Source organism: Bradyrhizobium sp. LeoA1Lang (genome assembly GCF_055413685.1).
The window spans coordinates 1-56,231 of record NZ_JBVAPG010000024.1; the positions used below are offsets into that span (position 1 = coordinate 1).

At 62.2% G+C, this 56,231-nt stretch carries 56 protein-coding genes and 1 tRNA gene; 42 read left to right on the forward strand and 15 right to left on the reverse strand.

All coding sequences use genetic code 11. From position 1 onward, the window contains the following. Positions 1-154: 154 nt before the first annotated feature. The 4 genes from ACZYOF_RS11150 to ACZYOF_RS11165 form a co-directional block, all read right to left on the reverse strand. A complete protein-coding gene (locus ACZYOF_RS11150; RefSeq protein ID WP_463715785.1) occupies positions 155-997 on the reverse strand; it encodes a fumarylacetoacetate hydrolase family protein in 843 nt (280 codons plus the stop codon). A gap of 179 nt (positions 998-1,176) precedes the next feature. Further along, positions 1,177-2,031, reverse strand: coding sequence for an MBL fold metallo-hydrolase (locus ACZYOF_RS11155; RefSeq protein WP_463715786.1), 855 nt, complete (start codon positions 2,029-2,031; stop codon positions 1,177-1,179). Positions 2,032-2,112: 81 nt separating this feature from the next. Then, positions 2,113-3,102, reverse strand: a complete 990-nt coding sequence (locus ACZYOF_RS11160) for an NADPH:quinone reductase (protein ID WP_463715787.1) — start codon at positions 3,100-3,102, stop codon at positions 2,113-2,115. 13 nt (positions 3,103-3,115) lie between these two features. After that, positions 3,116-3,898 carry an SDR family oxidoreductase gene (locus tag ACZYOF_RS11165; protein WP_463715788.1) on the reverse strand — a complete coding sequence of 261 codons (783 nt, stop codon included), beginning with the start codon at positions 3,896-3,898 and terminating at the stop codon, positions 3,116-3,118. 149 nt (positions 3,899-4,047) lie between these two features. Between ACZYOF_RS11165 and ACZYOF_RS11170 the strand changes: the two genes are divergently transcribed. Together ACZYOF_RS11170 and ACZYOF_RS11175 are read left to right on the forward strand one after the other, a co-directional pair. Further along, positions 4,048-4,809 carry an SDR family oxidoreductase gene (locus tag ACZYOF_RS11170; RefSeq protein WP_463715789.1) on the forward strand — a complete coding sequence of 254 codons (762 nt, stop codon included), beginning with the start codon at positions 4,048-4,050 and terminating at the stop codon, positions 4,807-4,809. A gap of 394 nt (positions 4,810-5,203) precedes the next feature. Beyond that, positions 5,204-5,280 (forward strand) — tRNA-Met (locus tag ACZYOF_RS11175). Between the two features lie 149 nt (positions 5,281-5,429). Here the strand turns inward: ACZYOF_RS11175 and ACZYOF_RS11180 are convergent. Then, the gene (locus ACZYOF_RS11180; RefSeq protein WP_463715790.1) at positions 5,430-6,323 is read right to left on the reverse strand and encodes a complex I NDUFA9 subunit family protein; all 894 of its coding nucleotides are present in this window, start codon (positions 6,321-6,323) and stop codon (positions 5,430-5,432) included. Between the two features lie 32 nt (positions 6,324-6,355). Further along, positions 6,356-7,255: a DUF2189 domain-containing protein gene (locus ACZYOF_RS11185; RefSeq protein WP_130577933.1), complete on the reverse strand. Its 900-nt coding sequence runs from the start codon at positions 7,253-7,255 to the stop codon at positions 6,356-6,358. Between the two features lie 534 nt (positions 7,256-7,789). Here ACZYOF_RS11185 and ACZYOF_RS11190 point away from each other — a divergent pair. The 6 genes from ACZYOF_RS11190 (at position 7,790) to ACZYOF_RS11215 (ending at position 12,591) form a co-directional block, all read left to right on the forward strand. Next, entirely contained in the window at positions 7,790-8,623 is an 834-nt protein-coding gene (locus ACZYOF_RS11190; RefSeq protein WP_130577904.1) for a cytochrome c oxidase subunit II, read from the forward strand. Positions 8,624-8,696: 73 nt separating this feature from the next. Beyond that, a complete protein-coding gene (ctaD, locus tag ACZYOF_RS11195) occupies positions 8,697-10,472 on the forward strand; it encodes a cytochrome c oxidase subunit I (RefSeq protein ID WP_282529404.1) in 1,776 nt (591 codons plus the stop codon). Then, positions 10,469-11,173: a cytochrome c oxidase subunit 3 gene (locus ACZYOF_RS11200; protein WP_282529405.1), complete on the forward strand. Its 705-nt coding sequence runs from the start codon at positions 10,469-10,471 to the stop codon at positions 11,171-11,173. The genes ctaD and ACZYOF_RS11200 overlap by 4 nt, the downstream gene beginning before the upstream one ends. 14 nt (positions 11,174-11,187) lie before the next feature. Continuing rightward, positions 11,188-11,910 (forward strand): heme-copper oxidase subunit III family protein, encoded by a 723-nt coding sequence (locus tag ACZYOF_RS11205; protein WP_130577934.1) that lies wholly within the window; start codon positions 11,188-11,190, stop codon positions 11,908-11,910. Between the two features lie 9 nt (positions 11,911-11,919). Beyond that, entirely contained in the window at positions 11,920-12,321 is a 402-nt protein-coding gene (locus ACZYOF_RS11210; protein ID WP_165421035.1) for a cytochrome C oxidase subunit IV family protein, read from the forward strand. A 75-nt stretch (positions 12,322-12,396) separates the two neighbouring features. Next, positions 12,397-12,591: a hypothetical protein gene (locus tag ACZYOF_RS11215; RefSeq protein WP_130577907.1), complete on the forward strand. Its 195-nt coding sequence runs from the start codon at positions 12,397-12,399 to the stop codon at positions 12,589-12,591. 134 nt (positions 12,592-12,725) lie between these two features. On the opposite strand, the gene ACZYOF_RS11220 is transcribed toward ACZYOF_RS11215, so the two are convergent. After that, entirely contained in the window at positions 12,726-13,835 is a 1,110-nt protein-coding gene (locus ACZYOF_RS11220; RefSeq protein ID WP_130577908.1) for an HD-GYP domain-containing protein, read from the reverse strand. Between the two features lie 477 nt (positions 13,836-14,312). Between ACZYOF_RS11220 and ACZYOF_RS11225 the strand changes: the two genes are divergently transcribed. The 8 genes from ACZYOF_RS11225 (at position 14,313) to ACZYOF_RS11260 (ending at position 20,490) form a co-directional block, all read left to right on the forward strand. Then, positions 14,313-15,287, forward strand: a complete 975-nt coding sequence (locus ACZYOF_RS11225; protein WP_130577909.1) for a helix-turn-helix transcriptional regulator — start codon at positions 14,313-14,315, stop codon at positions 15,285-15,287. A 166-nt stretch (positions 15,288-15,453) separates the two neighbouring features. After that, entirely contained in the window at positions 15,454-15,903 is a 450-nt protein-coding gene (locus ACZYOF_RS11230; RefSeq protein WP_028163034.1) for an ester cyclase, read from the forward strand. Positions 15,904-16,130: 227 nt separating this feature from the next. Then, complete coding sequence (gene ada, locus ACZYOF_RS11235) at positions 16,131-17,222, forward strand: bifunctional DNA-binding transcriptional regulator/O6-methylguanine-DNA methyltransferase Ada (protein WP_463715791.1); 1,092 nt, start codon at positions 16,131-16,133, stop codon at positions 17,220-17,222. A 112-nt stretch (positions 17,223-17,334) separates the two neighbouring features. Then, complete coding sequence (locus ACZYOF_RS11240) at positions 17,335-17,658, forward strand: hypothetical protein (RefSeq protein WP_463715792.1); 324 nt, start codon at positions 17,335-17,337, stop codon at positions 17,656-17,658. A 163-nt stretch (positions 17,659-17,821) separates the two neighbouring features. Then, positions 17,822-18,388, forward strand: coding sequence for a methylated-DNA--[protein]-cysteine S-methyltransferase (locus ACZYOF_RS11245; RefSeq protein ID WP_463715793.1), 567 nt, complete (start codon positions 17,822-17,824; stop codon positions 18,386-18,388). Then, the gene (locus ACZYOF_RS11250) at positions 18,385-19,134 is read left to right on the forward strand and encodes a 2OG-Fe(II) oxygenase (RefSeq protein ID WP_463715794.1); all 750 of its coding nucleotides are present in this window, start codon (positions 18,385-18,387) and stop codon (positions 19,132-19,134) included. Before ACZYOF_RS11245 ends, ACZYOF_RS11250 begins: the two co-directional genes overlap by 4 nt. Before the next feature lie 164 nt (positions 19,135-19,298). Then, positions 19,299-19,784 carry a hypothetical protein gene (locus ACZYOF_RS11255; protein ID WP_130577914.1) on the forward strand — a complete coding sequence of 162 codons (486 nt, stop codon included), beginning with the start codon at positions 19,299-19,301 and terminating at the stop codon, positions 19,782-19,784. Between the two features lie 187 nt (positions 19,785-19,971). Further along, the gene (locus ACZYOF_RS11260) at positions 19,972-20,490 is read left to right on the forward strand and encodes a methylated-DNA--[protein]-cysteine S-methyltransferase (RefSeq protein WP_394567223.1); all 519 of its coding nucleotides are present in this window, start codon (positions 19,972-19,974) and stop codon (positions 20,488-20,490) included. Between the two features lie 14 nt (positions 20,491-20,504). Here ACZYOF_RS11260 and zigA read toward each other — a convergent pair whose 3' ends face one another. Beyond that, positions 20,505-21,710 (reverse strand): zinc metallochaperone GTPase ZigA, encoded by a 1,206-nt coding sequence (zigA, locus tag ACZYOF_RS11265; protein ID WP_130577916.1) that lies wholly within the window; start codon positions 21,708-21,710, stop codon positions 20,505-20,507. Between the two features lie 344 nt (positions 21,711-22,054). Between zigA and ACZYOF_RS11270 the strand changes: the two genes are divergently transcribed. From ACZYOF_RS11270 to ACZYOF_RS11310, 9 genes are all read left to right on the forward strand, one after another. Next, positions 22,055-23,449 carry a cytochrome B6 gene (locus tag ACZYOF_RS11270; protein ID WP_463715795.1) on the forward strand — a complete coding sequence of 465 codons (1,395 nt, stop codon included), beginning with the start codon at positions 22,055-22,057 and terminating at the stop codon, positions 23,447-23,449. 56 nt (positions 23,450-23,505) lie between these two features. Continuing rightward, the gene (locus ACZYOF_RS11275) at positions 23,506-24,147 is read left to right on the forward strand and encodes a DUF4142 domain-containing protein (RefSeq protein WP_463715796.1); all 642 of its coding nucleotides are present in this window, start codon (positions 23,506-23,508) and stop codon (positions 24,145-24,147) included. Positions 24,148-24,643: 496 nt separating this feature from the next. After that, positions 24,644-25,042, forward strand: coding sequence for a nucleoside diphosphate kinase regulator (gene rnk / locus ACZYOF_RS11280; protein ID WP_394567224.1), 399 nt, complete (start codon positions 24,644-24,646; stop codon positions 25,040-25,042). 215 nt (positions 25,043-25,257) lie between these two features. After that, positions 25,258-25,443, forward strand: a complete 186-nt coding sequence (locus ACZYOF_RS11285) for a hypothetical protein (RefSeq protein ID WP_130225404.1) — start codon at positions 25,258-25,260, stop codon at positions 25,441-25,443. 281 nt (positions 25,444-25,724) lie between these two features. Next, positions 25,725-26,015, forward strand: a complete 291-nt coding sequence (locus tag ACZYOF_RS11290; protein ID WP_130577919.1) for a hypothetical protein — start codon at positions 25,725-25,727, stop codon at positions 26,013-26,015. A 167-nt stretch (positions 26,016-26,182) separates the two neighbouring features. Next, positions 26,183-26,986 (forward strand): MBL fold metallo-hydrolase, encoded by an 804-nt coding sequence (locus tag ACZYOF_RS11295; RefSeq protein WP_463715797.1) that lies wholly within the window; start codon positions 26,183-26,185, stop codon positions 26,984-26,986. A 218-nt stretch (positions 26,987-27,204) separates the two neighbouring features. Continuing rightward, the gene (locus ACZYOF_RS11300; protein ID WP_463715798.1) at positions 27,205-29,475 is read left to right on the forward strand and encodes a spermidine synthase; all 2,271 of its coding nucleotides are present in this window, start codon (positions 27,205-27,207) and stop codon (positions 29,473-29,475) included. 93 nt (positions 29,476-29,568) lie between these two features. Beyond that, positions 29,569-31,434, forward strand: coding sequence for a molecular chaperone HtpG (gene htpG, locus ACZYOF_RS11305; RefSeq protein ID WP_463715799.1), 1,866 nt, complete (start codon positions 29,569-29,571; stop codon positions 31,432-31,434). Positions 31,435-31,605: 171 nt separating this feature from the next. Continuing rightward, positions 31,606-32,760 carry a DUF3095 domain-containing protein gene (locus ACZYOF_RS11310; protein ID WP_463715800.1) on the forward strand — a complete coding sequence of 385 codons (1,155 nt, stop codon included), beginning with the start codon at positions 31,606-31,608 and terminating at the stop codon, positions 32,758-32,760. 4 nt (positions 32,761-32,764) lie between these two features. Here the strand turns inward: ACZYOF_RS11310 and ACZYOF_RS11315 are convergent, their stop codons facing one another. Both ACZYOF_RS11315 and ACZYOF_RS11320 read right to left on the reverse strand, forming a co-directional pair. After that, positions 32,765-33,205 (reverse strand): DUF2147 domain-containing protein, encoded by a 441-nt coding sequence (locus tag ACZYOF_RS11315; protein ID WP_463715801.1) that lies wholly within the window; start codon positions 33,203-33,205, stop codon positions 32,765-32,767. 190 nt (positions 33,206-33,395) lie between these two features. Beyond that, positions 33,396-33,923 (reverse strand): GNAT family N-acetyltransferase, encoded by a 528-nt coding sequence (locus tag ACZYOF_RS11320; RefSeq protein WP_130577925.1) that lies wholly within the window; start codon positions 33,921-33,923, stop codon positions 33,396-33,398. A 275-nt stretch (positions 33,924-34,198) separates the two neighbouring features. On the opposite strand from ACZYOF_RS11320, the gene ACZYOF_RS11325 reads away from it, so the two are divergent. The 11 genes from ACZYOF_RS11325 (at position 34,199) to ACZYOF_RS11375 (ending at position 42,443) form a co-directional block, all read left to right on the forward strand. After that, positions 34,199-34,795, forward strand: coding sequence for a superoxide dismutase (locus ACZYOF_RS11325; protein WP_130225396.1), 597 nt, complete (start codon positions 34,199-34,201; stop codon positions 34,793-34,795). Between the two features lie 251 nt (positions 34,796-35,046). After that, positions 35,047-35,433 (forward strand): fluoride efflux transporter CrcB, encoded by a 387-nt coding sequence (crcB, locus tag ACZYOF_RS11330; RefSeq protein WP_130577927.1) that lies wholly within the window; start codon positions 35,047-35,049, stop codon positions 35,431-35,433. Between the two features lie 258 nt (positions 35,434-35,691). After that, positions 35,692-36,306: a permease gene (locus tag ACZYOF_RS11335; RefSeq protein WP_463715802.1), complete on the forward strand. Its 615-nt coding sequence runs from the start codon at positions 35,692-35,694 to the stop codon at positions 36,304-36,306. Continuing rightward, positions 36,303-36,803, forward strand: a complete 501-nt coding sequence (locus ACZYOF_RS11340) for a hypothetical protein (protein WP_130577929.1) — start codon at positions 36,303-36,305, stop codon at positions 36,801-36,803. The genes ACZYOF_RS11335 and ACZYOF_RS11340 overlap by 4 nt, the downstream gene beginning before the upstream one ends. A 49-nt stretch (positions 36,804-36,852) precedes the next feature. Next, entirely contained in the window at positions 36,853-37,056 is a 204-nt protein-coding gene (locus tag ACZYOF_RS11345) for a hypothetical protein (RefSeq protein WP_130577930.1), read from the forward strand. Positions 37,057-37,059: 3 nt separating this feature from the next. Continuing rightward, positions 37,060-37,812: a metal ABC transporter ATP-binding protein gene (locus tag ACZYOF_RS11350; protein ID WP_463715803.1), complete on the forward strand. Its 753-nt coding sequence runs from the start codon at positions 37,060-37,062 to the stop codon at positions 37,810-37,812. Between the two features lie 4 nt (positions 37,813-37,816). Further along, entirely contained in the window at positions 37,817-38,686 is an 870-nt protein-coding gene (locus ACZYOF_RS11355) for a metal ABC transporter permease (RefSeq protein WP_463715804.1), read from the forward strand. 5 nt (positions 38,687-38,691) lie between these two features. Then, complete coding sequence (locus ACZYOF_RS11360) at positions 38,692-39,564, forward strand: metal ABC transporter solute-binding protein, Zn/Mn family (protein ID WP_463715805.1); 873 nt, start codon at positions 38,692-38,694, stop codon at positions 39,562-39,564. Between the two features lie 60 nt (positions 39,565-39,624). Next, positions 39,625-40,677, forward strand: a complete 1,053-nt coding sequence (locus ACZYOF_RS11365) for a CobW family GTP-binding protein (RefSeq protein WP_130578735.1) — start codon at positions 39,625-39,627, stop codon at positions 40,675-40,677. Further along, positions 40,677-41,693 (forward strand): WD40 repeat domain-containing protein, encoded by a 1,017-nt coding sequence (locus tag ACZYOF_RS11370; RefSeq protein WP_463715806.1) that lies wholly within the window; start codon positions 40,677-40,679, stop codon positions 41,691-41,693. The genes ACZYOF_RS11365 and ACZYOF_RS11370 overlap by 1 nt, the downstream gene beginning before the upstream one ends. A gap of 33 nt (positions 41,694-41,726) precedes the next feature. Continuing rightward, positions 41,727-42,443 carry an MgtC/SapB family protein gene (locus ACZYOF_RS11375; protein ID WP_463715807.1) on the forward strand — a complete coding sequence of 239 codons (717 nt, stop codon included), beginning with the start codon at positions 41,727-41,729 and terminating at the stop codon, positions 42,441-42,443. A 36-nt stretch (positions 42,444-42,479) separates the two neighbouring features. Here the strand turns inward: ACZYOF_RS11375 and ACZYOF_RS11380 are convergent, their stop codons facing one another. Continuing rightward, positions 42,480-44,012 (reverse strand): MFS transporter, encoded by a 1,533-nt coding sequence (locus ACZYOF_RS11380; RefSeq protein WP_463715808.1) that lies wholly within the window; start codon positions 44,010-44,012, stop codon positions 42,480-42,482. A 423-nt stretch (positions 44,013-44,435) separates the two neighbouring features. On the opposite strand from ACZYOF_RS11380, the gene ACZYOF_RS11385 reads away from it, so the two are divergent. The 3 genes from ACZYOF_RS11385 (at position 44,436) to ACZYOF_RS11395 (ending at position 45,857) form a co-directional block, all read left to right on the forward strand. Beyond that, a complete protein-coding gene (locus ACZYOF_RS11385) occupies positions 44,436-44,903 on the forward strand; it encodes a hypothetical protein (protein ID WP_463715809.1) in 468 nt (155 codons plus the stop codon). Between the two features lie 151 nt (positions 44,904-45,054). Beyond that, the gene (locus ACZYOF_RS11390) at positions 45,055-45,528 is read left to right on the forward strand and encodes a phasin family protein (protein ID WP_463715810.1); all 474 of its coding nucleotides are present in this window, start codon (positions 45,055-45,057) and stop codon (positions 45,526-45,528) included. 131 nt (positions 45,529-45,659) lie between these two features. After that, positions 45,660-45,857 carry a hypothetical protein gene (locus ACZYOF_RS11395; protein WP_130578729.1) on the forward strand — a complete coding sequence of 66 codons (198 nt, stop codon included), beginning with the start codon at positions 45,660-45,662 and terminating at the stop codon, positions 45,855-45,857. Positions 45,858-45,884: 27 nt separating this feature from the next. On the opposite strand, the gene ACZYOF_RS11400 is transcribed toward ACZYOF_RS11395, so the two are convergent. The 4 genes from ACZYOF_RS11400 to ACZYOF_RS11415 all read right to left on the reverse strand — a co-directional run bounded on the left by ACZYOF_RS11400 (position 45,885) and on the right by ACZYOF_RS11415 (position 52,723). Next, positions 45,885-46,727, reverse strand: a complete 843-nt coding sequence (locus ACZYOF_RS11400; protein WP_130578728.1) for a Crp/Fnr family transcriptional regulator — start codon at positions 46,725-46,727, stop codon at positions 45,885-45,887. Between the two features lie 204 nt (positions 46,728-46,931). Beyond that, a complete protein-coding gene (locus ACZYOF_RS11405) occupies positions 46,932-48,464 on the reverse strand; it encodes a hypothetical protein (RefSeq protein ID WP_463715811.1) in 1,533 nt (510 codons plus the stop codon). A gap of 74 nt (positions 48,465-48,538) precedes the next feature. Continuing rightward, a complete protein-coding gene (locus ACZYOF_RS11410) occupies positions 48,539-50,557 on the reverse strand; it encodes a TonB-dependent receptor (RefSeq protein WP_463715812.1) in 2,019 nt (672 codons plus the stop codon). Between the two features lie 579 nt (positions 50,558-51,136). After that, on the reverse strand, positions 51,137-52,723 hold the full coding sequence (locus ACZYOF_RS11415) for a hypothetical protein (RefSeq protein ID WP_463715813.1): 1,587 nt from the start codon (positions 52,721-52,723) through the stop codon (positions 51,137-51,139). A gap of 314 nt (positions 52,724-53,037) precedes the next feature. On the opposite strand from ACZYOF_RS11415, the gene ACZYOF_RS11420 reads away from it, so the two are divergent. The 3 genes from ACZYOF_RS11420 (at position 53,038) to ACZYOF_RS11430 (ending at position 56,131) form a co-directional block, all read left to right on the forward strand. Beyond that, positions 53,038-54,741, forward strand: a complete 1,704-nt coding sequence (locus tag ACZYOF_RS11420; protein WP_394568510.1) for an ABC transporter ATP-binding protein — start codon at positions 53,038-53,040, stop codon at positions 54,739-54,741. 199 nt (positions 54,742-54,940) lie between these two features. Further along, the gene (locus tag ACZYOF_RS11425; RefSeq protein WP_130578724.1) at positions 54,941-55,267 is read left to right on the forward strand and encodes a hypothetical protein; all 327 of its coding nucleotides are present in this window, start codon (positions 54,941-54,943) and stop codon (positions 55,265-55,267) included. Positions 55,268-55,390: 123 nt separating this feature from the next. Beyond that, positions 55,391-56,131, forward strand: coding sequence for an acetoacetate decarboxylase (locus ACZYOF_RS11430; RefSeq protein WP_130578723.1), 741 nt, complete (start codon positions 55,391-55,393; stop codon positions 56,129-56,131). The last annotated feature ends 100 nt before the right edge of the window (positions 56,132-56,231 follow it).

A 56,231-nucleotide genomic window follows, 5' to 3' on the forward strand; every position in this document is an offset into this window, starting at 1 on the left:
AATCGTGCCACAATGGCCGGCGGTGGGCGTGCTCTTGGTCGATGCTTGCATCAGACTCTCCGATGGTTCGAGTGTGGAAACCCAAACCTACCGGAAAGGGCGCGCTCACCGCCCCATGGAATCTACGGGGCTCCTCAGGATGAGAGAGCGGCCGTTACGCCGCGACAATCTCCTGGCGCTGCTCGCCGAGGCTCTCGATGCCCAGCGTCACGACGTCGCCGACATTGAGGTATTGCGGCGGCTTCATGCCGGTGCCGACGCCGGGCGGGGTGCCGGTCGTGACGATGTCGCCGGGCAACAGCGTCATGAACTGCGAGACGTAGGAGATGCACTTCGCCATCGAGAAGATCATGGTCGAAGTCGAGCCGGTCTGGCGGCGCTGGCCGTTGACGTCGAGCCACATCGAGAGGCTCTGCACGTTCGGGATCTCGTCCTTGGTGACGAGCCAGGGGCCGAGCGGGCCGAAGGTGTCGTGCGACTTGCCCTTGGTCCACTGTCCCAGACGCTCGATCTGGAAATTGCGCTCGGAGACGTCGTTGCAGACGCAATAGCCGGCGACATGGTTCAACGCATCGGCCTCGGAGACATATTTGGCGCGGGTGCCGATGATGGCGGCGATCTCCACTTCCCAATCGAGCTTGGTCGAGCCGCGCGGCTTCTCCACGGCGTCGTTCGGGCCGGAGAGGGCGGTGTTGGCCTTCAGGAAGAAGATCGGCTCGGACGGAATGGGATTGCCGGTTTCCTTGGCATGGTCGGTGTAGTTCAGCCCGATGGCGACGAATTTCGAGATGCCGGTGACCGGCGCGCCGAAGCGCGGGTTGCCGGGAACAGCAGGCAGCTTGGACGGATCGAGCGCGGCCAGCTTGGCCAGGGATTCCGGCGAATAGGCCTCGCCGGTGAGGTCCTTCAGATGCGCCGCCAGGTCGCGCAACTGCCCGGATTTATCGATCAGGCCGGGCTTTTCCTCACCCTTCGCGCCGTAACGAACAAGCTTCATTTTTGATCACTCCCTACAGGGGTTTTTGGGCTTTACGGACTTAGGACGCTTCATGGAGCAGCGCGGGGCGAAATTCAACTGCCGAAAACGGGTAGGTAGGATGGGCAAAGGCGCACTTGCGCCGTGCCCACCATCAAACGCCTCGCTCGCAATGGTGGGCACGCTGCGCTTTGCCCACCCTACGCATTGTCCAGAGCGATGAACTTGAAGGCTTCCCCCTCGCGCTTGATGTGACCGGCGGTGAAATGGCCGCCGATCACCAGCGTCGGCGTGTCGGCAAAGCGGGAGAACAATTCGCGCCGCGTCACCGCCGATTGCTTGTGGTCCGAATCCGCCGTCGAGGACCAGTCCGGATGGGCCATCTGGCAGGGATGGTGGGCGACGTCGCCGGTGAGCAGCGCTTCCTCGCCGTCGGAGCGGATGTGGATGCTCATATGGCCCGGGCTGTGGCCGGGCGTCGGGATCAGCGTGATCTCCTCCGTCAGGCGGTGGTCGGAAGGCACGAGATCGGCCTTGTCGGCATCCGCGATCGGCTTCACGGAATCCGTGAATACCGCGATGTTGTCGGGCGATTTGCCGTGGTCGCGCCAATGCTCGAATTCGGCTCGGCCGAACACGTAGCGGGCGTTGGAGAAGGTCGGCACCCACTGGCCGTCGACGAGCTTCGTGTTCCAGCCGACATGGTCGACATGCAGGTGCGTGCACAGCACGGTGTCGATGCTATCGGGGGGAAAGCCCGCCGCGGTCAGCGTCTCCAGGAAGGGATGCTTGCGGTTGTTCCAGCTCGGCACGTTGCGGCCCTGCTTGTCATTGCCGAGCCCGGTGTCGACGATGATCCGCCGTGTCGGCGTCTCCACCAGCAGCGAATGGATCGACATTTTCAGCCGGCCTTCGTCGGTGGCAAAATGCGGTATGAGCCAGGGCAGCTTCTGGACTTCTTCGTTGGTCGCGAGCGGCAGGATGAAACGGGTGTGCCCGACCGTCTCCAATTCGACGACCTTCGTGATCTTGACCCTGCCTACTTTCCATTCCATCCCACCGCTTCCTTCTTTTGAGCATGATCTTTTCGGAAGATCGGTACCCGCTTTTCCCGATCACGCTCTCCCGATCAGGCTCTAACGAGCGCAATCAACGATAACGGTGCCGAGCTTGTCTCCCTTCTCGACCGCGAGGTGAGCCTGTGCCGTCTCCGACAGCGCAAACTGGCCGGCGATGTTGTGAAGGCGCGGTCCGGCCGCGAGCCATTTCGTGATGTCGGCTTGAGCTGCGGCGAGCAACGGCGGCGGCAGCGCGAACAGCACCAGCGCGCGCAAGGCGATGCACTTCTCCATCAATTCGCGCATCGGCACGACGGGGTTGCGGTTGCCGTTGGTGGCGTAGACGGCGATCGTGGAATTGACCGCCATCAGCTTCAGCGTAGCAGCGAGATTGCCGCCGAAATCGACATCGACCACGCGGTCGACGCCGCGTTGATGGGTGAATGCCATCGCCTTCGCAACGACATCTTCCTCTTTGTAGTTGATCACGAGATCGGCGCCCGCGCGCCGCGCCTGCTCGGCCTTGTGTGATGAGCTGACGGTTGCGATCACCTCGGCGCCGCCCCATTTCGCCAGTTGCACGGCATAATGGCCGACCGCGCCGGCGCCGCCGGTGACCAGCACCGTCTTGCCCACGATCGGCCCGTCCGCAAACAGGCAGCACCACGCGGTCATGCTGGGGATGCCGAGAGTGGCGCCTTCCGCGAATGAGAGATGATCCGGCAGCGGCGTCACCAGGTGCTCGGCGAGGGTGATATATTCCGCGGCGGTGCCAAAGGCGCGGCCGTTGCGCTGGCCGTTGAACAGCCAGACCCGGTCACCGACCTTGAACCGCTTCACGCCGTCGCCGACCTGGTCGATGATCCCGGCGCCATCGCTGTTCGGGATCACGCGCGGATATTCCATCGCCCGATAATTGCCGCCGCGGCGGCCGACATCGGCGGGATTGACGCCGGAGCCCTCCAGGCGGATTCGCACCTCGCCTGCAGCCGCCACCGGCGTCGGCATCTCGCCGAAGGTCAGGACCTCTGCCGCCGGCCCTGTCCGCTCGTACCAGACCGCTCTCACAGCGTGACCATCTTCACAGCGTGCCCGGGAAGGCGCCGCCGTCGAGCAGGATGTTCTGGCCGGTGATGAAGCCGGCCTTGGCGCCGCACAGGAACGCGCAGGCGTAGCCGAACTCCTCGGGATCGCCGAAGCGGCCGGCGGGATTGAGCTTGGCGCGCTCGGCCAGCACTTGCTGGGGGGTGATGCCGCGCTTCTCGGCTTCCGGTTTCGCGGTGCCGAGCAGGCGATCGGTCTCGAACGGCCCCGGCAGCAGCGCATTGATGGTGACGTTGTTGATGACGGTCTTGCGCGAGAGGCCCGCGACGAAGCCGGTAAGGCCGGCGCGCGCACCGTTGGAAAGTCCCAAAATCTCGATCGGCGCCTTCACCGCGGCGGAGGTGATGTTGACGATGCGGCCGAATTTCCGTGCCATCATGCCGTCGACGGTGGCCTTGATCAGCTCGATCGGGGTCAGCATGTTGGCGTCGATCGCCTTGATCCAGTCGTCTCGGGTCCAGTTGCGGAAATCGCCGGGCGGCGGACCGCCGGCATTGTTGATCAGGATGTCCGGTTCCGGGCAGGCCTTCAGCACAGCCTCGCGGCCCGCGGGCGTCGTGATGTCGCCGACGATCTCAGTGACGGTGACGTCGGGATGCGCTTTGCGAATCTCGTCGGCGGTCTTCTTCAGCGCTTCCGCGCCGCGCGCCGTCAAGGTGACATGGACGCCCTCATTGGCGAGCGCGATGGCGCAGGCGCGGCCCAGACCCTTGCTCGAGGCGCAGACGATGGCGCGGCGCCCTTTGATCTCAAGATCCACTGTTTCACTCCCGTGATGTCAGGTGGTTTCTAAAATGTTCGATGGGACCACTTTAGCCAACGCCGCGCGGCCTGATAAGTCCTGCGGCGTTGCGCCTGCCGAAATCGTAGGTATCAATGCGCGCATATCAGGTTCTAGGAAACGTACCCATGTCCGATCTGTTCGATGTCAGCCAGGAAACCATCTTGATCACCGGCGCAAGCCAGGGGCTGGGGCGGCAATTCGCCCGCGTCCTTTCCGCGCATGGCGCCGCCGTCGTCCTGGCGGCACGGCAGACCGGCAAGCTGAAGAGCCTGGAGGAGGAGATCAGGGCCAAGGGCGGCCGCGCGAGCGCGGTGCAGATGGACGTCACCGACATCGGTAGCATCGGCAAGGCGCTGGATGCCGCGGAAGCCGCATTCGGTCCGGTCAGCGTGCTGATCAACAATGCCGGCATCGCCATCGAGAAATTGTCGACCGAGCAGACCGAGGCGGATTGGGACGCCGTGATCAACGCCAATCTCAAGGGCGCCTATTTTCTGGCGACCGAACTGGCGCGGCGGATGATGGCGCGCAAGCAGGAGGGCAACATCGTCAATATCGCCTCCGTGCTCGGCCTCGGCGTGATGAAATTCCTCTCGCCCTACACGGTCTCGAAGGCCGGCATCATCCAGGCCACCAAGGTGATGGCGCTGGAGCTCGCCGGCAACAACATCCGCATCAACGCGCTGGCGCCCGGCTATATCGACACCGAGATGAACCACGATTTCTGGGCGACGCCGGCCGGCGAGAAACTGACAAAACGGATTCCGCAGCGCCGGGTCGGCGCCGAATCCGACCTCGACGGCGCGATCCTGCTGCTGGCCTCAAAAGCCTCGCGCTACATGACCGGCACTGTGGTGACGGTCGACGGCGGATTCTTGCTGAACTGAGCCATCACCCCGTAGCCCGGATGGAGCGAAGCGCAATCCGGGAATCTTCACGGGCAGGCTCCGGGTTTCGCTGTGCTTCACCCGGCCGTCCCCTGATTCTCTTGGTCCAAGGCTCTGTCCAAGGCTCCACTTTTGCGGCCTTTTCGGCAGGGGAGGTTCCAAACGCCCGATTCGCGCACGAATCCCGTCAATTTGGCCGTCACAAAACCTCAAAAAACCTGTGCCGAAGGGCTTTCCAAAGCGGATCAGCATTGATACATACGCCTCGCGCCCGGTTGCCCTCGGCCCCGGGTCGCCTTCTCAGGAAGTTTTCGAACGGATCGAGCGGCGCCCTTCCAAGCGTTGTCCGCTTCACGTTCGGCCTCTCTCCATGCAAGGCGGAAATCCGGTTTAACGCGGGGTGGAGCAGCCCGGTAGCTCGTCAGGCTCATAACCTGAAGGTCATAGGTTCAAATCCTATCCCCGCAACCAAGTTGGTAGAAAGCCCCGGCAATCTCAGTTGATTGCTGGGGCTTTCTTTTGATGACCCGAATAGCGTCACAGTCGGAAGCTTCTTCGATGCACGGGTAGACGTCGCGCGTGAACGGTCAGCCATTAAAGCAGATGAACGGGAGCCGCTTTCATCCGCGGTTCGACAACATGCTCCTGAGGATTTCCTCGATCGAATGTGGCGAAATGCCAAGCTCGGCAAATCCGGGCATCTCTGGTGATGACACGGTGTCGATCTGCATCAGCTCCACCTGATTACGAGTAAGGGGCGGGTCAGGGAGCATTTCGGCGGCCCATGCCAGCGCGTGCCAAACCACAAACGGGACTGGAATCAGGAGAGGTGCGAGGCCGGCTTGGTGGGCGATCGCTCTGAGCAATTGCTCGTAAGAGTAGGCGGTCGGGCCGCCGAACTCAAAAACCGTCGGGTGGGTCTCGGCTCGCTCCACGAGCCGGGCAACCGCGTCCGCAACATCTTCCACATAGGCCGGTTGCAATCTGGTCCGGCCGCGGCCGAACATCGGATAGATCGGAAACTGGCGAAGAAGCTTGAGGATAGTGCTGAGAAACGCGTCGTCCGGTCCGAACATCACGGCTGGACGGACGAGAACTGCATCGGGGAATTCAGCGCGGACCGCCCGCTCGCCTTCGCCGCGCTTTCGGACATAGCGGGATGGCGAGGCGGCGTCGGCGCCGATCCCCGAAACATGAACAAGCCGTTTGACTCCAGCCCGGCGGGCCTCGGCCGCTACCCGTTGCGCCGCCTCGACGTGAACGGAGTGAAACGTCTCCGATCCGCGCTCGCGATAAAGGCTGACCGCGTTTATCACGCCGTAGGCGCCGACCAGCGCATTCGCGACTGATCGCTCGTCGTGAATGTTGGCCTCTATAAATTGAAGTTGCTGCTTCTCGGGACCAGACTGCCTCTGTGCCCGGTCCGGATGCCTTGACCCGATCCGGACCGGAAATTCGTGACTGCGCAGATGGCGAACGATGCGGTTGCCGAGGAAGCCGGTTCCGCCGAACACAGTGATAGCGCGGCCGTTCGTTGCTGCTCCGGCTAGCGTTCGTGGCTCCATGGGAAGAGCGAGGCCGGGAAATCTGCTGCGTAGCGATGACCTATCGGCGTGCGAGGCTCCTCCTGTGGGGGATTCGGGTCGGGCTCCACCACCTTCCGATAAAGATGCCAGGTGGCATGACCGAGCACCGGCAGCACGACAGCGAGACCGACGAAGAACGGCAGCGAACCGATCACCAGCAGTGCCGCAACAATCAGCCCCCATGCGGCCATCACAAATGGATTCTCCTTTACGGCCCGCAGCGACGTCCGGATGGCGTCTATCGCAGTGGCATGTCTGTCCAGCATCAACGGAAACGATACGACGCTGACGCACAGGGACACGACTGCGAACAGGAAGCCGACGCCGCAGCCTATGATGATGAGTGACCAGCCTTGTGGCGTCGTCAGCACGCGCGTTGCGAAATCAGGGATGCTTGCGGCCGGGGCATAGCCGAAGATGGTAACGTAGATCGCGTCCGCGGCGGCGATCCAGACCCCGAACAGGACGAGCAGGAGCACGCCGAGGCCGAGAATGGCGCCGAAGGACGGTGCGCTCAGCACATGCATCGCGTGCCAAGCTGCGGGTTCCTCGCCGCGCTCGCGGCGGCGGCTGAGCTCGTAGAGGCCGAGCGCGGCAAAAGGACCGATCAACGCAAAACCGGCCGCCAGCGGAAAGAGCAGCGGCAACACCGAATAGCCAAGGACCAGTCTGAACAGAACAAGACCGAGCACGGGATAAATTCCGCACAGGACGACAGCGTGAGTTGGTATCGCTTGGAAGTCTTCCCAGCCCAGGCGCAGCGCGTCGCGCAAGTCCGAAAGGCCGATCTTGCGAACGACATATGCGGTGGAGACGCCGAAGAATTGCAGGTGAGGTCTTGCAAAATACTGAGTGGCCATGGCTCCGGTCTCCTTGCTCGTGATCGCAGGGGGAACGGCGGAGCCTTCAACTCGCGCACATTCGCCTCATGCGCGGAAATCGCGATCGAGCCCGGCAAGCCAGATTCAGCGAGAAGGAGCTTTGCCGGGCGACACCAGTCGCGACTGGTGTACGAGCTTAAGGCGATGAGAGCAAGATAGCGCTCACGGGGGGGTGAATTGTGCGGTTGCACACTTCTCTCGCTGCACTGCACCGCACCGCCGGACGATCGGTATCGGCCGACAATTGCCGGTTTGCGTGGCGTCGGCAACGCGAGGGACCAAGGCGCGGCGTCCTCCACTATTGACGCCCGGCTCGACCCGCACCATCTTGATCCCAACGCCCCCAGCTCTGATGAGACTTGCGGTCGTGGCGTGCAGTCCGCGTCGCGACCAGTGGAATGGGCGAGGCAAGAGGCACGACGACAGCGGATGTAAAGTCCGCCATCGCGACAGACGTGAGCTCCGCCCTCCGGTTCGTATCCGCAGCCTTTTAGCGGCAAGGATGCATGAGGGATGGCTGTAGCAATCATACTGCTTTTGGTCGCGATCGCCTCGGTGGTGTTTCACCTCTTCAGCCCGTGGTGGTGGACGCCGCTTGCCTCGAACTGGGGCTACATCGACGACACCATCACCCTGACATTCTGGATCACTGGAGCGGTCTTCGTCGCCGTCGTCGCGTTCATGGCCTACTGCGTCTTCCGCTTTCGCCACAAGGAGGGAAGGCAGGCAGACTACAATCCCGAAAACAAGCGGCTCGAATGGTGGCTCAGCGTCGGGACAGGAATCGGCGTCGCAGCGATGTTGGCACCCGGACTGGTCGTCTGGCACCAGTTTGTGACCGTTCCGGCCGGTGCGACTGAAGTCGAGGTCATGGGACAGCAGTGGCAATGGAGCTACCGGCTTCCTGGAAAAGACGGCCGGCTCGGGACCTCCGATGCCCGCCTTGTCAGTGCCGACAATCCGATGGGGTTGAATCCCGACGATCCGAACGGAAAAGACGACATCGTTATTCAAAACGACGATCTGCACCTGGCGATCGGGAAGCCGGTGAAGGTGCTGCTCCGCTCAATCGATGTCCTGCATGATTTCTATGTGCCGGAGTTCCGGGCGAAGATGGACATGATACCGGGCTCGGTCACCTATTACTGGTTCACGCCCACCCGCACCGGAACGTTCGAGGTTCTCTGTGCCGAGCTCTGCGGTGCCGCGCATGCGCAAATGCGCAGCAAGGTCGTTGTCGAGGAAGAGAAAGAATATCACGCGTGGCTGGAGAAACAGCGGACATTCGCCGAGTTGTCAGGCCAGCGCAACGTCGCGAAGGCGGCGTACAAGACAGGTAGCGAATAAAAATAGCGGCGAGGCCTCACGATCGATCGTGAGGCGAACTCCTCGCTGAACAGAAGACCAGGAGGGTATTCCGATGGTCGATGTCCCGTTTGACACAATCGCAGGCATTCCGCCCGCTGAGGCGCCTGACGTCGAGCTCTATCATCCGAAGAGCTGGTGGACGAGGTACGTCTTTTCGCAGGACGCCAAGGTTATCGCCATCCAGTACTCGATTACGGCGATGTCGATCGGAATGGTCGCGCTGGTGCTGTCGTGGCTGATGCGACTGCAACTGGGATTTCCCGGCACGTTCTCCTTCATCGATGCCAACCAATATCTCCAGTTCATCACCATGCACGGCATGATCATGGTGATCTACCTGCTCACCGCGTTGTTCCTTGGTGGCTTCGGCAACTACCTTATCCCGCTCATGGTCGGCGCCCGGGACATGGTGTTCCCCTATGTGAACATGCTGAGCTATTGGGTCTACCTGCTCGCGGTCCTGGTGCTGGCCTCGACCTTTTTCGTGCCTGGCGGGCCAACCGGCGCCGGCTGGACGCTCTATCCACCGCAGGCGATTCTCTCCGGCACCCCCGGGCAGGATTGGGGCATCATTCTGATGCTGGCCTCGCTGATCCTGTTCATCATCGGCTTTACGATGGGCGGGCTCAATTATGTGGTGACGGTGCTGCAGGCGCGCACGCGCGGCATGACGTTGATGCGGTTGCCCTTGACGGTGTGGGGCATTTTCACGGCTACCGTCATGGCACTGCTGGCCTTCCCGGCGCTGCTGGTCGCCTCGGTGATGCTGCTGCTTGACCGCCTCCTGGGGACCAGTTTCTTCATGCCGACACTGGTCGAGATGGGCGAGCTGACGAAGTATGGCGGCGGCAGCCCAATCCTGTTCCAGCACCTCTTCTGGTTCTTCGGCCATCCCGAAGTCTATATCGTCGCCTTGCCGGCCTTCGGCATTATATCCGATCTGATCAGCACCCACGCGCGGAAGAACATCTTCGGCTATCGCATGATGGTCTGGGCCATCGTGGCAATCGGCGCGCTCAGCTTCGTCGTATGGGCGCACCACATGTATGTGAGCGGCATGAACCCGTATTTCGGGTTCTTCTTCGCCACCACGACGCTCATCATTGCCATCCCGACCGCGATCAAGGTTTACAACTGGGTGCTGACCCTCTGGCGCGGCGATATTCATCTCACCATCCCGATGCTGTTCGCGCTTGCGTTCATCATCACGTTCGTAAATGGCGGGCTGACCGGCCTGTTTCTCGGCAACGTGGTCGTGGACGTTCCGCTGTCGGACACGATGTTTGTTGTCGCCCACTTTCACATGGTGATGGGCATTGCACCGATCATGGCCGTGTTTGGCGGGATCTACCATTGGTATCCGAAAGTCACGGGACGAATGCTCAATGAGGCGCTCGGACGATTCCACTTCTGGGTCACGTTCCTCGGAGCCTACGCGGTTTTCTTCCCGATGCACTATCTGGGCCTTTTGGGCGTGCCTCGCCGCTATCACGATATTGGCGAAACGGCCTTCATCCCGGCATCCGCCCATGACCTCAATGCGTTCATGAGCGTGGCCGCCCTGATTGTCGGCTTTGCCCAGCTTGTCTTCATATTCAATCTGATCTGGAGCCTGTTCAAAGGGAAAGAGGCGGGCGGCAATCCCTGGGGAGCCGCGTCGCTGGAATGGCAGACACCAGAGACCCCGCCGGGGCATGGCAACTGGGGCAAGGAGCTCCCGATCGTCTATCGCTGGGCCTACGATTACAGCGTACCCGGCGCCGGCAGGGACTTCGTGCCGCAAAATGAACCGCCGGCCAGACTGTCGGCGCAGGGGGCCCATCCGTGAGCGTCATTGTCCTGTTCATGGTTGGAATCGCGGCAATTGCGGGATGGTGGCTCTCGCAGCAACGGCTGACAGCCAAACCCTGGCTGGAGGAGGGAGTGAGCGTCGATCTTCGCGAGGAGAGCACATCATCACCGCAAGCGGCGAAGATCGGATTGGGGGTGTTTCTCGCGGTCGTCGGCTCGCTGTTCGCGCTCTTCATCAGCGCTTACTCCATGCGCATGAACATGGTGGACTGGCGGACGCTGCCAGTGCCAGCGCTGCTGTGGTTCAACACGGGCGTGCTGGTGTTGAGCAGCGTCGCGCTGCAATGGGCGTACATCGCCGCCCGCCGTGACGACATGGACGGCATCATTCTCGGCCTGCTCAGTGGGGGAGCATTCGCCGTTACATTCCTGGTTGGACAGCTTCTGGCGTGGCGACAGTTGAATGCCGCTGGGTATTTCGTCGCGTCCAACCCAGCCAATTCTTTCTTCTACCTGATCACCGCGGCGCACGGGCTGCATGTGATGGGCGGTCTCGTGGCGCTCGGCAGAACGGCCGCCAAGTTATGGCGTGGCGCTGAGGTTAAGCAGGTGCGCGCGAGCGTGGAACTCTGCGCCATCTATTGGCATTTCCTGCTGCTGGTCTGGCTGGTCTTGCTCGGTCTGCTGACGGGCTGGACAGACAATTTCGTCGACATCTGTCGCCAGTTGCTCAGCTAGGGAGGCAGGGACCGATGGCAGAGACTGCACTGACAAACGTTGGAGCATCGCCTGCGCGGCTCCCGGGCTTGCGAGGGATCGTTGCCGACTGGTCTTCGGATCAGCGCGCTTTCAAGAATGTCTCCTGGGGGAAGGCCATGATGTGGATCTTCCTCCTGAGCGACACCTTCATCTTCAGTTGTTTCCTGCTGTCATACATGACGGCGCGAATGTCCACGACGGTGCCGTGGCCCAACCCCAGCGAAGTCTTTGCTCTCAATATCGGCGGTCAGCACATACCGCTCATTCTGATCGCTATCATGACCTTCATCCTGATCAGCAGCAGCGGCACCATGGCGATGGCGGTCAATTTCGGTTACCGTCGGGATCGGATCAGAACTGCAGCCTTGATGCTGGCCACCGCCGCATTCGGCGCAACGTTCGTCGGAATGCAGGCTTTCGAATGGACCAAGCTGATCATGGAAGGCGTCAGGCCCTGGGGCAATCCGTGGGGCGCGGCGCAGTTCGGGGCCAGCTTCTTCATGATAACCGGCTTCCACGGCACCCACGTGACCATTGGCGTGATTTTCCTGATCGCTATCGCACGCAAGGTCTTGCGGGGAGACTTCGACGTCGAAAGGCGTGGCTTTTTCACGAGCCGGAAGGGGTATTACGAGATCGTCGAAATCACCGGCCTGTACTGGCACTTCGTCGATCTTGTGTGGGTGTTCATCTTTGCCCTTTTTTATCTTTGGTGAGGTTGGCGCATGACAGAAGCCGCGATACATGTGGAAGGCCAACAACCTTCGCTGCACGTTCACGCCCATGAGGCCCATGCGCCGGGAGCCACGCAAGCAAAGGGCCAGCAGCACCCGATCAAGCTCTATCTCGCGGTCTGGGGATGGCTGTTCGTCCTTAGTACCTGCTCCTTTCTCGTCGACTACTTTGGTATCCATGGCCATCTCAGATGGTCGCTGATTCTGCTGTTCATGGTTTTGAAGGCCGGTCTGATCGTCGCCGTCTTCATGCACATGGCCTGGGAGAGGTTGGCCTTGGCCTATGCCATCCTGCTTCCGCCGGTGCTGGTGTTGGTATTCGTGGCGATCATGGTGTTCGAATCCGACTACACGCATCTGCTCCGGGTCGTATTCTTCACTCCGACGGCGTAGCTCCCGTTGCCTCGCGGCGAAGGAGAACGGCAATGACGAAAGACACTGTAGCAGTACAAGAGTGGAGATATTGGGATGCAGTTCACCGTTGGGTTTAAGCTAAGGGGAAAGACAGACCATGTCGTCCTCGACGGACAAGACGCGCTCGTCGCCGCGCTGAAGGTGAAGGCGGAGCTTCCGGAAGCAGTCATCATGTACGTACGCCCACAAAATCGGCGTGGCGACACGCGTCATCCGTCACGTGCGCTCGCCGAAGACGTTCTTCGATGAGAGTCCGGCGGACCCTTGCGCCTCCCCGCAGCCAGCCTTCTCCAGCGATTTCGAAAAATTTAGCCCGCCTCTGTCAGGCCTTTCGATGTCCAGCGTCCCCCGGGCGATGACGGCGTACCTTCGCATAGGTCACGTCACGCCGTATCCTCGACGACGGAGCGGAACGCGTTGAGGAGATCGCCGTCGAGTTTGTTTCCCATGTCCTGCATGATGCCGAAGGCCTGCATTGGCGCCAGCGATTGCCGGTAGGGTCGATCTTCCACCAGTGCAGAAAAAATATCGGCAATCGTGATGACGCGTACGAGATCTGCAATCTGCCCGGCGCGAAGCTGATCCGGATAGCCCGATCCATCGAGCAGTTCATGGTGATGAAGCACGCAATCAAGGATCTCGACCGGAAAGCCGCCTTGTTGCGTGAGCAGGTCATATCCGTATCGGGGATGCTGTCTTATCTGCTCCATCTCATGGTCAGTCAATTTTCCCGGCTTGTCGAGGATATCGAGTGGAACGAACGATTTTCCAACATCGTGCAACAGCGCAGCGTGCGCGATGCGTTGTTGGTCCTTGGGGCGCATCTTCAGCTTCTGCGCGAACGCGACGGCGAAGCCGGTGACGAGCAGGCTGTGCCTGTAGGTGCCGCCATGATGCCTCCGCACGGTTTCCATCCAGGGACCAATTCCCCAGACATCGAGCGCCTCCAGGATGAGCGGAGTGTTGGCTTCGAGAGTTTCGAATGGAAGTGAGCTCTCGTTGTGCGGCGCCTCGATTGTCTGCGCGAGCGCACGATGAGCGGCGGAAACGCCCCGCAACACGATCTTGTTGTGCGATGGTGTTTCCGACTTGGCGCGCGCGTGATGTATTGGAGAAAATACCCGCAGAACTTCATCTGCATCGAACGGATGGTAGATGTAGTTGCGTACGCCGAACGTCTCTGCGTGGCGCATCTTTTCGGCAAGCGCGCGTTCTCCGATGCTCTTGTCGATAACAAGGAGGCTGGGCAGCGAACGTGCAAGAATTGCCTGGCGAGTGGGTTGAAGCGCTCGAACCACCTGCGTTGACGAAAGATCAACGTCAAGAACGACGCAAGAAGCGAAATTATCGATGACAAGAGGGTCAATCGCCGGCGGCAGCAAATGGACGTCGCAGGTTCGACTGAGTATGGATGCCAGCGGTCTTGTCCGTTCCGGCGTCTCAGTTATGAGGGCGATATGAAGTTGTCGGACTGTCGTGGCTGCCTCGATCATGCGATTCACTTTCCTGGCGGTCTCGCCTGTTCGTAAATTATCGCGGCTGTCTTTTGGTGCGTCGTTACCTGCGCGAGCAACGGGGAGGCAACGGCGCTTGCAGTGTTGCGAACATCCACCTCGTTCCTCCTGCTGCCGCCATCATTCGTTTGATGGCTTGTCGACTCGAGATGAACAGAGAGAGTCGCGTCCCTGTCCAAGCTGCATCCGCTCGCTTGTGATCGTGATGTTGCCAACATTTCCCGGGTTGTCGGCGGACGTAAGCAGGAGCGCTGTTCACGCCAGCTGCCACGTATCTTCATGCGTATGCAGCGTTGCTGAATGAGATGTTACCGACGCGCGGGCAATTCGCCTTTTGGCCATATCTCGCGCGAATTGGATAGCCACCGTTAAAATTGACGCCGTGTGGCACCGCGTTGCTTAACCGGAGAATTTCAGTTAATCGCGAAACAATTACTGTGTGGCCTGCTTGGAAATATGAGTTCGTTTTCGCGTGTTGCTTCCCAAGATAAGCGTGGGGTTGGTTTCGATACGTATCTAGACTGTCTCTCGATATTCTTGCCGGACGTTTCGGCGGAGCCGGAGAAGGCCGGGCGGCAATTTTCGTGGCGAGCCAGCTTCGCTGCGGTCAACGGCCTGACCTGCTGGCGGGTGCAGGGTAGCCATGGCTACGAAATAACACTCAATGACTCAGCGGAGACCTTGCATGTCTCGCAGCCTGTCATTGGCGCTGTTGCTGCAATTGGCAGATACGGTGCCTGCCGAGCGCTCCCAGGATCTCTATTTACACATCTGACAGACGCGCCAAGCCGAATCTCCACCAAGGGGGCTCATGCAATGAGAGCGTTACGGTTCGAACGCCCGGAATTGATGCAGGCCCTTTCCACATTCGATGAAAAGCTCTCTATTCAGGACCTCACGCCTCTGATGCTCCATCATCTGACGGAGACGACGACGCAATCGCTTTATCACTCCGCGCAAGCGGTCGTGTCCGCCGTTCTTGATGAGGATCTTCAGGGGCGCGCTCCCATCGCGATGGCGCTGCTGAGCGAATCCTTGCTCTTGCTGGTGCTCGAGAGACTGACATCAGGCAAATTGCGGGAACCGTCTGAACCAACCATGCGCCACCTTCGGCGGGCGGTCGATTACATGCATTCCAACATTCATCGGCCCTTTACCATGAGCGACGCCGCAGCCGCAGCAGGTATCAGCGTACGGACGTTGCAGACCGCTTTCCAGGCGCACTACGGTGCAACGCCGGTCGCCTACTTGCGTCGCATCAGGCTGGAAGCCGCACATCTGGAACTTACATCTGCGGACAACATTCTGCCTGTCTCCGAAGTCGCCCTGAAATGGGGCTTCATGCATATGGGACGCTTTGCGGAGATATATCGCAAGACCTACGGTCTTCTTCCATCCCAGCTTGCTGGACTGCGAAGGCGGAACGGCTGATCTGTGCCGGCCGTGGTATCTATCCGCATCGCGTCGGCGGTTGCTCCGTCTCCGCTTTCGATTTGAAGACAAGAACCGGAGTTTGGCTTGCTTCGGTCAAGCGTAAGCCTCGTTCAGATCACCACCCGACGTCGGTGATCGTCACGAGACACAAGGAGCCGTTCCAATGAGCAAGGAAGAAGATAACAAGGCCGTTGTCGGTCGCTGGTTCACGGAGTTCTGGGGCAAGGACGTCAATCTTGCGGTCATCGACGAGATCGCCGCGCCCGACATGCTGCTCAAATACTCGCTGCATGAGCCTCGCCGCGGCCGCGCCGATATCAAGGCGTTCATGACCGATTTCCGTGCTGCATTCCCCGATCTCAATTTCTGGGGCACGGCGGACCTGATCGCCGAGGGCGATTACGTCGTCGGCCAATGGGAAGGTGGCGGCACCCATAAGGGGCCGGCCTTCAACGACTTCCTGGTCGGCGGTTTGCCGGCTGCAACGGGCCGCAAGATGCATTTCACCGGCACTACGGTGCTGAAGGTGATCGACGGCAAGATCGTCGAGGAGATCGGTCTCGACGACGGCGTGACCGCGCTGACCCAGCTTGGGCTGCTGAAGGCTGCCTAGGCAGCTCACGCCCGGCCATCGAATAAGGTCCGCACGTCCGTGCGGACCTTATTCGCTTCTGGCCATCTAGGCTTAACTCGGCATCTGTGCTGCCCCCGGAACTCGTCAAGCCGGTGTTCCCCCGGTGATCCGGTTGCTGGCATACGCAATCGAATTCGAAAGCAAGGATCGGAGTGCATCAGACGGGAATTGGCGGCACCATCGTCCAACACCATATGAGAAAGAAGATGACTGCGACGCCCGCCAGCACCCCGAAGTCAACGCCCCCGTCGGTGGTGGATGATCCTCGATGGGCACGCATTGTCGCGCGCGACAAGACGGCCGATGGCCATCTCTGGTACTCGGTGGCAACGACCGGCGTCTATTGCCGGCCGTCCTGCCCTTCGCGCGTTCCCAACGCCAGGAACGTGCAGCTCCACGACAGCCTGGAAAGCGCCAGGGCGACAGGCTTCCGGCCTTGCCGGCGTTGCAATCCGGAAGGCCTTTCGACCGAAGCTGAGAACGCGGCCCTGGTGGCGCAGGTGTGCCGGATCATCGAGGACAGCGAGGAAGAGCCTTCGCTGGAGCAATTGGCCGCAGCGATCGGACGGAGTCCAAGCTATTTCCATCGCGTGTTCAAGGCCACGACCGGGCTGACACCGAAGGGATATGCCGCCGCCCACCGTGCCAGGAAGGTTCGCCAGGGATTGGCCTCGGGCAACTCCGTCACCGAGGCGATCTACGACGCCGGCTTCAATTCCAGCGGGCGCTTCTACGAGAAGTCGACGGACATGCTCGGCATGACGCCGTCGCAATACCGGGCCGGAGGCACGAACGAGGAGATCAAGTTCGCCGTCGGGCAGACCTCGCTCGGCGCGATCCTCGTCGCCTCCAGCACGAAGGGTGTGGCCGCGATCCTCTTGGGCGACGATCCGGACGAACTCGTCCGCAATCTTCAGGATCGTTTCCCGAAAGCGCATCTCATTGGCGCCGATCGTGACTATGAGGCGCTGGTTGCCCGGGTCGTCGGCTTTGTCGAGGCGCCGGGGATCGGCCTGGACCTTCCCCTCGACGTTCGCGGTACCGCCTTCCAGCAACGCGTGTGGCGGGCTCTGCAGGAGATTCCCGTCGGCGAAGCGGTTTCCTATGCCGAGATCGCACAGCGTATCGGCTCCCCCAAGGCGGTGCGCGCGGTGGCCGGTGCTTGCGCGGCGAACAAGCTTGCCGTCGCCATTCCCTGCCATCGCGTCGTTCGGAAAGATGGCTCGCTCTCCGGCTATGCCTGGGGCGTCGAACGCAAGCACGCTCTGCTCGACCGGGAGTGCTCGCAGGGTACATGAACAGCGCCGCCGCCTTGACCTCCAGAGGCACCTTCCGGCCAGTGTCTGCGAGTTTGAAAGCAATATTCGGAGTGCGCTGGTTGCGATCTCGTGCACTTACTCGATCATTCAGGTGGTCGATGCGAGCCTATTGAAGTCGCTGGTGATCGCCGACGCCGATCGACTGGCGGAAGGAACGCTTCAGACGATGTTTCCTCGGGGTGCATTCGACGCAAAGACCAAGCGCGAGAAGCGACGCCGCAGGACAATGCCCGATGCGATCGCAGGCCTTGTTCACGCCGATCCGGCGAAGGCGCGCGTGATGGCCTATTTCCGTCGGCTCGTCACCGACGGCCATGCAGAATGGCAGATGCTCGAGAACGGAGATATCCGGCTCCGCTTTCGCACCGGCGATACCTATCTTCTCGCGAAGACGACGATCATCCGCATCGCGTGAGCCGACCGAAATTCTGATGAGCTTGCTTTGCGCCAGGTGTCCAGCTCTTTCGCGTCGGCAGGCAGCAATCGAAAGCTTTCTCGATTTGAGAGCAAGCACCGGAGTTCAGGCAAGCGCGCTGCCCAATAGTTTCGATCATGAGGACAGATCAGGGAGCTAAGCGATGAACCTCATGATTTCCGACGCCGCCTTGCAGCTTTCACCCACGGCAAAGCGTGCCAACGCTGCCGTCGAGATGCTTTTCTATGCGACCGGCGAATGCGCCCTGGGCAAGGTGCTGGTGGCCCGCAGCGCCAACGGCGTCTGCGCCATTCTGCTTGGCGCGGACTCTGGCGAACTGGAGGCGGATCTCGCCGCCCGTTTTCCGGAGGCCACGCTCGTCGCGAACGAGGCCATCGTCCGCGATGACCTGGCGAAGGTGATCCGTTTCGTGGACAAGCCCGCCGAAGGACTTCATCTTGCGCTCGATATGCGCGGGACGGCGCTCCAGCGCCGTGTGTGGGACAAGATGCGCTCGATTCCTGTCGGCAGGACAGTGACCTACATGGAACTCGCTCGTTGGATCAGCCCGATGGCCTCGGCCCGGGCGATCGCCGGCGCCTGCGCCGCCAATCCGATCGCACTCGCTATTCCCTGCCACCGCGTCATTCGCGCCGATGGCGATCTGGCGGGTTATCGCTGGGGCATCGAGCGCAAGCGTGAACTGATCAGGAAGGAAGCCATCGCATGACAGTCCGTTCGTCCACCATCACCCGTGTCCCCGCGGTTACGTCCGCAGAGGCACGGGTTGCCGCTTACGACTGGCAGGTGCTCGCAGGCGAGCTCGACAATTACGGCTGCGCCGTCTTGCCGAAGCTGCTTTCGCCCGAGGAGTGCCGCACCATCGCAGATATCTACCCCGACGAGAGCCATTTCCGAAGCCACATCCACATGGCGCGGCACGGCTTCGGCAAGGGCGAGTACCGCTATTTCAAATATCCGCTGCCCAAGCTCATCGGCTCCTTGCGAACCGCGCTCTACCCGCGCCTTGCAGGTGTTGCCAACGAATGGAACGCTCGGATGGGAATAAGCGAGCGCTATCCAGGCGACCATGCGTCGTTCCTCAAGCAATGCCACGACGCCGGCCAGACGCGCCCGACGCCGCTTCTGCTGCAATACGTCCCGGGTGACTTCAACTGCCTCCACCAGGATCTCTACGGCGATCTCGCATTCCCGATTCAGGTCGCGATTCTGCTCTCGCAGCCCGGCACGGACTTCGCAGGTGGCGAGTTCGTTCTGACCGAGCAGCGGCCGCGTATGCAGAGCCGCGTCGAAGTCGTGCCGCTCCGGCAGGGCGACGCAGTGGCCTTCGCGGTCCATAACCGGCCAGTGCAGGGATCAAAGGGCAATTACCGCGTGAACCTTCGTCACGGTGTGAGTCGTGTGCGCTCCGGCATGCGGCACACCGTCGGGATTATTTTTCACGACGCGACCTAAAGCGCGATGAGATGAGGATGAATCATCATCGCGCTTTAGGTTATTGTTTGAGCATGATCTCCGCGCAAACGCTTCGCGTTTGTCGCGAGGGAAAACCGCTTCACACTTTTCCGGATCATGCTTCAGCGGCGCGGCAGACGCACTCCCGCCGAATGGAGAAGGCCATGAAACTGGTCAGGATGAGCGAGCAGAAAGTCGGCCTCCTGGTGCCTCTCTCCAGAGGCCTGCCTGTGATCGACATAGCGAACAGCCTGGGTGTATTTGCGCCGCATGATCCGCTGTCAAACGGTCTTCTGAACGGCGCGCTGAAAGATGGTTGCGATTGGTCGCTGATCGTCAAGCATTGGGCTCACTTGCGGTCGCCGCTCAAGAGGCTGGCAAACCTCGCCATAGCTAATCCAGATCATTCATGCCTGGTCATGCAGCCGTTTACAGAGCAATTCCAGATCGAAGATGCCGTCGATCAGATCGTTGCGATCGATATAACCGACACGGAACGCCTCGAAGAACAGGATCCGACGGGCCGGCACGCCATGGCGCGACAGTTCAGTGAGCTTCCTGAGGATAAGATCAAGCGCGATGCGCCGTCGGCGACGGGAGCCGCTCAGGTCATCGACTTTTCGCATCACAAACAGATCGGCGACGCCTGATTTCCAGGTGTCTCCGCCGGAGAGATAGCAGTCGCCCGTGGCTTCTCGACTGTCGCCAATAATGCGCGAGCCGGGCTCTCGCCGATCAGCGTCACCTCCATTTTTCGATTTGAAAGCAAGGACCGGATCGGCCCCGCCATCGCCGGCTTCTATCTTGTCGCCAGAAACAAATTCGAAGGAGCGCAGGATGCGCGAAATCATCCGCTTTGCCTGGGGGACCAGTTCCCTCGGCGATTTCATGGTGGCGATGTCCGGCAAGGGGCTCGTCGCCCTCGAATTCAGCTCGAACCGCTCCGCGGCGGAGGACGCATTGCGCGGCCACTTCCCGGAAGCCGACATCATCGACAGCGAGCAGGAATTGACCGATGTCCTGTCGAAGGTGCAACGCGCGATCGAAGCGCCGGGTTTCGATCCCGCGATTCCACTCGACTTGCGCGGGACGCCGTATGAAGTCGAAGTCTGGTCGATGCTGCGTGCAATACCCGTCGGCGAAACGACCAACTACGGCGCCCTGGCGGCCAAACTCGGTACCCGCGACGCACGCGAGGTGACCGAGGCGATCGCCTGCAATCCTGTTGCGGTCCTCGTGCCGTGTCACCGCGTCGTCAAGAAGGACGGCTCGATCTCCGGCTATCGCTGGGGCGTCAAGCGCAAGCGCGAGCTATTGGCACGCGAACGGCGTTCCGGGGCATCCGAAACTCTGTGAAGGGTTGCGGCGCGTCAGGCCGCTTCGTTGGCGCGCCTCCAAACCGGAAACGGATCGGGCAGGCCGGCCCAGGCCTGCGTATCCATGCCAGGCTTTCCTTTCACGAGGCACGCATCAAGCCGTGCACGGATCGCGGCTTCATCCATGTTCGTGCCGATGAAGACGAGTTCTTGCCGGCGGTCGCCATAGAGATCGTTCCAGCTCTTCTTCAATATTCGCTGCCACTCGGGATCCTGCGGCCACCGTTCGCGCGGAATCGCTGCCCACCAGAATCCCAGGGCCTCGGTCTTGGTGATGGCGCCGGCCTGGCTCATTTCGCCGACCCACTGCGGACGCGTGGCAATCCAGAAATGGCCCTTGGCGCGAATGACCCCTGGCCAGGCGTCATGAAGGAAGTGATGGAATTTCGTGGGCTCAAACGGCCGCTGCGCACGATAGACGAAGCTCTTGATGCCGTATTCCTCGCTCTCCGGCACATGGTCGGCAAAGCCATACAGCTCCTTGAACCACAGCGGATGCTGTTGCGCCTTCTGAAAATCGAAGCGCCCGGTATCGAGGATCCGATCGAACGGGACCTTGCTGTGATTGGTCTCCAGGATCTCGGCCTCAGGATTGAGCGCCCGGATGATCTTGCGCGCGGCATCGCGGTGCGCGGGTGTTGCGTCATCCACCTTGTTCAGCACCACCACATCGGCAAATTCGATCTGCTCGACAAGCAAATCGACCAGCGTGCGCTGGTCGTTGTCGAGGGCCTCGCCGCGCTCGCTAAGGAAGTCGGTGGAGGAATAGTCCTTCAACAGGTTCACCGCATCGACGACCGTGACCATCGTGTCGAGCCGCGCGACGTCGGACAGGCTCTCGCCTTGCTCGGTCCGGAAATCGAACGTGGCCGCAATCGGCAGCGGCTCGGAGATGCCGGTCGATTCGATCAAGAGGTAATCGAACCTTCCGCCTTCAGCCAGCGCACGCACTTCCCTCAGCAGGTCGTCGCGCAGGGTGCAGCAGATGCACCCGTTGGTCATCTCAACCAGCTTCTCGTTCGTCCGGGAAAGATTCGCACCGCCATCGCGAACGAGGTCCGCATCGATGTTCACCTCGCTCATGTCGTTCACAATCACGGCCACCTTCAGGCCGTGTCGGTTGTTGAGCACGTGGTTCAGCAAAGTTGTCTTTCCAGCCCCGAGGAAGCCGGACAAGACGGTGACGGGCAGTTTTTGCATGGAGATCGAACAGCCTTTGCAGCTCGAGGAATTTCCGCCCGGCAGAGGGCATCGGGGCATCCATATGTAATGTTATAACATTACATAACCGGAGCCGTTTTCGATTGTCAAGCTGCACCGACGGCAACGCGTGCTGCGTTGGAGCAAACGTGAGTTGGTGGAGTGGCTGGATTGTCAACTAATGCCAACGCGATCAACCAACCCGGCCATCGCGTGCGCCCCCATCACGGAATGATCAAACTCGAGGAATGTAGGAACGAAGCAGATTCGACCGCGTTGCGCTCCGCATCTGCGTAGGTCCTGCATCGGCACTTCTGGTGCGTGCTCCGAACCGGAGGTCGCTCATGTCGAAATACCCGAAAACTGCGGCCGCATTGGCCGTAGCGAGCTTTATTGCAGTCGCTGCATTGGCCGATCCACTGCCCCCAGACGCGACCTACAGGCCGCTTCCGACGCAGCCGCTTGATGTGGTGAAGGCGCTCGATGAGGCGCAGAAACCGCAGGTCATGCAGCGCCAGCAGGCCTTGTTGGAGCAGCGCTATGACCTCTCCAACCGGCCGATCGACAATGCGATGATGTCGGGCGGGCGAAAGCCCGTGCAGGACGGAGTGCGCGTCAGGCTGGCGACAGGAGTAACCTGGGACAGTCTGTCGGCGATGAGTCCGGACGAGATAAGGCAGCGCGGATTGCTGCCGGCCGGTTTCATGCCGCTGCCGCATGTCAAGCAGGCGACCGGCGGCCAGGTTTTCCCGAACCAGCAGATCGACGAAATCAACCGGCAGGAATCGCGCAACATCAGGCGCTTCGACATCGATTTCGATCTCCCCGACCAGTTCACGCCGGAGTTTCCGCCGCCGATCTTTCTCACCACCCATCCGGAACTGGGCGATGTCTCGCACGGCCAGCTCCTGACGATAAAGAACTACTATCAACTGATGATCGGCATCATCACGCCCGTGCAGATGGAGGGACTGCGCCTGTTGCTGACACCGTTCCCGCAGGAAGAGTTCAACCAGACAGAAGATCGCAAGAGCGCAGACCAAAGCCTTGGCGTCACCTGTCTCGATTGCCATGCGAATTTCCACACCAATGCGGCCTTCCACCAGACACCTGACGTGCGTCCGCAGGCGGCTCGCTTCCGCCTCGATACGGTCAGCCTCCGCGGCATGTTCAACCAGCAAATTCATGGCTCGAAACGGTCGCTGCGCTCGATCGAGGACTTCACGCAGTTCGAGCAGCGGACGGCCTATTTCAACGGCGATCACGTCAGCGCGCAGCGGAAGGGCGTGAACCTGCCCGACCGATTTGATCAGGTCCCGATGATGGCGCAGATGCAGAACATCATCGATTTCCCGCCTGCGCCAAAGCTCGACCCGCTGGGGCGGCTCGATCCCAGCAAGGCGACGCAACAGGAACTCGCGGGAGAGCAGGTGTTCCTGGGCAAGGGGCAATGCGCGCAATGTCACATGCCGCAGACGTCGTTCCTCGACAACAACATGCACGACCTGAAGCTTGAGCGCTTCTACAATGTCGGTCAGACGGTCAATGGTCTCGTCACATTGCCTGATGGACCAATCAAGACCTTCACGTTGCGCGGCATCAAGGACTCGCCGCCCTATATGCACGACGGGCGGTTGCTGACGCTTGCCGACACGGTCGAGTTCTTCAACCTGGTGCTCGGCTTGAAGCTGACGCAGGAGGAGAAGGATTCGCTGGTGGCGTACATGCTGACGCTGTGATGCCAGTCGGGTGCCGGCGGTTGTCGTCCCGCTGAGTCGCAGAAGGAGATTGAGTGATGCGTCTTCTCACGCTCGTAACGATCGCAATTGCATTTGTTTCTCCGGCGGCTTTCGGTCAGTCGACCAATCCCGCGAGTCCCGCGCCGGGTAATCCCGGCGGCGTGCCGCCTGGCACGAGACAATCTGCACCTGGGATGCCGGCGCCACGCCAAACCAATCAGCCGGATCGCACCTTCATTCACGCCGCCGCAGTCGGAGGATTGGCTGAGGTGGAGTTGGGCAGGCTCGCGGCGCAGAGAGCAACGAGCCGCACGGTCAGGGAATTCGCGGAGCGCATGGTCCGCGACCACAGCGCTGCCAACGACAGGCTGGGAACGCTCGCAAACACGAACGGGATTGCGCTGCCTGATAAATTCGACGAGGAACACAAGGCCATGCGCGCCAAGCTGGAGCAGTCGAGCGACGCGCAATTCGATCGTGCCTACATCGAGGGGCAAATTATCGAGCATCAGAAGACAGCCCAGCTTCTGGAATACGAGATCGGTTCAGGTGAGAACGCCGAACTGAAGAATTTTGCATCCGACCTCTTGCCGACTGTGCTGGATCATTTGCGGATGGCACAAACGATTTCCGCTGAGATGGCACATCAAGCCGCAACAGAGATGCCGCGAAAGGAGATGCCGCGCGAACGGCGCTAGCGACACTGGGATCGGAAAGTTACCTGTGGGGTTTCGATCCCTGCAACGGTACGCAATTTCGCGTCGTTACGCGAGGTGCGCGCTTTCGCCGCAATGGCGACGGTGCCATGTGGGGCTATGCTGCGTGCATTATGACATACGTTGTCGACATCGATCCGCGCATCGCGCGCTTCTGTCTGCACGCCGGCCGCCTGCACGCAGGCACTTAGCCGGACGGCCGATCGAGCCGTCCGGGTTCTGTTCTCATCGATATCTCGAGTTCGTGGCTTCCGTGCAGGAGCCCGATTTACTTTGAACAGAAGGAACGTGCCGTGCCGCCCCCGTCAAAGACCGTCCACACCGCATCCGATGATCGCCGCCTCGAGCCCACGCGCGAAAGCGTGAGACAAGCCGAGTCGAATGTCGTGCCATTGTTCCGTGCGCCTGCGGCTACAAAAGATGATCCCGTCGACGACGACCCAGGGCCAACGGCTGCCTGAACGCCAAGGTGACAGCAATGAGCAAGAAGACCGAACCCGATCTGCCGCCGATCCTGGTGACAACGGAGGAGAAGCAGCGGTTGAGCGGGCTTGCCAACTCCAGCATGGAGCTTTTTCCGCGCGTGGCCTATTTCCTTGCGGGCGAGATGGAGCGCGCGAGCATCGCTCCTGACGACGCCGATTTGCGAGACGTGGTCCGCATGGGCTCCGAGGTCCGCTATCGTGACGACAGCACCGGCGAGGCGAGGGAGGTGGTGCTGGTCTATCCGCACGAAGCCGACATCTCGCGCAAGCGCATTTCGGTGCTGACTCCGGTCGGCGCCGCGCTGATCGGCCTGTCAGTCGGCCAGACCATCGAATTTCAAACGCCGGATCGCCGAACGCGAGCGCTGACCGTGTTGCGGGTTTCGCATTGAGCAGGAGCTTTGCGACCATGCGCGACCGTGTGTTTGAGCAAGCCGGGCTGATCGTGATCTGCATCACCATCGGGCTGATCGGGCTCGTCGGCGCTCTGGCTTACCTCGCGCGGCTGTTCATGTGAGTCCGGTGGCTGTTTGAGCCTGGTGGCCGGGTTCGATCCCTGCAACGGAACGCGTTATAATCGCGCGTCGCTTAAGGCGAGGCGCTTGTCATGACACAGTGGTACTTCGTCTGGATCGAAGGTCCGCGCGGGCCTGTGCCACAAAAGTGGTCCACGGAGGGACTTTGGGGGCAGGTCACCCGTCAGGATGTGATCGTGCGCTTTACGCTGACGGAACGCGAAGCGGCGCTATCGCTCGACGAATTGGCGAGGTTGCATCCTGTTCCCGAGGAGTGAACCTTGGGGAACTCGCGAATTTAATGCGAGCGCGGGGTTGAATAGGCGAGCTCGGACCCAATGTCCCGGACTTCACGTTCGTTGAAGCGCGGTCGAAACGGATCGTATTTGGCGAAGAGCCGGCGACAGGATGGCAATTCGAAGAAAATCATCCAGCGACGGCACAAGTGAAGCTCCAGCGCGTCGTCGTGTTGGCGGGATGACGTCCCGCAAATGCAGGCGGCCGCCTGCGGCTTAGGCCGTTGCGCGGTGCAACCCTCCAATCCAGAGGAGCGAGGAACATGAGACTGAACTCATCCCAGGTCGAGCGGGCCTTGAGCCAATTCGATGCCCACTGCCTTCCCGACGATCACCCGGCGGTCGCCCAGTTGAACCGCTTGTTCGGTGATCACACCTACTTCCTTGACACCAACGGGCTCAACGTTCTCGAGCCCAGCGAATCAGCGGAGACGGACACGCAGATCGGCAAGATCGTGAACCTCGCCCATTGGAGCGACGACACCCTGACGAATTTGATGCCGCACGAGCCTGAACCGACCGGCGTCATCGTCAGTCTTGGCTCCAAGCACTGATCGTTCCTGATTGACCATCGTGAAAGCCCGCCTCTGGCGGGCTTTTGTTTTGCAGCCCTTGTCACGGTGCTTTTGGGGCAGCCGTGTACACGCAGCGGAAGCCGATATAGACGAGATCGAACCGCCGCATTGCATGCTATCTTGCGCCTCCAAATGGAGTGACCCTCATGCCAATCTGGACCTGCGAACAATGCGGTGCGCAGTTTTCCGAGAGCGCCAGTTCGCCGCCGTCCTGCCGGATCTGCGAGGACGAGCGGCAGTTCGTGAACTGGAACGGGCAAGTCTGGCTCAGCCGCGAGGAACTGGCCAAGCGCTATCGTGTCGTCTGGCGCGACGATCTTGGGCTCGTTGGCATCGCGGTCGAGCCGCTCTTGGCGATCGGCCAGCGTGCGTTGCTGGTGCCGGATGGCGACGGCCTTGTGATGTGGGACTGCATCCCGCTCGCAACGCGAGAGGCGATCGACTACGTCAAGTCGCGCGGCGGGCTGAAAGCGATCGCGGTATCGCATCCGCATTTTTATGGAGCGGTGGCCGACTGGAGCGAGGCGTTCGGCAATGCACCGGTCTATCTACATGGCGACGATGCGCCATGGATCACGCGGCCGCATGCGTCGATCATGCCGTGGCGAGGCGAGGAGCTCGCGATTTCGGACGATCTTCGGCTGGTCCGCGCCGGCGGGCATTTTGCTGGCGCGAGCGTATTGCATTGGCGCACGGGCGCGGATGGCCGCGGCGCACTCCTGACCGGCGATGTGGCGCAGGTGGCGATGGATCGCCGTCACGTCAGCTTCATGTACTCCTATCCGAACTACACGCCGCTGAACGCGGTGGCAGTGCGCCGCATCGCGGAGGCGATCGCGCCGCTTGCGTTCGATCGCATTTACGGCGGCTGGTGGGGACGAAATATCGAGCACGACGCGAAGGCGGCGTTCGATGCGTCGGTCGCGCGGTATCTCGATGCCATATCTTAAAGCCCCGTAGAGCATGAATCGCGCGAAGGTGGTGTTCCATTGACGTGGTCTTTGATCACGTTAACGCCTTCTTAGAGCATCATCCGGAAAACTGTGACCCAGTTTCCGAAAAGATCATGCTTAGACAAAGAGATAAGACCATGGTCCGACCAGCCTGATCGGATCATGATCTGAGCACGCTTCTCCTTGGCGTGCACGCGTAAATTGTGGGGGCGTCAGTGTCGCTGTTGGAAAATCCTCCGGAACGAACGTTGCAGGCGCTCGGGCGCGATGTGGCCGAGACGCACGTTGCGCCGGCGCTTTACGCGACAACGCTGTTTGTTTCGGCGCTGCTGTTGTTCTCGATCCAACCGATGTTCGCCAAGATGGTACTGCCGAAACTCGGCGGCGCACCCGCGGTGTGGTCGGTCGCGATGGTGTTCTTTCAGACCGTCCTCCTCGCAGGCTATGCCTACGCGCATCTGCTCGGCCGCGCCTTGCCGCCGCGTCGGGCCGCCTTAGCCCATCTTGCGCTCATCGCCGTCACGGCACTCACGCTGCCGATCGCGATCGCGTCCGGCTGGGGCGCGCCTCCGGCCACCGGCATCGCGTTCTGGCTGTTCGGGCTGTTCGCTGCCTCGATCGGTTTGCCATTCTTCACATTGTCGGCGAGCGCGCCGCTGCTGCAAAGCTGGTTCGCCGCGAGCGGGCATCGGCAGGCCGGCAATCCCTACGTGCTCTATGCGGCCTCCAATCTCGGCTCGTTCGCGGCGCTGCTGGCCTATCCCGCGCTGCTGGAGCCGATGTTGACGCTGAAGATGCAAACGGCCGCCTGGTCGGTTGGGTTTGCGCTTCTTGCGCTGCTTATGGCCGCGGTGGCGCTGTCGGCCGGGCGCGGTGCGCCCGTCGCGGCCTCTGTTGTTCATCCGGGTGATGTTGCCGGAGTGACTGTTGCCGACCGTGCGCGCTGGATCGTGCTGGCGGCGATTCCGTCCGGGCTGGTGATCGCCGTGACGGCGCATCTGACGACCGATGTCGCGGCCGCACCGTTCCTCTGGGTGATTCCGCTCGCGCTCTATCTGCTCACCTTTGTTGCGGTGTTCCGCGAGCGGCCGTGGATCGCGCATTCAACGGTGGTGCGGCTGGTGCCGTTCGCAGTGATACCGCTCGCGGTCAACCTGATCGGCAACAGCAGCGCCTTTTGGGCGGTTGCGATTGTGCTCAACCTAGTTGCGTTCACGCTGCTGACGTTGCTGTGTCACGGCGAGCTCTATGCGCGCCGGCCCCATGCCCAGCGGCTGACGGAATTCTTCCTTTGTACGTCGTTCGGCGGTGTCATCGGCGGTGCCTTCGCTGGCCTGTTCGCGCCGCACATTTTCTCCGGTAATACAGAATATCCGATCCTGACCCTGCTGGCGCTGCTCGCCATTCCCGGCGCTTTTGCCGGCGGGCTGCGCAAGGCCTTGGTCGAAGCGTTGCCATGGTTGCTCGCGAGCGCGGCGCTGGGGATGATCTGGTACTTCGTGAGCTCCCAACGTCCGGCCGCGCTCGATCTGCCGATCCAAATAGGGCTGAACCTGCTGGCGGTCGTCATGCTGTTCCAACGACACAGGCCGACGAGGTTCTTCGGTCTTGCCGTGCTCGGTTTCATGTTGACCGCATTCTGGCGGCCAGGATTTGTGCCGGTCGAAACCGCGCGCAGCTTTTTCGGCGTGCATAAGGTGGTGGAGATCAACGACGGCAAGTTCCGGCTGCTCTCTCACGGCAGCACCATTCACGGCGCGCAGCGCCTGCGCAATGAGGATGGAACACCGGTCCAGGGAAAACCAGTCCCGCAAATGTACTATAATCCAGGTGGGCCGTATGCCGAAGCCATAGAGTCGGCGCGTGCCGCCCGCGGCGGATTCGACCGGGTTGCCGTCGTTGGTCTTGGCACCGGCACCCTTGCCTGCCACCAGAAACAAAAAGAACGATGGACTTTCTTCGAGATCGATCCGGAAGTTATTCGCATCGCGCGTGATCCGGCCCGCTTCGAGTTCTTGTCGCGCTGCGCGCCTGATGCCGAGATCGTGCTTGGTGGTGCTCGTCTGACGCTTGCAGCCTCGCCCGACCGCTACGACCTGATCGTGCTGGACGCCTTCTCCTCGGATGCCATTCCTGCCCATCTTCTGACGCGCGAGGCTTTCTCCGCCTATCTCTCCAAGCTCACGCCGCATGGCGTGATTATCGTCCATATCACCAACCGGCATCTCGACCTTGCGCCTGAACTCGCCAACATCGCGCAGTCACAGGGGCTCGAAGCCTATTTTAAGCAGGATACCAGCGCCGATGATTTCGCGACGACGCTGAAAGCCAAGGTGCGCCTGGTGGTGCTGGCTCGCCAGCCGACGGATCTCGGCCGTATCTCCGAAGGCTGGACCCATTTGGAGCCGGACCCCTCGAGTGCGCTCTGGACGGACGATTATTCCAATATAATTGGCGCGATGCTACGGAAGAAGTTCGGCAGCTGATCCGTTCGGCGGTCGAGAGGAAGCGGCGAGACTTGATCCGTTAAATCATCACGCTATATCGACGTTTTCCCTTATCCTTGATCGGGCGAACGTATGACGAATAGCGATACCACCCCTGAATCCCAGCCGTTCCAGGCCGAGGTTGCCGAGCTCCTGCACCTGATGGTGCACTCGGTCTATTCGGAGACCGATATCTTCCTGCGCGAATTGATCTCGAACGCTTCCGATGCCTGCGACAAGCTGCGTTATGAGGCGATTGCCGCGCCGGAGCTGATCGCCGACGGCGCGCCGCCGAAGATCTGGATCAGGCCGGACAAGAAGGCCGATACGTTGTCTGTGATCGACAGCGGCATCGGCATGGACCGGCAGGAGCTGATCGACAATCTCGGCACCATCGCGCGCTCCGGTACCAAGTCGTTCCTCGCGCGGCTTGCTGAGGCCAGGGACGGCACCAACCTGATCGGTCAGTTCGGCGTCGGCTTCTATGCCGCCTTCATGGTTGCCGACAGGATTATCGTGATCAGCCGCCGCGCCGGAAGCGACCAGGCCTGGACTTGGACCTCGTCGGGCGGCAGCGGCTTCGAGATCGCGCCCGCCAGTGAGGAGGATGCCAAACGCGTCACCCGCGGCACCGAGATCGTGCTGCATTTGAAGAAGGACGCCGCGAAATATCTCGAGACCTATGAGATCGAGCGCATCGTCCGCGCCTATTCGGATAACATCCAGTTCCCGATCGAGCTGGTGCCGGAGGAGGGGGAGCCAAGCCAGATCAATTCCGCGAGCGCGCTGTGGCAGCGGTCGAAATCGGAACTCTCGGCGGAGGATTACAGCGAAGCCTATAAATCGATCGCCGGCGCCTTCGACGAGCCCGCGATGACGCTGCATTATCGCGCCGAGGGCCGGCAGTCCTATGCCGTGCTGCTGTTTGCGCCGTCGACAAAACCGTTCGACCTGTTCGAGCCAGCGCGCAAGGGCAGGGTGAAGCTCTATGTCCGCCGCGTCTTCATCGCCGACGATGCCGATCTTCTGCCCGCGTATCTGCGCTTCATCCGCGGCGTGATCGACAGCGAGGATCTTCCGCTCAACATCTCGCGCGAGATGCTGCAGAACAACCCGCAGCTCACGCAAATCCGCAATGCCGTAACCGGCCGCGTCATCGGCGAACTCGAGCGATTGGCGGATAAGGAGCCGGACGCGTTCGCCAAGATCTGGGATGCGTTCGGCCCGGTCCTCAAGGAGGGCCTGTGGGAGGATTACGAGCGGCGCGAGAAGCTGCTGGGCCTGTCGCGCTTCACGACCACTGCGGGCGAGAACCGCTCGCTCAAGCAATATGTCGAGGCTCTCAGGCCGAACCAGACCGACATCTATTATCTCACCGGCGAAAGCATCGAGCGGTTGAAGTCGAACCCGAAGTTGGAGGCCGCGCAAGCACGCGGCGTCGAGGTGCTCTTGCTCACCGATCCCGTGGATGCGTTCTGGACTTCGGCGCCGATCGATTTCGGCGGCAAGCCGCTGAAGTCGCTGAGCCAGGGCGACGTCGATTTCAGCCTGATCCCGCCTGTGGACGACAAGACCGACGAGAAAAAGGACGAGCCGGCCGCGGATGAAGCCACGACGATCGCCGCGATCAAGGAAGCGCTCGGCGAGCGCGTCGCCGACGTCCGCGCCTCGCAGCGGTTGACCTCGAGCGCTTCGTGCCTCGTCGGCGGCGGCCGCGACCGCATGCTGGAGCGCCTCCTCGCGCAACAAAACCGCGGTTCGGTGACCAAGCCGATCCTCGAAGTCAATCTGCGCCATCCTTTGGTCGCCGCGATCGCGCGTGAAAAGGATGCGGCGAGGGATTTGTCGCTGCTCCTGCTCGAGCAGGCCCAGATCCTCGAGGGCGAGCTGCCGGAGGACCCGGCCGCCTTTGCCGGCCGTCTCAACCAGCTCGTGCTGCGCGGATTGGCAAGGGCCTAGCACTCGGTCCGTAGCCCGGATGAAGCGAAGCGTAATCCGGGGAGACAGACGCACCCGCCGTCCCGGATTACGCTGCGCTTCATCCGGGCTACGGGTCTGCATCGGGGCTACGCGCAACCGATCCCAAGACCGCCCGTATCTGCTAGACAGACGCCGAAAGCGGAGCGGTCCATGGCGACGGCAGGCGGCAGCGAGATCTTCTACGGCGGCATTCCGGTGTTCCGCGGCTTTGCGCGCCTGATGGAGCCGTCGCTGTATTCGCCTTTGCCCGACGATTGGAGCATCGGCGTCGCCGACATCGTGGAATCGACCAGGGCGATCGCCGCAAAGCGCTACAAGGCGGTCAACATGGCGGGCGCGGCTGTCATCGCCGGCGTTACCAATGCACTCGGTGGGCGCGAATTCCCCTTCGTGTTCGGCGGCGACGGAGCGAGCTTTGCGGTCGCGCCCGCCGATCTCGACGCCGCGCGCGAGGCGCTGGCGGCGACCGCGACCTGGGTGAAGGACGATCTCGATCTCATCATGCGTGTGGCGCTTGTGCCGATCGAGGCAGTCCGTGTGCAGGGCCTTGACGTGCGCGTCGCGCGCTTCGGGCCGTCGGCCAATCTTTCCTACGCGATGTTCTCCGGCGGCGGGCTTGGCTTCGCGGAAGGTGCGATGAAGCGGGGTGAATTTGCCGTCGCGCCGGCGTCGCCGGGCACGCAGCCCGATCTCAGCGGACTCTCCTGCCGCTTCGAGGAGATCCCTTCCGCGCGCGGCGTGATCCTGTCCGTGCTGGTGATGCCGGCGAAGGGCGGCGATCCGCATGCCTTCCGCAAGGTGATCGAGGAGGTCATCGCGCTCGCCGAACAGAGCCCGGATGCTGGCCGTCCGGTGCCGTCGGGCGGGCCGGCGCTGCGCTGGCCGCCGCAGGGCCTCGACTTCGAGGCGCGTACCAAGCGCGGCGGTCCGCTGTTCGCGCGGCGCGTCCTGGTGCTCGCCGTCACGCTATGCGTCTACACCATCATGCGTTTCGGCATTTCGGTCGGCAAATTCGTGCCGAAGGACTATGTGCGGCAGGTGGTCGAGAATTCCGACTTCCGCAAATATGACGACGGCTTGCGGATGATCCTCGACTGCAGCGAGGAACTGGCGCAGGCGCTCGCCGGACGTCTCGCGCAGGCCTCGGCCAACGGCGTCGTGAATTATGGCCTGCACCGGCAGGATGCCGCGATGATGACCTGCTTCACCCCGTCGGCGATGCGCAGCGACCACGTGCATTTCATCGACGGCGCCCGCGGCGGCTACGCCTCCGCCGCGTCAGCCATGAAGGCGATGCAGATCTGAAGATTTAGCGTCCGACCCGCGTCCAGCTTTCGCCGCCGCAGAGCGCGCCGACGCAGCCCTCGACCCGTAGCGTGTCGGGGCCGGCGAGCGAAATGCTGCTCGCATAGGTGCCGCCGTCGTCGGCGTTGTAGATTTGGCCCGTCCACTTGCCGCCGGCCGGCCGCATGCCCGAGAACAGCGGCAGCCCGATGATCGGACGGGTGGTGAGCGACGGATTCGGGTTCTTGTTGTCGACCTGCGGCCTGCCGGTCGCGGGATCGATCGGCTCACGCAGGGAGACGATCACGCCGCAAATCCCGCCGCCGCATTTGCTGACCTTGACGCGGGCGTCGCCCGCCTGCGTCTGCCAGGTGCCGGATGGATCGGCCGCGTTTTGCGCGCGCGCCGTCGGTGCGGCCAGTAATACCGCCAGCATCGCTGCGATGAGAGCTGATCTGCAAGCCATGATTCGTTCCCCAAAAAGCACGCCTGCATAGCAACAAATCGGCTTTGTGCAATCTCACTTCCGCGCGTCGGCGCGCGATCATTTGCCCCAGTGATGCGCATGCGTCACTGGGTGGCCGCCCTGAAGATTGCCGGAAGATGATGTCCGGCATCTTACGGACGGCGCAAGCCACGCGCACCTCATGCAGGGATCACCACGGCAGGCCGCACAGGTCGATGGTCCCCGTATCAGGCGCGCGCTTGATGTCGAATACGAACGGCGTCATCGCCTCAAAGCGGACGCGTCCGCCCGGCTGCTCGCAATAGAGCTCGCCGGTGAAGGGCCTCCAGCCACGCGCCTGGTAGAACGCGAAATTGTGCGGCTCGCAGAACAACAGCATGAAGCGCGCCGCCTCATTGGCGCGCACGGTCTCGACCGCGGCGTTGAGCGCGATCGAGGCATAGCCGCGGCGCCGGCAGTCCTCGCGGGTGGCAACCCCGCCGATGCCGGCGATATGGATCTGGTGCCCGTTCCAGATGATGGTGCGGAAATAGATGCCGACGTGGCAACCGACGCCGCCCTCAGGCGCGTCGATCAAGACGCGCAGGTCGGCACTAGCCCACTTGATATGGCCCCACGGCAATTTCGCGATCGCGTCGGGCGGCCAGACCGCCCGAAACAGCGGCTCGACCGTCTTCCAGGAAGCATCGCCGTTGAGGATTTCGATCTCGATGCTCACTTGAGTGCGTCCTTGAGTGGGTCCTTGCATTCCATTGGCGCGATCTTACTCGCACAAACGGGAAAACGCACCTGGGCCCGCGCCCCGCCGCTCGGAGTCGATCTTAAGCATTTCATTCCCAACAATATTTTGGAGTTGGTTCGTTGCGCTGACGTTTTTGCAGATCGCCTGCACGGTCTGCATGCCTGCGCCGAAAATGCGGTGTTTAACTGTGATGGAACCTTCTATAAGAGGTCTCCGTTAGTGTCGTCTCCCCTCATGTTGGACATCACACCATGACTTTCACGCTACCCGACCTCCCCTACGCCCACGACGCCCTGGCGCCCTACATGTCGAAGGAAACGCTGGAGTACCATCACGACAAGCATCATCAGGCTTACGTGACCAACGGCAACAACGCGATCAAAGGGACCGAATTCGAGGGCAAGTCCCTCGAGGAGATCGTGAAGGGCTCGTACAACAAGAACGCGGCCGTCTTCAACAATGCCGGCCAGCACTACAACCACATTCACTTCTGGAAGTGGATGAAGCCGAATGGCGGCGGCAGCAAGCTGCCGGGCCGTCTCGAGAAGAAGATCAACGAGGACCTCGGCGGCTTCGAGAAGTTCAAGGCCGATTTCGCCGCCGCCGGTGTCGGCCAGTTCGGCTCTGGCTGGGCCTGGCTGCAGGTCAAGGGTGGCAAGCTCGAGATCTCCAAGACGCCGAACGGCGAGAACCCGCTGGTCCATGGCGCGGTGCCGATCCTGGGCGTCGACGTCTGGGAGCACTCCTACTACATCGACTACCGTAACCGCCGTCCCGACTATCTGAAAGCGTTCGTCGACAACCTCGTGAACTGGGACTACGTCGACGAGCTGTTCGGCAAGGTGTGATCTTCTAATAGTCAATCATGCACGACGTCTCGACCCTCCCCTGAAAGGGAGGGTCGGTTCGTATGTAGCCGAAGCGTAATGCGAACCGGGGAGGGGTCAACTCTTTCCACTCGGGCATCGTCTCAGCGGAGAGACCTGACCCCTCCCCGCCGCTCATTTCATTCGCGTCGACCCTAGAGCGAGCTTCGCTCGTCTCGACCCCTTTCAGGGGAGGGTGCAATCCCTCTCGACGGCACACCAGCGGGGCAGTGGTGGGAACGGCAGCAAGCTATTTTCTGGTCTTCTTCGGCGGCGGCCTGGGTGCGATGCTGCGCCATTTCATCAATCTCGCCTGCGGCCGCAGCCTCGGCACAGATTTTCCCTACGGCACCTTCATCATCAACATCACCGGTTCGACCGTGATGGGCCTGATTGCGGGTTATCTCGCCTTCAAGGGCGAGGCGTCGCAGCCGTGGCGGCTGTTCCTGATGACCGGCATCCTCGGCGGCTACACCACCTTCTCCGCCTTCTCGCTCGACGCCGCGCTGCTCTACGAACGCGGCGAACTCGCGCTCGCAGCGTTCTACGTGCTCGGTTCGGTCGCGCTATCGATCGCCGGCCTGTTCGCCGGACTGGCCATCGTCCGCCACCTCACATGAACCGCTCCGTCATTCCAGGACGCGCCTCTTGGCGCGAACTATGATGTGCAATTGCACATCAGAGAATCCATCGGGCCGCATAGGCAGGCGGTGAAATGGATTCCGGGCTCGATGCTGTCGCATCGCCCCGGAATGACGAATGGAGGGAGCGCCGCATCGATGCATGGCCATAGCCTGCGCGCGCATGGATGCATGGCCAGCTTCCGTTTGCGTCGCCTTTGTGACGGGACTAAGCAGGATGGAAATTCTCACCCCGCCTTGGCCCCATTGCCTTCAGATGCACCGCTAAAGGATCCGCCGCCGGCCGATGACGCCGCCGAGGCCGAGTCGCCGCCCGGCCGTGTGCGCAAGCCGATCGGCTGGTCGATGATCTCAATCCTCGTGCTGGTTCTGGCCTGTGCGGCGCTGGTCTATCGGCGTGACGGCGCCGATGGCGTGATCGAGATCCTCACCCACGACCTCTCGCTGTTCGGCGGCATCCTGCCGCGCGTGCTCGCGGGCTGCCTGCTCGGCGCGTTCATCGCGGAAATTCTACCGCACGAAAAAGTCTCGCGCTCGCTCGGACCGAAGTCGGGATTGAAAGGCCTTCTGATCGGCACCGCCTTCGGCGCGATCCTGCCGGGCGGTCCCTTCACCGCCTATCCGGTGGCGGCGGCGCTGCTCACCGTCGGCGCCGATTTCGGCGCGACGATCGCGCTGGTGGTGAGCTGGACCCTGATCGGCTATGGCCGCGCGGTGGCCTGGGAATTGCCGATCATGGGCACCGAGTTCACGCTGTGGCGGATCGTGATCTCGCTGCCGCTGCCGGTGCTCGCCGGCGCCTTCGGCCGCTTCGTCTATGCCCGCGTCTATCCGAACGGCGCGCCGGAATGAGCGCGGCGCTCCTGATCGACATCCTGCTGTGGGGCTCGGTCGCCGGCGTCGGCTTCATCGCCTGGCGCCGCGGACGCACGGTGCTGGTGTCGTCGTTGCGCGAAGGTTCGCTCGAATTTGCCAACATCATGCCGCGGATCGCGATCGGCGTGGTCGGGTCGGGCTATATCGCCGCGGTGATCCCGCAAGAGATCATCACCGGCTGGCTCGGGCCGGACAGCGGCTGGCTCGGCGTCTTGACCGCCGTCATCGCGGGCGCGGCGACCCCGGGCGGGCCGGTGGTCGGTTTTTCCATCGGCGCGGTGGCGCTGAAGGCCGGCGGCGGTCCACCCCAGGTGATCGCCTATGTCGTCGCCTGGGCGCTGTTCGCTTTCCAAAGGGTGATCCTGTGGGAAATCCCGTTCATGCCGGCCCGCTTCGTCTGGTTCCGCGCCGCGGTCTCGGTGCCGTTTCCGTTCCTGGCCGCCGCCATCGCGATGGCGATCGGCAAACCGTGAACTTCCAGCGGGTGGACTCGCGTAATGTTATAATGTAACGTTCCGCTAAATGGCCCACGCACAGCCCCATACCCACGACCACGTCCATGGACATGCTCACGACCATGTCGCCCACAGCCATGGTCCGGCAACGCCGCATCCGGCGCAGGCCGCGACCTGGTCGATCCTGCGCATGACCGTCGCAGCGCGCCTTGCGGCAGCGCTCGCGGTCTGTGCCGGCCTGTGGGCCTTCGTGCTGCTGGCGATGAGGTGAGCGATGGCGGCACAACTGCAATTCCGCAACGTCACGCTTGGCTATGACCGCCATCCGGCGGTGCATCATTTGAACGGCGAGGTGGCCTCCGGCGCGCTGCTCGCGCTGATCGGCCCGAACGGCGCCGGCAAGTCGACGCTCTTGCGCGGCATCACCGGCATCCTGAAGCCGCTCTCCGGTTCGATCTATCTCGGCGGCCTCGACCACAGGGATATCGCCTACCTGCCGCAGTCGGCCGAGATCGACCGCAGCTTCCCGATCTCGGTGTTCGATTTCGTCGGCACCGGCCTGTGGCGCGGCATCGGCCTGTTCGGCGGCATCGGCAAGGACGCGCGCGAGAAGATCCTTGCTTCGATCGCCGCGGTCGGCCTCAACGGCTTCGAGAACCGGCCGATCGGTACGCTCTCCGGCGGCCAGATGCAGCGCATGCTGTTCGCGCGGGTGCTGCTACAGAATGCGCGATTGATCGTGCTCGACGAGCCCTTCAACGCCATCGACGCCAAGACCACCGCCGACCTGCTGGCGCTGGTCAAGCGCTGGCACGGCGAGGGGCGCACGGTGCTGGCGGCGCTGCACGACCTCGACATGGTGCGCGCCAATTTCCCGGAAACGCTGCTGCTCGCGCGCGGGCCGGTGGCGTGGGGGCCGACCACCGAGGTGCTGACGCCGGACAACCTCACGGTGGCGATGCGGATGTGCGAAGCCTTCGACGACCGTGCCGCCGCCTGCGTCGTGGACACCTCGCGCGCCGCCTGATGCCATGCTCACCGACGCGCTGATCGCGCCCTTCACCGAGTTCGAGTTCATGCGCCGCGCGCTCGCCGCTGTGGTCGCGCTGTCGCTCGGTGCCGCACCGATCGGCGTATTCCTGATGCTGCGGCGGATGAGCCTGGTCGGCGACGCCATGGCGCATGCGATCCTGCCGGGCGCGGCGATCGGCTTCCTGCTCTCCGGGCTCAACCTGTTCGCGATGACGGTTGGCGGTCTGGTCGCGGGATTTGCGGTGGCACTGCTGGCCGGCCTCGTTGCCCGCAACACCGAGCTGAAGGAGGACGCCTCGCTCGCCACCTTCTATCTGGTCTCGCTGGCGCTCGGCGTCACCATTGTTTCGATCAAGGGCACCAATATCGACCTGCTGCACGTGCTGTTCGGCGACATTCTCGCGATGGACAACCAGACGCTTCTGGTGATCACCTTCAACGCCACCATCACGCTGCTGGTGCTCGCGGTGATCTATCGGCCGCTGGTGATCGAATGCGTCGATCCGGTGTTCCTGCGCACCGTCAGCCGCGCCGGCGCGCCGGCGCATCTGGCGTTCCTGGCGCTGGTCGTGGTCAACCTCGTCAACGGCTTTCATGCGCTCGGCACGCTGCTCGGCGTCGGGTTGATGATCCTGCCGGCCGGCATCGCCCGGTTCTGGTCGCGCGACATCACGGGCATGATCTGCATCGCGGTCGCAAGCGCGATGCTTTCGGGCTATGCCGGGCTGGTGCTGTCGTTCCAGACGCGGATTCCCTCAGGCCCCGCGATCATCCTGGTCGCGGCCGGGCTCTATCTGGCCTCGCTCCTGTTCGGCAATGTCGGCGGACTGGTCCGCCAGATATTCCCCGGCCGGCATCTGGAGGCTTAGCGGCGATGCGACGGTGGTTCTGGCTCGCGCTGCTCGCGCTCGTCACGCTTGTCGCTCCGGCACGCGCGCAGGAGCGTCTCAACGTGGTCGCGAGCTTCTCGATCCTCGCCGACCTCGTGCGCAATGTCGGCGGCAACGGCGTCAACGTGGCGATGCTGGTTGGCCCCGAGGGCGATGCCCATGTGTACCGGCCGAACCCGGCGGACGCCAGAAAGGTTGCGGAAGCGAAGCTGCTCTTCATCAACGGGTTCGGCCTGGAAGGCTGGCTGCCGCGGCTGGTGCAATCCGCCGGCGGCAAGGTGACCATCGTCACCGCGACGGACGGGGTCACGCCGCTCAAGCTCGGCTCCGCCCCCGATCCCCATGCCTGGCAGTCCGTTGCCAATGCCAAGATCTATGTCGCCAATATCCGCGACGCGCTTGCGGCCGCCAGCCCTGCGAACGCGACTGCCTTCCGCGCCAATGCGGACAGCTATCTGGCAGAGCTCGACGCGCTGGACAGCGAAGTCCGGCAGGCGGTTGCGACGATCTCGGAAGCGCACCGCAAGGTGATCTCGACCCACCGCGCCTTCGGCTATTTCGCGGCCGCCTACGGCATCGAGTTCATTGCCCCCGTGGGGGTCTCGACCGAATCCGAGCCCAGCGCCCGCGATATCGCAGGCATCATCACCCAGATCAAAAAAGCGAAAATTCCGGCGGTTTTTCTCGAAAATGTCAGCGATCCCCGCCTGATCCAGCGGATCTCCGAGGAGACCGGGGCCAGGATCGGCGGGACCCTCTATTCGGACAGCCTCACTGCCGAAAAGGGCGAGGCACCCACTTACATTGCGATGGTAAGGCACAATATAAAGGCCCTGACCAGCGCGCTTGGCCACTAGGGCGGGGGCCCTCCCTGCCGGCCCGGGCAGCGCGTTCCAAGTTCCGCCCCCGGAGTTGCCATGCCAGAACCTTCTTCGCAAAAGATCCCTGTGACCGTGCTGACGGGCTATCTCGGCGCCGGCAAGACCACGCTGCTCAACCGCATCCTGTCCGAGAACCACGGCAAGAAATATGCCGTCATCGTCAACGAATTCGGCGAGATCGGCATCGACAACGACCTGATCATCGGGGCCGACGAGGAAGTGTTCGAGATGAACAACGGTTGCATCTGCTGCACCGTTCGCGGCGACCTCGTCCGCATCATGGACGGGCTGATGAAGCGCAAGGGCAAGTTCGACGCCATCATCGTCGAGACCACTGGTTTGGCCGATCCCGCGCCGGTGGCGCAGACCTTCTTCGTCGACGAGGACGTGCAGAAGAACGCCCGGCTCGATGCCGTCGTCACGGTGGCCGACGCCAAATGGCTCAGCGACCGCCTGAAGGACGCGCCCGAGGCCAAGAACCAGATCGCGTTCGCCGATGTCATCGTGCTGAACAAGACCGACCTCGTGTCAAAGCCCGAGCTCGCCGAGGTCGAGGCCCGCATCCGCGGCATCAACCCCTACGCCAAGCTGCATCGGACCGAGCGGTGCAAGGTGGAACTGGCCGACGTGCTGGAGCGCGGCGCCTTCGACCTCGACCGCATTCTCGACATCGAGCCGGATTTCCTGGAAGCCGACGATCACGATCATGACCATGATCATGATCATCACCACCATGGCCATGACCATCACCACCATGACCACGGCCACGGCATGAAGCACTACCATGACGAGGAGATGCAGTCGTTGTCGCTGCGCACCGACAAGGCGCTCGACCCCACGAAATTCATGCCGTGGCTGCAGAACCTGGTGGCGACCGAGGGCCAGAAGATCCTGCGCTCCAAGGGCATCCTCGCCTTCGCCGGCGATGACGACCGCTACGTGTTCCAGGGCGTCCACATGATGCTGGAAGGCGACCATCAGCGGAAGTGGAAGGAGGACGAGCCACGCGAGAGCCGGCTGGTCTTCATCGGCCGCGAATTGCCCGAGCAGGCGATCCGCGACGGCTTTGAGCGCTGCATCGTCTCGTGATGAGCGAGTTCGACCCGGGCGAGGTGCCCTCCATCGCTTCGATGACCGACCAGGTACGGCCAGTGCCGCTCGGCATGGCCGTCACATCAGTGCATTTCCTTGGCGACACCGCCCACTTCATCGGCACCGAGGAGAATGTCGCCATCGTCGGCGGGGAGGGCGAAGTCTCGCAGACGCCGGTGCATGGCGGCGCAATCCTCTGCTCCGTCTGCGATGGCGAGCGGATCGTCATGGGCGGTGACGACGGCAAGCTGGTCGCCCTCAATGCCAAGGGCGAGGTCTCGACCTTGGCGACCGACCCGAAGCGGCGCTGGATCGATGCCGTGGCGCTGCATTCCGATGGCGCGGTGGCATGGTCGGTGGGCAAGACCGCGTTCGTGCGTCCGGCCAAGGGCGAGGAAAAGTCCTTCGATGCGCCGTCCACCGTCGGCGGCCTTGCCTTTGCGCCAAAGGGCCTCCGGCTCGCAATCGCCCATTATGGCGGCGCGACGCTGTGGTTTCCCAACATGGCGGCGAAGCCGGAATTCCTGGAATGGGCCGGCTCCCATCACGCCGTCACCTTCAGCCCTGACAACAAATTCCTGGTCACCGCGATGCATGAGCCGGCGTTGCATGGCTGGCGGCTTGCCGACAACAGGCACATGCGCATGAGCGGCTATCCCGGCCGGGTGCGTTCGATGTCGTGGAGCGCCGGCGGCAAGGGGCTTGCCACATCAGGCGCGGACACCGTCATCATCTGGCCCTTCGCCTCCAAGGACGGCCCGATGGGCAAGCAGCCGGCGATGCTGGCGCCATTGCAGGCGCGCGTCGCAGTCGTCGCCTGCCACCCGAAGGACGACATTCTGGCGGCCGGCTACAGTGACGGCACCGTACTGATGGTGCGGATGGAGGACGGGGCCGAGATCCTGCTCCGCCAAAACAAGGGCGTGCCGGTCGCGGCGCTCGCCTGGAACGCCAAGGGTACGCTATTGGCATTCGCGGACGAAGACGGCGACGGGGGTCTGTTGGCGTTTTAATCACCTGTCGTGTCCAAGCCGTATTGAGGGGCTATGCGGTTTCTGACGACCTTCCAACTCGCTGATTTCTTCGACACGCTGATGAGCCTGACCACAGCCTTCGTGCTGGGCACGCTGATCGGCGCCGAACGGCAATATCGCCAGCGCACCGCCGGCCTGCGCACCAATGTACTGGTCGCGGTCGGAGCGGCTGCGTTCGTCGACCTCGCGATGCGGCTGGCGGGCGCAGACGGCGCCGTGCGGGTGATCGCCTATGTCGTGTCGGGCATCGGCTTTCTCGGCGCTGGCGTCATCATGAAGCAGGGCATGGACGTGCGCGGGCTCAACACAGCGGCCACCTTGTGGACGTCTGCGGCGGTCGGCTCCTGTGCCGGCGCCGACATGGAGGCGCAAGCCGCGGCGCTCACGGTGTTCATCCTCGCCGGCAACACGCTGCTGCGGCCGCTGGTGAATGCCATCAACCGCATTCCGCTCGACGAACTGGCGTCGGAGGCGACCTACTATTTCAAGCTCGCAGTCTCCACCGAAGCCTTGCCCCACATGCGCGACCAATTGGTGGAGAAGCTCGAAGCCGCCAGCTATCCGGTTGCCGATGTCGAGGTTCAAGAGGTCGGTGACGATCTGCTGGAGATCGTGGCGACGCTGGTCAGCACGTCGGTCGATCCCAACGAGCTCAATACCGTCGCGGTGGACCTGCAGCGCCAGCCGGGCGTCCGCCACGCCACCTGGGAAGTCAACACAACCGATTAGCGCGTGGGATGCGGCAGTATACAGGGTGGGCGCGTCTCAGGCGCCTGCACGCTCGGGGCGCGGCGCGATCCACACCCAACCGGCGAGGCCGGCAAGTGCGGCGCAACTTGCGGGCACCAGCATGATCGTGCGTAGCGCGCGCTCGAATGCGGCTATTGCCCCTGCATGAGCGTCCGCCTGTCCGGACATCACGGCATTGAGGGCCTCGTTGGCTTGCGCGGGCGTTGCTCCGGCAAGATCATGCAAGAAGTTTGCAAAGAACACCGCCCCGAGCGCTGCAACCGCGAGCAGGCCGCCAACGCGAGCGACCGCGTTGTTGATGCCTGAAGCAATCCCGGCATGGGCTTCGCCGGCGGCCGCCATCACAGTCGACGTCAGTGGCGGAACAGTGATTGACATCCCCACGCCCAGCATGACCATCGACGGAAACACGCTGATCCAGTAACTCTGCCTGAGATCGACCAAAGCAAGCATCGCCAATCCGCAGGCCGCGACGAGGGGCCCGACAGTGAGCAACAGCCGCGGCCCCAAACGGTCGACAATGGTCCCGGCAAATGACGCCCCGAATCCCATGATCAGGGCAAAAGGCAGCAGCGCCGCGCCGGCTTGGGTCGCCGAGTAGCCGCCGACGCGGATCAGGCCGAACGGCAGATAATAGAGCGCACCTCCGAGCGCGAAGTAGAGCAACAGCGTCAATGCATTGGTTGCTGAAAAATCGCGTGATCGATAGAGCGACAACGGCATCATCGCCCGCTCATGGAGACGGGCTTCGATCACAACGAACGAGATTAGGAAAGCAGCTCCCACTCCCAGGGCAGCCAGCACTGTCTTGTCGCGAAATCCCGACGCCGGAATGGCGCTCAGAGACCATGTGATCGCAGCAAGGCCAATCGCGACTGAGGCGGCGCCGCTCCAGTCGAGTTGCTTTGCCCGGGGATCGCTGCTTTCGCAGCCGAAGCGAAGCGCAAGTCCGGCCGCGGCAATGGCGAGCGGGACATTGAGGAGAAAGATCGCCCGCCACGATACCTGGTCGACGAGCCAGCCGCCCAGCATCGGACCCGCCGCCATCATCAGTGCACCCGCGCCCGCCCAGATCCCGATTGCCCGGCTCCGTTCATCCTTGCCGAAAGTCGCTCCTAACATGGCCAGACTGGCCGGCGTTAGCAGCGCGGCACCAAAACCTTGAACCGCACGGCTGGCGATAAGCACCATGATATTCGGTGAGAGCCCGCAGACGATGGACGCGGCGGTGAAGACCGCGATGCCCAAAACAAAAATCCGGCGTCGGCCGTAAAGATCGGCCGCCGAGCCGCCGATCAGCACGAGCGCACCGAGCAGCAGCAGGTAGGCGTTGACGATCCACTGTGTCGCCGCCGCATCCGCATTCAGCGCCTGTTGGATTGCGGGAAGCGCGATGTTCACGACCGAGCCGTCGAGGAGGGCCATGCTGGACCCAATGACGGTCGCCGCCAATGTCAGCCACTTGCGTCTCTGTGACAGGGCGGCGTCAAAAGCCGGTGTCGCCTCGATGACCCCGGCGTCGCACGGTGGCCGCGTGAATCCAATCATTGGATGCCCGAGAAGGACTGAGATCGCAGGTTACCGTGCACCTGACGTACACCGTTGGCAACCTGGTGGAAAAGCTCGAGGCCGCCAGCTACCGGGCTGCTGATATCGAGGTCCAGGAGATGTGCGAGAGCTGAGCGTTTCTAGTCCGCTCCTCGGGCACTCGCGCTACGCTTGCATTGTCATACACGACGTCTTGCTGGCGATGCGCCGAGATGCAATAGATCGGCCGCATGCGAAGCAACCGAGGCGGTGGCGGGTGGTATTTAGCTACCTTAAGTTGCGAGCACATCAAGCCTACGCCCCGTTTCCACGGAAATGGCAACAGCCGATGCGGTCGGTGATGGCAATTGTGCTCCTTGCGATCTGCTGCATTGGTGGGCCGGTCGCAGCCGAGGAAAATATCGAGGGAAGCCTGCTGAGGCATTGCCGATCTACGACGACCTGACGTTGTCCGGCTCGCTGGACAGCGCCCTCTACAAGGAGGCAACACAGGCCGCGGCCGCCGCACATGACATGCGGCGGGTCCCGCTCTACATGGAGCGACGCGTCAAGGCAGATCCAAGCGATTATACAGCGCGTTCCATCATTGCGCTGGCATGGCGCGTCGCCGGCGACGAGGCGCAGGCCAAACGCAGCCGCGAGGATTACCTGGCATTCTGGAGAGCTTCGACCGACCCGCGCGTGCGTGCGATCCCCTTTCTTGCGATCGACCAATTTAGCGCCGGCGACTCGACGGTCTACGCCTACCCTATATTGTGCGTCATGTGCTTCGCTGATTGTTGCATCGCACTCGGAGATTGCGGCTCACGACGGAGCGAGGCGGTCCCTGCCCACGAAAAACGTTTCGTGAGTCAGAAAGCGAACCGAAGCTTCGGCGCTGGTCGACCATAGTTCGGTAAATGGCGGCACGACACGGCAACCCCGTCCGGGCCGACCATCTGGGAAATCCTTCCGGCTCGTTCGTGGCACGCACGCTTCGAGAGAGCCGGGATGCGTATCGAACTGCCGTTGGTCTCAGTCTCGCTTGAAAGGATTACAACCCGTGAACAATGCGAATTCGAATGAAAATAACGCCAATCCGAATGCCGGTGCTGACGCGAAGCGCGGATTCGACATGCCGCTGTTCGCGATGCCGGAAGTGTATCACAGCATCGCCGAGCAAAGCATGGCGCGCGCAAAGGAGAATTGCGAAAGGATGAAGGCCGCTTCTGGCGAGATCGCTGACATCCTCAAGGAAGCCTGTTCGACCAACGCGAAAGGCGCCGCCGACTACGCGGCCAAGTTGATCGAGATCTCGGGCACGAACACCAGCTCCGCTCTCGAATTTCTCACACATCTGATGGGGACGAAGTCGCTGCCGGAGATCATCCAGCTATCGGCCACGCATGGCCGCAAGAATTTTGAGGTCACCTCCGCTCAGAACAAGGAACTGTGGGAGCTCACTCGGGAAGTGGCGAAGGAGACTGCCGAGCCTATCAGGAAGAGTCTTGCCAGGGTGCTGCGGACAGGTCCCTAGATCGAACCTCTCTTAAGCGCCACGGAGAATCGGCTGGACACAAGCGCCTCCCGCGAGAAGAGGCGGAGTCCAGCCGATGGCCCGCGGAATGCTGCTGATGCAGCAACTCGGGACATTGAGGGAGGACCAAGATGGGTATCGTCATGATCAAATGCCCGCAGACGGGACGCGCAATCCCAACGGGCATCAAAGCCGATCGCGAGAAGTTTCGATGCAGTACGGTGTTCTTCGCGCGCACCTATTGCTCGATGTGCCAGACCAGCCATGAATGGTTTGCCAAGGAAGCATGGGTCTACGAGTCGGACGAGGGAGCGAGGAGGGTGTGCTGAGGCTGGCATGCCATAGCTAACCGTTCTTCAACGGTGCCTTGCACGGTGAGCGGTCCCTCCGTGGGGGCGCGCGCGGTGCTGCACTCCATTCTCGGCGGTCGGCAGCGGGGTGGGCGTGCGAGGCCTCTCATGCGCAGGCCAAGAGTGACGGTGCGGCGTCATCTCGTGCGTCGAAACAATACGGTCGATCCTGCTGCGCATGAGTTCGTAGCACTCGCATGCCGCTGCTTCGAGCCGCGGCCTGTCGATTTCGATCGAGCTTCGCCGATTGGAGCGGATTGCTCCCGTCGCGCGGAGCTTGGATACGACATGGGTCACCGTCGTTCGTCGCACGCCCAGCAACTCCGAAAGCGTCTCCTGCGTCAGCGGCAGCATGTCGCTTTCGGTCCGGTCGTGGATGTGCAGCAGCCAATGAGCCAACCGGGCTTCGACTGAGTGCAACGCATTGCAAGCCGCAACATGCTGGAGCTGCACGATCAGGGCCCTGTTGAGCCTATTGACGGCGGCCTTGAGGGCGTGGCTGTGCTCGAGCGCCGCATGGAAGCGTGCCGGAGAGAGCTGCAAAGCCGTTCCGGCGACGCGAACCACCATCGTCATCGGCGAGCGCGCCGGTCCGAGCGCCGAAAGGATGCCTACCGCGCCCTCTCTGCCGACGATCGCGGTGGCGACCGTTTGTCCGTTCGGCATGTCCATAATGTGTGCGACCAGCCCGCTGGAAGGGAAATAGATCTGCTCAATCAGATCGCCCGATCGCGCCAGGACGGCGTCGCGTTTGAGCGTCACTTTCCGGAAATGGGGCGCAAGCAAATCCAGGTCCGCTTGCGGCAGCGCGGCCAGAAGTCGATTTTCAATCCTGGTCTCATGCTCCATCGCGGGAAAGCTCCTTCCCAGAGACGGAGGCGAGGTGCACTTAGTGCCAGGCGCGCATGCGCAACTAACTCACCACGCCGGACCACTAAAAACGCCGCGCGGGAGAAAGTTCCAATGGGACCTGCAGCGCCAAGACCTGCAGCGCCAAGTGGGCGTGCGCCACGCCACCTGGGAAGTCAACACCGCCGATTGGGACGTGGACCATCAGCGCTTCTCCGGTGCGATCTTGTAGCCGACGATGCGCGTGTTCCAGACGCAGGGGGTGGCATCGTTGGCCCATTGCTGCGTCGCCCACAATGTCTTGCGGTCCACGGGGTCGAGCGCGGTCAGGGTGCCGACCGAATTCCCCATCGGGGTCACGTTCCTCTCATTCGGGCAGGTGTAGGGATGCGTGCCCGCGACGACCGTCGTCGGGCTCGTGAACGTGTTGGCCGGATCGTCCTGCCGACGGGTCCAGAGCAGGACCGACAGGTTTGTGCGGGCGCTTGAGGACGTGCCGACGATGCCCAGGTTCCCCGCATCATCCGCGCCAATCGTGCCAAACTCCAGGTGATGGTCAGGGCTGGCAATCTTCGCCGTCTGGCTGACCACGCAGGCGGTCGGCTGCGAGCAATCGAGGTCCACCCAGATCAGCAAATTGTTGGCATCAGCGCCTTGCGCTCCGCAGGAGTCGGTGCATGGCCCGGACCCGAGGACGCCGTACAAGCGTGAGCCGTGCTGGACGACATTCATCAGGCGGTGGCTGGTTGCGGCGCGAAGCGTGACGTCGCTGCCGGCCTGCGGGATCGACATGGTCTGGCCGCAGCACGGTGAGTTGTAGAGCCACTTGTTTTCCTTCGAGCCGATGTCGGTCTTGATCACCTGCTGAGCGCCGCCGGCATTGTAGGTGCCGGTGGCGCCATTCCACGTGAACGTGTTCACGATCCAGTGGAACGAGAAATTGGTGGAGCGCTGGCAGGAGTATTGCGCCGCGTGGTCGCAGCTCTTGTTGGCAAAGAACGCCGGAGCCGATGCGGCTTTTGATCGATCGTGGTCAACCGCAGGGACGATGTCGAGCGGCAGGTTGTGGCCGCGGTTGATATGGGGTGGCGCTGTGCCTTGCGCGATCGCCTTGATCTCTTCCGGCGGCACGGCAAAGCAGTCGTAGGACACGCCCGGCACCGTATTGGGATTGTCGTCGCCGGCGTGCCCGCCGCAGATGTACACGCCGTTCTTGTCGTAGCCCAGCTTGATGCCGGGATTGCGGTCGAGGCATGGGCCGCCCTGCAGGCAGGACAGGTAGGTTCCACCCCACGAGTCCGTCGCGTCGGCGCTGGCGCTCACAAGCGTGCAGTCGTTGGCGCAGGTCACGGTGATGATCCAGCGCTCGATGAACTCGTTGTAGACGATATGCGGCTCGAACGGCCCGCCGCCTTTGGCCGGGTTCGGGTCGAGCCCAGCACTGCGGATCAGTGCGGCCAGCGGCGTGGATTTCAGGAGCTTGCCCGCAGTGTCGTACACGTTGACGTTCTGCCACGTGACCTGCACGACCTGCTTGCCGCTCGCGGCAACGTCCATCTCCGCCCGATCACAATGGATCGGCCCTCCGTTCGACTTGCACACCGCCTGACCCGGTCCGCGGTCGCCCTCGAACGAGTTGACGGTCTGCGCTCTCGCTGCTCCGCAAGGAGACAGCAGGGGCAGGATGATCAGCAGAGCACCAAGGGCAAGCTGCTTTTCGGTTCGTCGGTTAGACATGGTTTGGCTCCGCGGGTCAGGCCGTCTCTCGAGCTCGCGCCAGGGACGGCGCGAGCGTTTCGTTTCAGCCATCGCTAGAAGTTGAAGGTTGTTGAGACCAGATAGGTTCTGGGCGCGCCGAGATAGACGTATCTGTTGGTGTTGGCGCCCTGCCAGTAGTTCTTGTCGAACAGGTTCTCGACCTGGAAGCGCACCACCACCGGCTTGTTATTCCACGGCGCCGTAAAGGTGTAGCGCGCACCGGCGTCGTAGCGTGTCCAGTCCGAGACCAGGAGCGTATTGGCCTGATCGGCGAAGAAGCTGCCGGTATAGATCGCGCGTCCGGTCAGCGTCAGGCCGCGCAGGAACGGCACATCCCACTCGCCGCCGAGATTGAGCTGTGTGTCGGGCACGCTGAAAGTCCGGTAGCCGTCAAACTGCCCGCGCTCGGTCTTGTCCTGACGCGCATCGATGAACATCACGCCACCCAGCAGCCGCACGCCTGGCGTGACCTCACCGAAGACATTCAGCTCGACGCCGCGGTTGCGGCTCTCGCCGGATTGCGTCAGCGTATTGGTGACGAAATCGACGAGCTGCAGCGGCCGGTTGATGTCGAAGGCGCTGACGGTCGTGGTGATCCGGCCCCAATCGACCTTGGCGCCGACCTCATACTGCCGGGTCCGATAGGGTGGCAGCACCTGGCCGGCATTGGCATACTGAGCGCCGACCACAGTGCCGGCCTCGAGCCCTTCGATGTAGTTGGCATAGATGGAGACGTTCTCCAGCGGCTTGATCACCACCGCATAGGCCGGCGTCGTTGCCGAAGTGTCATAGCCGCCGGTTTGCAGACCGGTCGTCGTACTGAACGACCGGCTCTCGACATATTGCTGGCGCACGCCGGCGGTGAACTGGACGCGACCGTTCGCCACCGACATGGTGTCGGCGATGCCGAAGCTCGACAGATGCGTATCCGAGATTTTTGGCGGTGCTCCAACCGAGATCAGCGGCGTTGGGCTCGGACGCGGGCTATAGAGATTGGACGTGAAGGCCGTGCCCGTCGTGTTGATGATGCCGACGTCGCCTTCGGATCCCGTCGCGTCGAAATTGATCGCGTGGTGGATTGGCCCGGTATCCACCGAGGCGCGGAAGCCCGCCTGCACCGCCGCCTGGTCGCGGGTCTGGCTGTTCAGTCGCGGCGAACCGTCGAAATTGCCGTTGAGGTTGGTGAGCCTGATATCCGAATAAAGATACCTGGTCTCGCCCTGTACCACGCCAGCCTGGGCGTAGGCCGTCAGGTTTTCGGTGATGTCGACCTCACCCTGCACGAGGCCGAACTTGCCCTCGCCGTTCCAATAGCCCCAGCTTGGCATGAAGCTCGCCCGTGCATCCGGCGGCACCGGCACGCCGGTCAGGGCCGGACCAAGCACCACGTAGCGCGTCATGGCGTCGATGTTATTCTTCTCGTAACCGACATCCGCGGACAGACGGACGCGCTCGCCGCGGTAGTCGAGGCCGAGCGCTGCGGTCCCGAGCTCCTGGCTCTGGTTGGCGAGCTCGGTATCGCCATTGCGATAGCTGCCGTTGAATCGAACGCCGAATTCGTTGGCCTCGCCGAACCGGCGACCGACATCGAAATGCGTGCCGAACTGCGAGCGTGACGCATAGGTGTTGGTTAGCTGCGCGATCGGGTCGTCGCCGGCACGCTTGGTGACGAGATTGATGCTGCCGCCGACGCCACCGTCCGGCGGCATGCCGTTGAGCAGCGCGCCCGGTCCCTTCAGCACCTCGACGCGTTCGATCGCCGCCAGCGACGAGAACGAGAAACCCGATGCGATGCCGTACAATCCGTTGATGCCGTAGGCCGAACTCGGCACGTTGAAGCCGCGGATGGACACGAAGTCGAAGCCGTAGGCGCGCGGCGCGTAGGAGCGGATCGACGGCTCGTTGGCGAGCACGTCATCGAGCTTTCGCGCCTGCTGATCCTGGATCGTCTGCGCGGTGTAGCTCGTCTGGTTGAACGGCGTGTCCATCACGTTGCGATTGCCGAGCATGCCGACCTGGCTGCCCGAAGCCACCTGCCCGCCCGCATAGGACGGCGGCAGGCTGCCGATCATCCCGGTTGGCGGTGTCGTCCGCGCACGAGGCTCGACGGGGCGCGGAGCTGCACGCGGTGCAGTTGCGGCATTTTGGCGCGGTGCGACACGACGCGCTGCGCGCGGAGTTGGCGCGTGCACCTGCACGGCCGGAAGCTCGTGCGACGTCTGCGCAACGGCTGCGTCTCCGCCATCAATCGTCAACGCAAGTGCGCTTGCTGCAGCCAGAAGGGTTTTCTTGTGAAGTGTAGTCCCGCGCGTCATCAGATCAGTCGCCCCAAAATCCCCAGCCGACTTCTGTCGGCTACCGAGATCGCGACCTACAGGAGGTCGTGGTGCGGTCACAATGCGGCGGGCTTAGATTCCATCTAGCTTTTCACGCAGATTCAGAGATGAGATGCTGAACACAACTCGCCGCCGCGCACGGCGCGATTTGACAAAAGCGACGACGTTTGATCTTCGACGTTCATTTGTTTTTGATCTGCCGTCATCCACGAGAATTCAACTAAACAATCTCGCTTCGATACGTGCAGGCGCGTGTATGCAGCGAGGGCTTGCATGCACGACGTGCATTTGAACGGAAGAAACGACCTCCAACGGTCAGCCTAGCACCTTCTTCTGCAGATAGCTGAAGGCAACGAAGACCAGCACGGCGCCAAGGATCCGGAGCAGATAGAGCATGCCCTGAGGCCATCCATCATAGCGTACATCTTGGTGGCTCTTGTCCAAGTGGATGCCCGGTATCACTGAATCCAGAGCTAACAGGAAAGGACTTTTCGGTTGGTACGAACCTGCTGCCAGACGATTGGAGGCGTGCCAGAAGATTCCCCAGCCAAGCAGCACGAATCCGAGGATCCACAAGAAGCCTACTTCCGGATGGAAGCCGTAATCGGCTACAAGCCATGTGAAAGTGAGGCCAACAAAATCCAGCGACGCTATGTCCGCCCAGTGCCAGTCTTGGTTGTTCTTGGCAATCAGGATTTTGTCGGAGTTGTGGGTTTCACCCCGTTGTGCATATGACTTGGCGATCAGCGTATATGGCTCCAGGTCCGGGCGGCCGTTAGTGCGGATCCCGGCGTATGCATCCATGGCGCGGATGACCGGCATCGGGTCCGGACCGAGATAGGCATTGGCGAAGATGAACTGGTCGAGCTTGATCCGCTGGGGCGATGCGCCCGCAGGGCTGACCTGAAAGGTGAAGACCCCATGGTCCACGGACTCAGTGATGCTCAGCTCTGGTTTATTGGTGTCCCTGGAGCGGTTCCAGTCAGGCTGATGGATGAAGAGGTCGCCGACTTTCACGCGCTTCAAGTCGATGGCGTCGTAGGACCCTTCCAAGATTGATAACCGGTCCTCGATCCGTGCCGTATGAATCGTCAGTGCTCCATCTGGCTTCTCTGCATCGAATGGCGGCGGATTGGGACCCACATGGTCCGGTCCGACCTTCTTCGCGGTAACCGATACTTTATTCAGCAGGAAATGCTTGGCCGCTACCAATTGCATCTTGATGCTTGCCAAGTGGGAGTTCTCCAACCTGAGATCACCATCAAGGGTCGTATTCTGGATTACGAACCTCTCGACGTATGCGTTTTGTATATCCAGCGATTTCAGCGCCGCGGTGTCGATAACGAGTCGGTCGGTACTGAACCCGAACAACCTGAGCGGCACGTTCCACGTGTGATGCCTCAATTCCGGGTCGCCGAAAATCATCGCCAGAAATTTGCTGCTGAGCGTTCGCGATTCGTCGGTGGCCAGCTTCTCGGGGTTCTCATTGTTCGCCTTTCGAAGAGCTTCAAGCTTCTGCCGGTACACGGCATCGCGCTTGGGTGAATCCTTGTCCCCCTGTCTGTCCGCGTAGTCGTTCGCTTCCTTCTCGTCGAAATCGACGTTGAGATGCCGGCAGATTTGTTGCCATGCCCATACCTCAGGTTCCGACCAGGCGTCGGAAGCCTTCTTCTCGCACTTTTTTGCGTCGACAATGAAGACGGCGGTTGCTGTCGGGTCTTCCGATGGCGTGCCGTTAGGCTGATCCGCGGGTTTGAAGGTAGCCTGGGCAGCACACGTGGCAGAGGCCGAGATCAGGCAGATGCTGCAGCAGGCGACAAAAGCAACAACCGATCCCCGCTTACGCCAACGCTGTATCCATTCCAAACAAGCTGTGCTTTGCATGGCCGTGCCCTCCGGCATCGGATGGATCATCATCAATTTAACAGGAAATTCCCACAGGCAATGTGATCAGCTTCACACCGTTCGCGGTGTTCAGTACGGACTGCGGTGCGGGCATCTGCCTGATGCCCGAGGTCATCGCATCGATGCGATCGGCATGCTTCCGTTGCGAAGGCGGCGAATGCCTGGTTTGCGTCCAGAAGCGAACGTTCGCCCACGATCGGACAGAAGCAACTTTTTTCCTAAAGCCGTCGCCACCGTCGTTGATCGGTCATGGTCTCTGAGACAGAATTGGCCAATCGAAATTTGCGTGAATCGCTCCAAATCAGAAACTTATGACCAAGCCCGCGAGCAACGCCCCTATCGCCGAAATCTTCCATGCCTACTGGAAATCCGACTGGCGGGCGCTGTCGCTGGTGGCGGCGATCGTTTTCCTGTCGAGCGCGAGCGGCATCGCTGCGCCGTACCTGTTCTCCCGCCTGGTGGACCGGCTGACCAAGGAGACTGTTGTCTCGGACCTTCTATGGGCGTTCCTGCTCTACGCGGCGCTGGTGGGACTGGCCTCGGCGCTGCAGCGCGCGGTGCAACATCTGTCGGTGATGACGGCCGAAAACCTCGGATTCATCGTAAGCACGCGGTTCTTCGAACGCATCTTGAGGAAAAGATCCGACTTCTTCGTCGAGCATAACCCGGCCGAGATCCAGACTGCCGGCGCCCAGGGGCGCGGCGCACTGACGACGATCATGCACATCGCGCTGATCGTGTTCATCCCGGGCGCGACGCAGATCGCCCTCACGCTCGTCACCCTCGGCGCTCTCTTGAGTATCGAGGTCGTGGCGATCGTCGCCGCTTACGGCGCCGCCATGATCACGATGACATTCGTCTCGACGCGTCGATCGCAGGCCCTTCTCGACGCTGCCGTCTCGGCTGCGCAGGAAAATGCTCGATTCGTCGGCAACGCGATGAACGCGATGGAGACGTTGCGTCATCTCGGCAGTCATGCATGGATGAGCAGCCGCTTTACCGAGAAGGCTCGTGCGGTAAAGGATAGCTGGCGGGCTTACACATTCCGTCGCGCCGGCTCGTCGGCCCTGTTGGGCCTGGGTCTCTCGATCCAATTCGCCGTCAATTTCCTGCTGTTGCTGCCTCGCTATCAGGCCGGAGCGACGACGGTCGGCGATATCGTGCTGTTCAACGCCCTGTTGCTCCAGCTCAACCTGCCTTTCGAGATGATCGCCCAGACGATGGATAGTTTCGCGCGTTCCCGAGCGCAACTCATCCCGCTCGCCGACATGTGGCGGGCTCCCGAAGAGAGTGAATCCTTGCATGCAGAGACCTTCGTCCCCCGAGAGGGACGCATCATCTTCGACGATATCAGGTACGATTACGGCAACGGTCGTGGGGTCGATGGGATCAGCTTTACGGCGAGCCGCGGCTCCATCACGTTTATCGTAGGCGAGACCGGCTCCGGAAAGTCGACCATCTTCAAGCTCGCGCTGAAATCCATCGAGCCGCATTCAGGTCGCATTCTCGTCGACGACATCGATCTCCTGCGCATCGCGCGCGCTGACTGGTACCGCGCCATAGCGGTTGTGCCTCAGGACGTCGTGCTGCTCAACGAAAGCCTTGCAGACAACATCATTCTGGGCCGCACACGAGATGAGGCCCGGCTTCGTGACGTCTCGGAAAAGGCGGCTATCCTGTCGTTCATCGATGCGCTCCCGGAGGGCTTCGAGACCAGGGTCGGCGAACGCGGCCTGAAGCTATCGGGCGGAGAGCGCCAGCGCATCGCGATCGCCCGCGCTTTGTATGGCAACCCGACCGTTCTTTTCCTCGACGAGGCGAGCTCTGCGCTCGATGACGCAACCGAGCGGGACATCATGAACCACGTTCGTACCCTCGTTCGCGATGTCACGGTGCTGGCCATCACGCACCGAAGGTCCGTTCTTGGCGAGGCGGACAATGTCGTGGACTTAAGCGATCCCGGGCAATCCCGCACCCCAGGGATTCCCGCATTGGCGCCGCTGTTAAAGGATTAGCACCGTAGCCCGGGTGGAGCGGAACGCGTAACCCGGGGCCGTTCGCAAACGCCGGTACAGATTTCCCGGGTTACGCGTTCCGCTCCACCCGGGCTACAAGCTACAGGCCGTAAGTCGGCACGACGCCAGCCGCCCTGCGAGCGGAACCAGGCCTCGCCGGGATCGTTGACTCCGCGGACAATGACGCGGGTAGAACGAGATGACGACCGACAGGCAGCGCAGATACAGGAAGGATCTTCTGATCGCATCCGCCCTGTTTGTGGGCGGACTTGTGATTTCGACCGCTTCGCTGGTCGAGATTGCCGCGCGCCAATCCGAGGAGGTGGCGCAGGCAACGCCGCCAGTGCAGTCGTCCCCGCCCGAGCCGCAGACGAAGCCAGCCGAATCAAAGCCGGGCGGCGAGCGGCCGACCACGCCGGCGCCCGAACCCGCACGTCCCGACCCGCAGGCACAGAAGGCCGGCGCGCAGCCCGCGCTGCCACCCGCGCCCGCGGAAAAGACCGCGCCGCCGGTCCAGCAGAAGTGATTTCCTCGCGTTCCCGGGACCGGCCTGAACGGACCCTGCCGAATTTACAGTCTCGCCTGCGTCCCTCTGCCGCCGCATAATCCTGGTCGCCAGCGACACGCCAACGACCTATGGGGTCAGCAGATGAAGATCGACGACGTCAGGCGAAGTGCCTATTCGATGCCGCTCACCAGCCCCGCGTTTCCGCCGGGGCCCTATCGCTTCTTCAACCGCGAATATTTCGTCATCACTTACAGGACCGATCCCGAAGCGCTCGCCGCCGTGGTGCCGGAGCCGCTCGAGGTCGCCGAGCCCGTGGTGAAATATGAGTTCATCCGGATGCCCGACTCCACCGGCTTCGGCGACTACACCGAGACCGGTCAGGTGATCCCCGTTCGCCTGAAAGGGGAGGAAGGGGCTTACACCCACGCGATGTATCTGGACGACGAAGGGCCGATCGCCGGCGGCCGCGAGCTCTGGGGATTTCCGAAGAAACTGGCGAGGCCGAAGATCGAGGTCGAGAGCGACGTGCTGGTCGGCACGCTGCATTACGGCTCGGTGCTCTGCGCCTCCGGCACCATGGGCTATAAGCACCGCCCCGTCGATCATGACGCCGTGCTGAAGAGCATGAAGGCGCCGAACTTCATCCTGAAAATCATCCCGCATGTTGACGGCAGCCCGCGCATCTGCGAACTCGTACGCTTTCATCTCGAAGACATCACGCTGAAGGAAGCCTGGACCGGTCCTGCCGCCCTCGGCCTGTTTCCGCACGCGCTCTGCGACGTCGCGCGCCTGCCGGTGCGCGAGGTCGTCTCCGCCCTGCATTTCAAGGCGGACCTGACGCTGGGGCTCGGCACGGTGGCGTTCGATTATATGGCGAAGTGACGAAGGCGGCGGCGCGAGACTCCCGATCTCGTCATGGCCGGGCTTGACCCGGCCATCCGCGTCTTGGCCAACCGAGGCAGAGTGTGAATGCACGGCGCGA

Coding starts and splice junctions, on each gene's coding strand:
- ACZYOF_RS11150 (WP_463715785.1), bottom strand. CDS start 997: ATGAAGCTTGTTCGTTACGGCGCGAAGGGTGAGGAAAAGCCCGGCCTG.
- ACZYOF_RS11155 (WP_463715786.1), bottom strand. CDS start 2,031: ATGGAATGGAAAGTAGGCAGGGTCAAGATCACGAAGGTCGTCGAATTG.
- ACZYOF_RS11170 (WP_463715789.1), top strand. CDS start 4,048: ATGTCCGATCTGTTCGATGTCAGCCAGGAAACCATCTTGATCACCGGC.
- ACZYOF_RS11185 (WP_130577933.1), bottom strand. CDS start 7,255: ATGGCCACTCAGTATTTTGCAAGACCTCACCTGCAATTCTTCGGCGTC.
- ACZYOF_RS11190 (WP_130577904.1), top strand. CDS start 7,790: ATGGCTGTAGCAATCATACTGCTTTTGGTCGCGATCGCCTCGGTGGTG.
- ctaD (WP_282529404.1), top strand. CDS start 8,697: ATGGTCGATGTCCCGTTTGACACAATCGCAGGCATTCCGCCCGCTGAG.
- ACZYOF_RS11205 (WP_130577934.1), top strand. CDS start 11,188: ATGGCAGAGACTGCACTGACAAACGTTGGAGCATCGCCTGCGCGGCTC.
- ACZYOF_RS11210 (WP_165421035.1), top strand. CDS start 11,920: ATGACAGAAGCCGCGATACATGTGGAAGGCCAACAACCTTCGCTGCAC.
- ACZYOF_RS11215 (WP_130577907.1), top strand. CDS start 12,397: ATGCAGTTCACCGTTGGGTTTAAGCTAAGGGGAAAGACAGACCATGTC.
- ACZYOF_RS11220 (WP_130577908.1), bottom strand. CDS start 13,835: ATGATCGAGGCAGCCACGACAGTCCGACAACTTCATATCGCCCTCATA.
- ACZYOF_RS11225 (WP_130577909.1), top strand. CDS start 14,313: ATGAGTTCGTTTTCGCGTGTTGCTTCCCAAGATAAGCGTGGGGTTGGT.
- ACZYOF_RS11230 (WP_028163034.1), top strand. CDS start 15,454: ATGAGCAAGGAAGAAGATAACAAGGCCGTTGTCGGTCGCTGGTTCACG.
- ada (WP_463715791.1), top strand. CDS start 16,131: ATGACTGCGACGCCCGCCAGCACCCCGAAGTCAACGCCCCCGTCGGTG.
- ACZYOF_RS11245 (WP_463715793.1), top strand. CDS start 17,822: ATGAACCTCATGATTTCCGACGCCGCCTTGCAGCTTTCACCCACGGCA.
- ACZYOF_RS11250 (WP_463715794.1), top strand. CDS start 18,385: ATGACAGTCCGTTCGTCCACCATCACCCGTGTCCCCGCGGTTACGTCC.
- ACZYOF_RS11255 (WP_130577914.1), top strand. CDS start 19,299: ATGAAACTGGTCAGGATGAGCGAGCAGAAAGTCGGCCTCCTGGTGCCT.
- ACZYOF_RS11260 (WP_394567223.1), top strand. CDS start 19,972: ATGCGCGAAATCATCCGCTTTGCCTGGGGGACCAGTTCCCTCGGCGAT.
- zigA (WP_130577916.1), bottom strand. CDS start 21,710: ATGCAAAAACTGCCCGTCACCGTCTTGTCCGGCTTCCTCGGGGCTGGA.
- ACZYOF_RS11270 (WP_463715795.1), top strand. CDS start 22,055: ATGTCGAAATACCCGAAAACTGCGGCCGCATTGGCCGTAGCGAGCTTT.
- ACZYOF_RS11275 (WP_463715796.1), top strand. CDS start 23,506: ATGCGTCTTCTCACGCTCGTAACGATCGCAATTGCATTTGTTTCTCCG.
- rnk (WP_394567224.1), top strand. CDS start 24,644: ATGAGCAAGAAGACCGAACCCGATCTGCCGCCGATCCTGGTGACAACG.
- ACZYOF_RS11285 (WP_130225404.1), top strand. CDS start 25,258: ATGACACAGTGGTACTTCGTCTGGATCGAAGGTCCGCGCGGGCCTGTG.
- ACZYOF_RS11290 (WP_130577919.1), top strand. CDS start 25,725: ATGAGACTGAACTCATCCCAGGTCGAGCGGGCCTTGAGCCAATTCGAT.
- ACZYOF_RS11295 (WP_463715797.1), top strand. CDS start 26,183: ATGCCAATCTGGACCTGCGAACAATGCGGTGCGCAGTTTTCCGAGAGC.
- htpG (WP_463715799.1), top strand. CDS start 29,569: ATGACGAATAGCGATACCACCCCTGAATCCCAGCCGTTCCAGGCCGAG.
- ACZYOF_RS11310 (WP_463715800.1), top strand. CDS start 31,606: ATGGCGACGGCAGGCGGCAGCGAGATCTTCTACGGCGGCATTCCGGTG.
- ACZYOF_RS11315 (WP_463715801.1), bottom strand. CDS start 33,205: ATGGCTTGCAGATCAGCTCTCATCGCAGCGATGCTGGCGGTATTACTG.
- ACZYOF_RS11325 (WP_130225396.1), top strand. CDS start 34,199: ATGACTTTCACGCTACCCGACCTCCCCTACGCCCACGACGCCCTGGCG.
- ACZYOF_RS11340 (WP_130577929.1), top strand. CDS start 36,303: ATGAGCGCGGCGCTCCTGATCGACATCCTGCTGTGGGGCTCGGTCGCC.
- ACZYOF_RS11345 (WP_130577930.1), top strand. CDS start 36,853: ATGGCCCACGCACAGCCCCATACCCACGACCACGTCCATGGACATGCT.
- ACZYOF_RS11350 (WP_463715803.1), top strand. CDS start 37,060: ATGGCGGCACAACTGCAATTCCGCAACGTCACGCTTGGCTATGACCGC.
- ACZYOF_RS11355 (WP_463715804.1), top strand. CDS start 37,817: ATGCTCACCGACGCGCTGATCGCGCCCTTCACCGAGTTCGAGTTCATG.
- ACZYOF_RS11360 (WP_463715805.1), top strand. CDS start 38,692: ATGCGACGGTGGTTCTGGCTCGCGCTGCTCGCGCTCGTCACGCTTGTC.
- ACZYOF_RS11365 (WP_130578735.1), top strand. CDS start 39,625: ATGCCAGAACCTTCTTCGCAAAAGATCCCTGTGACCGTGCTGACGGGC.
- ACZYOF_RS11370 (WP_463715806.1), top strand. CDS start 40,677: ATGAGCGAGTTCGACCCGGGCGAGGTGCCCTCCATCGCTTCGATGACC.
- ACZYOF_RS11375 (WP_463715807.1), top strand. CDS start 41,727: ATGCGGTTTCTGACGACCTTCCAACTCGCTGATTTCTTCGACACGCTG.
- ACZYOF_RS11380 (WP_463715808.1), bottom strand. CDS start 44,012: ATGATTGGATTCACGCGGCCACCGTGCGACGCCGGGGTCATCGAGGCG.
- ACZYOF_RS11395 (WP_130578729.1), top strand. CDS start 45,660: ATGGGTATCGTCATGATCAAATGCCCGCAGACGGGACGCGCAATCCCA.
- ACZYOF_RS11400 (WP_130578728.1), bottom strand. CDS start 46,727: ATGGAGCATGAGACCAGGATTGAAAATCGACTTCTGGCCGCGCTGCCG.
- ACZYOF_RS11405 (WP_463715811.1), bottom strand. CDS start 48,464: ATGTCTAACCGACGAACCGAAAAGCAGCTTGCCCTTGGTGCTCTGCTG.
- ACZYOF_RS11410 (WP_463715812.1), bottom strand. CDS start 50,557: ATGATCGGCAGCCTGCCGCCGTCCTATGCGGGCGGGCAGGTGGCTTCG.
- ACZYOF_RS11415 (WP_463715813.1), bottom strand. CDS start 52,723: ATGCCGGAGGGCACGGCCATGCAAAGCACAGCTTGTTTGGAATGGATA.
- ACZYOF_RS11420 (WP_394568510.1), top strand. CDS start 53,038: ATGACCAAGCCCGCGAGCAACGCCCCTATCGCCGAAATCTTCCATGCC.
- ACZYOF_RS11425 (WP_130578724.1), top strand. CDS start 54,941: ATGACGACCGACAGGCAGCGCAGATACAGGAAGGATCTTCTGATCGCA.
- ACZYOF_RS11430 (WP_130578723.1), top strand. CDS start 55,391: ATGAAGATCGACGACGTCAGGCGAAGTGCCTATTCGATGCCGCTCACC.